Here is a 57,671-nt window from a genome sequence, read left to right as displayed (position 1 = left end):
ACGCGGCGACCCCGTTGGGCGGCCCGAGCACGTAAGCGAGGAACCGGGAGTGCGCCACCGTCGCGGAGTTGGGCAGGATCGTGTCCTCGAGACGGTCAAACAAGCCGTCGACGCCGATGCCCTTGTCCGGCACCGAATCCGCGAGCAGCGCCGCCAGCCGATCGCGGTCAGGCTCCGGCAGCACCTGCGCGCCGGGGAGATCCCGCTCGTATCGGTCCAGCAGCGCCACCAGACGTTCGCCCGCCCTGGCGCGTTCCTCATCAGTCAGTACCAGCTCACTCATACCTGGCACGGTATGGCACAACGGGTGGCATTCGATGCCATCTTATTTCTGTAAAGCCACCATGATTGGCATACTGTGCCCATGGATCGCACCGATCGCGCAATCATCCGCCACCTGCAGGCCGACGGGCGGCTCGCCAACACCGAACTCGCCGACAAGGTCGGCCTGACGCCGTCCCCGTGCCTGCGCCGCGTGCGCGCGCTGGAGGAGTCCGGCGTCATCACCGGCTACCACGCCGCCGTGAACGCGGCCGCGCTCGGCCGGGGCTTCCGCGTCCTCGTCCACATCGACATGGCCACCCAGGACATCGGCACCATCGAGGCCTTCGAAGCCCGGATCGCGGAGGTCGACGCCGTCGAACAGTGCTTCCGCCTGTTCGGTCAGCCCGACTACCTCCTGTGGGTGGCCGTCGCCGATCTCGCCGCCTACGAGCAGGTCTACATGACGACCCTCACCCGCTTGCCCGGAGTCGCGCGCACCAACTCGCAGTTCCCGATGAAAACGGTGAAGTGACCCCGCCGCTCGGGCCTACGAACGGACGGACTCCGCGGGCGCGCCGGAGGCGGTGTCGGCGTTGAGCATGTCGACGTGGCGCGTGTCGCGCAGTGGCACGGTGCACAGCGCGCTGACCAGCGCCAGGCCGCAGAGGTAGAGGCCCAGGGCACTGCTGCCGTAGGCGGCCACCAGCTGCGTCGCGAACAGCGGCGTGACGGCGCCGCCGATGACCCCGGCGAGGTTGTAGGCGAGACCGGCGCCCGTGTAGCGGTAGCGAGCGGCGAACAGCTCCGGCAGCAGGGCCCCGACCGGGCCGTAGGCGATGCCGACCACCCCGAGCAGCACGCACATCCCGATGACGAACGACAGCGGAGTGCCCAGGTTCAGGATCGGGAAGGTGACCAGTCCGATCGCCGCCGAGGCGAGGTTGCCGATCAACACCATCCTCCGGCGCCCGAAGCGGTCCGAGCCGATCGCGCCGAGGATCGTGGTCACCGCGAAGGAGAGACCGCCCAGGATGCCGAAGGCCAGCACCGTGGTGCGCGGGTGGTGCAGGACCGCGGTGCCGTAGGTGGTCAGGTACGTGACGCCGATGTAGAAGTACGCGAAGACCGTGGTGGTGGCCATGGCCCCGAAGAAGACCTGCAGCGGCTGGCGGGTGGCCACTTCGAACATCGGGATCTTGGCGACGGACTTGGTCGCTTTGAACGCGCTGGTCTCCTCGATCTTGAGCCGCACGTAGAGCCCGATCCCGACGAGCAGCAGGCTGCCCAGGAACGGCAGGCGCCAGCCCCACGCGAGGAACGACGCGCTGCTCATCGTCAACGCGGTGAGCAAGAACGTCGCGCTGGACAAGGCGAAGGCGACCGACGGCCCCAGCTGGGGGAACAGCGCGTACTTGCCTCGTTTGGCCTTCGGGGCGTTCTCCGCGGTCAGCAAGGTCGCGCCCGCCCACTCGCCGCCGACGGCCACGCCCTGGGCGATGCGCAGGACGACCAGCGCCAGTGCTGCGATGACGCCGATCGAGCTCGCCGAGGGCAGGATCCCGATCGCGACCGTGGAGAGCCCCATGATGAGCAGCGTGGTCACCAGGGTGCGCTTGCGCCCGATCCGGTCGCCGAAGTGACCGAAGACGATCGATCCGAACGGCCGGGCGACGAAGGCCACCCCGAAGGTGGCGAACGCGAGCGCGGTGCCCTGGACGGCTCCGAGTTCAGGGAAGAACACCTTGTTGAACACCAAGGCCGCGGCCGTGCCGTAGACGAAGAAGTCGTAGAACTCGATGACGGTTCCGGTCATGCTCGCCAGCGCGATCCGCGTCATCGGGTTGCCTGATCTGGTCATGGGGGTCCTTCCGGGTGACGCAAGGGGAGGAGGGAAAAAGGGCTACACGGCCGCCGGCTGCTGGGGCGCCGCACCGGACGGGGTCGACTCGCCGAGGCCGAGTTCGGCGATGGCGATTTCGCGCATGCGGAACTTCTGGACCTTGCCGCTGCCGGTCGTCGGGAAGTCGTCGGTGAACCGCCACAGCGTCGGGATCTTCGAGCGGCTGATGCGACCGGAGCAGAACCCGGCGAGGTCGTCGCCGTCGATTCGCTCCCCCGGGCGCGGCCGCACCCACGCCATGACTTGCTCGCCGTAGCGCTCGTGGGGCACGCCGACGACGTGGACGTCGCTGACCGCGGGGTGGCCGCGCAGCAGTTCTTCGATTTCGCGGGGGTAGATGTTCTCGCCGCCACGGATGATGACGTCCTTGAGCCGCCCGACGAGCGTCACGCAGCCGCTCTCGTCCATCACGGCCAGGTCGCCGGTGTGCATCCAGCCGGCGGAGCTGATCGATTCCTGTGTCGCGGCGTCGTCGTCCCAGTAGCCGGCCATCACGCTGTAGCCGCGGGTGCACTGTTCTCCGGGGGTACCGGCCGGGACGACGCTGCCGGTCGCGGGATCCACGATCTTGACTTCGACGTGCGGGGCGGGCCGCCCGACCGTGTTGTCGCGCAGGTGTGCCGGGTCGCCGGGCAGGGTCTGGGTCGAGATCGGCGACGTCTCGGTCATGCCGCACACCGTGGACAGCTCGGGCAGGTGCAGTTCGGCGCGGATCCGGCGCAGCAGGTCGGGCGGGCACGGCGCTCCCCCGATCAGGCCGGTGCGCAGGTCGTCGTGGACGAACTCGGCCAGGCCGGGGTCTTCGAGCAGGGCCAGGTACATCGTGGGCACGCCGTAGACGGCCGTGCAGCGCTCGGCGCGCAGGGCTTCCAGCGTGCGCCGGGCGTCGAACGTGCCGCCCGGGAGCACCAGCGCGGCGCCGTGCGAGCTCACGCCGAGCGTGCCGAGGACCATGCCGAAGCAGTGGAAGAGCGGCACCGGCACGCACACGCGGTCGTGTTCCGTGAACCCGATGGCCGCGGTGACGAGGTGACCGTTGTTCAGCAGGTTGTGGTGGGTGAGGGTCGCGCCCTTGGGCCGCCCGGTCGTGCCGGAGGTGTACTGGATCGCGACCGGGTCGTCGAAGTCGACGTCGTCCTCGTGCCCCTCGACCGCGGCGAGATCCCCGTCGAGGTCGATCCAGCCGTCTTCGAACACGATCACCTCGCGCAGCCGCGGGCAGCGTCGGCGAGCTTCGGCGACGACGTCGCGGCAGTCGGTCGACCGGAACCAGGCGGCGTGCAGCAGCAGCGACGTCTCCGACTGCGCGAACGCGTAGGCGAGCTCGGCGGCCTGGTAGGTCGGGTTGAGCGCCACCAGGACGGCACCGATCCGGGCGGCCGCGAACTGCAGGACGACCCACTCGTGCCGGTTGGTGGCCCAGACCCCGACCCGGTCGCCGCGCCGGACCCCTCGGGCGAGCAGACCGGCCGCGACCCGGCCGGTCTCCTCCCACAGTCGCTCGTAGGTGTAGCGGGCGTGATGGGTGAGATCCACCAGCGCGGTGCGATCTCCGTGCAGCTCGGTCACCCGCCGCAGGTTGGCCCCGATCGTCTCGCCCAGGAGCGGCCGGTCGGTACTGCCACACGCGTAGGAGGGCGGCGCGCTCATGCCGTGGTCTCCGCCCGGGCCGGTTCGACGAGGGCCGTTTTCTCCGCCAGGCGCCGGGCGAGCGCGGCGTCCTCGACGATGAAGCGTTCGTGCCTGCCGTGCGCGATGACCTCGACGTCGTCGGCGGCCTCGACGGCGAAGGTGATCCGCCGGCGGTCGACCGCCGTGACCATGGCCGTCGCCGTGACCGACTGGCCGCGCACGGTGGGACGCACGTGCGCGATGTCGATCGTGGCTCCGACGCTGTTCTGGCCCGTGCCGAGGAACGGTCCGAGCGCCGCCATCGCGGCTTCTTCGAGCAGCCGCACGACCGAAGGCGTCGACAGGACGTCGTAGCCTCCGCGGTGGACGCAGTCGGCGGCGTCGACGGTCTTCGCGACGTGGCCGGACCGTTCGAGGGGAACCTCGGGCGCGCTCACTTGACGCCGCCGCGGCGCTTCGGGTCCCAGGCCAGCTCGAGGTTGCGGATGATCGCCGGGGAGTACATGCAGCGGGCCTGGCCGATGGCCAGGTTGGCCATGTAGTGGCGGAACGTCTCCAGGGGTTCGGCCGCGACGCGCAGCTGGGTGCGGTTGGCGTTGACGCCGACCGAGCCGGTGGCGGTCAGCGCGTCGACGGCGTCGGCGATCGCGGCCTGCATCCCGGCTTCGTCGGTCACCAGGTCGTCGACGATCTGCCGGCCCTCCGGGGAATCGACGTAGATGTCGCGGTTGAAGAAGATGCCCTGGCGGGCCACCTTCTCGCCGACGAACCGCGGCAGCCGCATGTTCCCGCAGCCGGGCAGGAAGCCCTCCTTGCGGGCCGGCAGGTTCACGAAGGCGCCCGAGCGGGCGACCACCCGGTCCATGACCAGCAGGAACTGGCAGCCGCCGCCGATGGCGTGGGTGTCGACGGCGGCGATCCACGGCTTCTCGTGGCGGTTTTCGACGATCGACACCTCCCCCGCCCCCAGGGAGTGCCCCCGGTACCACTTGGTGATCAGGCCCATCTCGCGTTCGATGAAGAACTCGATCAGCGAGACCTCGCCGTGGTAGAGCCGGGTCAGGTTCACGCCGCTGTCGAAGACGCGGCGGCCGGCGTACTTGGGGTGCACGGCCTCGGCACCGCGCAGCACGCCGACCTCGATGCGGTCGTCCAGCAGGATCAGGTCCGTCGCGGTCTCCATCGCGGCGGTGGACTCGTCGTCCTCGGCGTTGAGGTACTTGTGGTGCTGGATCGTCAGGTGCCCGACGTTGCCGCGCCGCTCGACCAGGCTGGTGCCCAGGTCGACGCGATCGGTCCGGCGCAGCTCGTCGAGCAGCTCGAGCGCTTCGCGCCGCGGCTGTGCCATGGCGTGCATGAGGTGGTAGCCGGTGCGCGCGTTGTCGAGCACCCGGGAGATGAGGATTCCCTGGTCGAACTCCCAGCCCTCCTTGTGCTTCTGCGGATACCGGCGCTCTTCGGCGATGCGGGCCCGGGTCGGCACGAGACCGGGCACGAGCTCGGCGACCGCGTAGGCCAGCTCGGCGACGCGCAGGGTGCGGGTGCAGTGGTCGGTGACCGCGTCGTAGACCGCCTCGACGTGCCGGGCGAGGAACCGCTCCCGGGTGACGCGGCCTCGGTCGAGGATCGCGTCGGCCTGCGCCTGCTGGTCTTCGGTGCGCTCGGGCTTCGGCGGCAGCGCGGCGATCTCCACGTCGATGGCCGCGAAGTGCTCCGAAGCGAGCGCTGAGTCCTTGTCGAAGTCGCCGGTGAAGTCGGTGGTGGTGTCGGGCATGTCGGTCAGTTCTCCGTGTTCGTCAGCAGGGGCAGGGACAACGTGTTCGCGAGCCGTCCGCGAAGCACTTCGGCGTGCGCGGTGGCTTCCGCGGCCGAGCGCAGCTTGACGTCTTCGTAGCCGCGGATGCCGTCGGGAAGCCGTGCGATGTCGAGCACCGCGGCCTTGTTCTGCAGTTTCAGTTCGTCCATCGCGGACCGGACGAGGTCGGTGTACCAGCCGATGAGACGGCGTTCCTCCTTGCGCACCCGGTCGCGTCCGAACGGGTCGAACCACGTTCCGCGCAGGCGTCGCAGCCGGGTCAGCGCGGTGAAGGCGGGGTTGAGCCACCGCTCGGAGACCGAGATCTTGTTCTTCATCCCCATCGCCCGCAGCATCGGCGGGTGCAGGTTGTACTTGACCTTCGTCGTTCCGGCGAAGACGCTCGCCGCTTTCTGCTCCCGGCTCGCGCGCAGGTGCAGCCGGGCGACTTCGTACTCGTCCTTGTACGCCATGAGCTTGTACAGGTTGCGGATCACCTCCCGGGTGATCACCAGCCCGGTCCGCTCCCCCAGCTTCGCGCGTTCGCGTTCCGCGACGTCGAGGACGATGTCGACATAGCGCCGGGCGTAGTCGACGTCCTGGTAGGCGATGAGCTCCGCGATCCGCACGGCCAGCAGCCGCCGGTCCTCTTCGGACAGTCCGCGGACGCGCTCGTTCAGGGAGTCGTAGGCGGCGCGGTCATTCTCCCTCAGCAGTTCCCGGTTGTGCCGCCGCTCGGCGTCGGCGTCCCGCGCAGGCGGCGAGATCAGGTCGCGCACCCGGCCCGGGTCGCTCATGGCCAGCCTGCCGTACCGGAAAGCCTGCAAGTTCTGGACCTTCGCGGTGCCGTTCGAGCTCGATCGCGCTTTCGATCGCCGTGGCGGAGATGGGGAGCAGCCCGGCTTGGTAGGCGGCGCCGAGGGTGACCATGTTCGTGGCCAGGTGGTCGCCGAACACCGTCTCGGCGATCGCGCGGGCGTCCACGGTGACCACTCGCGAGCTGAAGCGGGTGACCGCGTCGGCCATCGGGTCGACCGAGACCTCCAGCCGGCTGTTGCGGATCATCTCGCCGCTGGGCAGCAGCCCGGTGTTGATCACGGCCGCGGTGTGCTCGGGCGAGCAGCGGTCCAGGTTCACCGGGTCGGCCGCGGCCATGGCGTCGGCCGCGAGGTAGAGGTCGGCCTTGGCGATCCCGACCTTGTTGCCGGCGACGCGGGTGCCGCGCGGGCTGAGCACCAGGCTGCTGAGCACCGCACCCCACTTCTGGGCGGCCCCGGTCTGGTCGTAGCTGACCGCCTCGGCGCCGTCGATGAGCGCGGCCCACGCGAGCATGGAGTTCAACGTCAGCACGCCGGTGCCGCCGACGCCGGGGATGAACACGTGGTACGGCCGGTCCAGCACCGGCAGATCCGGCTCCGGCAGCTCGGCGGCTTCCACCGCGGTGTAAGCGGGCTTGGCGAGGCCGTCCTCGCTGTACACCGTCAGGAAGGAGGGGCAGTCGCCCTTCAAGCACGAGTGGTCCTGGTTGCACGAGGACTGGTGCACCTGGGTCTTCGGGCCGAACTCCGTGTCGTTCTTGTGCAGCGACATGCAGTTGGTGAGTTCGCCGCAGTCACCGCAGTTCTCGCACACGTCTTCGTTGATGACGACGAACTTGCTCGCTTTCGGGGCGGTGCCGCGCTTGCGGCGACGACGGCGCTCGTTCGCGCACTCGCCGTCGTAGAGGAAGATCGTGACGCCATCGGTCTGCTCCAGGTCGCGCAGCACCGTCTCGACCGCGTCGGCGCCGTGCACGGACGCGATCGAGGGCAGGTCGGCCTTGCGGTAGACCTTCGGGTCCTCCGCGATGATCGCGATCTTGGTGACGCCTTCGAGCGCGAGGAGCTGGGTCAGCTTGGGGACGTCGGACGCCCCGATCGGCTCCTGCGCACCGGTGTTGGCGACCGCGCCGTTGTAGAGGATCCGGTAGGTCATCTTCACGCCGGCGGCGATGGAGAACCGGATGCTCAGGTAGCTGGAGTGGAACAGGCTGCCGTCGCCCTGGTTCTGGATGACGTGGTCCCGGTCGGTGAACGGGCTCAGGCCGATCCAGGCCACGCCTTCGCCGCCGAGCGGGAACGTCGCGTCGATGCGCCGCTCCGGCTGGTCCATGATGGCGGCGAAGATGTGGCAGCCGGGCGCACCCCACGCGACCTGGCCGTCGAGGACCTTCGTCGAGACGTTGTGCGGGCAGCCCGAGCAGTAGTTGGGCGCGCGCTTGGCCGTGGCCGCGTAGTCACGCGCACGCGTCTTCTCCAGCTCGTCGACGCGGCGGGTGATGCTGACGCGCTCGCGGATCCGGGCCCGCAGGATCGGAGCCAGCCCGGTGGCGACGGCGTCGGCGTCGAGACTGCCGTACTCGGCGAAGCGGGGCTTGCCGTCGAGATCGCGCTTGCCGTGCACCCGCGGTGCGGCCGCGAGGTTGCACACCGCGGCCTTCACGGCGTCTTCGAGGATGGGGCGCTTTTCCTCGACGACGAGGACCTCGTCGAGCCCCGCCGTCGCCGAGCGGATGAAGTCGCCGTCGAGCGGGTACAGCGCGCCGACCTTGATCAGCCGGATCCCGGCCGCACGCAGATCCTCTTCACCGATCCCGAGGTCGTTGAACGCCTGCCGGGTGTCGGCGTAGCTCTTCCCGGCGGCGATCAGGCCGAGGGTGTCGCCGGAGCCGCGGACCGGGACGTCGTCGAGGCCGTTGGCCCGGACGTAGGCGATCGCGGCCGGGTGGCGCTCGGTGAACACGTGCCGCTCGGTCTCGACCACCGCGCCGGGGAAGAACTGGTGGTCCTGCCGCTTGCGGAAGGGCTTGCCGTCGATTTCGAACTCGGGCACCACGATCCGGTGCTGATCGGGCGAGAGGTCGATGGTCTGGCCGCCGTCGCACAGCTGGCCGATGAGCTTCATCGCGACCCAGCAGCCGGAGAAGCGGGACATCGCGACCGCGTGCTGGGTGTAGGTGAGGAACTCCGCCACCGAGGACGGGTAGAGCACCGGGATGCCGGCGTGGGCGAACGCGTACTCCTGCTCGTACGGCAGCGAAGAGCTCTTCGCTTCGTGGTCTTCGCCGCTGAGGATGACGACGGCGCCGTGGGTGGTCGTGCCGCCGAAGTTGCCGTGGCGCAGCGAGTCCCCCGCGCGGTCCAGGCCCGGGCCTTTGCCGTACCAGAAGCCCGTCACCCCGTCGAAGCGGCTGTGCGGGTAACGCTCCAGCAGCTGCGTGCCCATGAGCGCCGAGGCGGCGAGTTCCTCGTTCTGGCCCATCCGGTGCACGATGTCGTGCTCGGCGAGGAGCCGGCGGTTCTGCTTGAGCGCGAGGTCGTAACCACCCAGCGGCGAGCCCGGGTACCCGGTGATGAAGGTGCCCGTCCGGAGTCCGGCGCGGCGGTCCCGCCGGGCCTGGTCCACCGGGGCGCGGACCAGCGCCTGCACGCCGGTGAGGAAGACGCGGCCCTCCTCGAGCCGGAACCGGTCGTCCAGCGCGACGCCGGTGTGGTGGGGCCGGGTGGCCGTCGATCGTCATGCACGCTCCAGGTCTTCGTAGGCGACGAGTGACCGAGAGCGTCTCTCCGCGACAGCCGGGTTGTCCGTAACACGCGATACGCCGGGGCGAACCCGGCGGGTGAATTCCGGTCAGGGCCGGTAGTCGCCCGCGACCTCCCGCAGCGCGGGGAGGTTCGGCAGCACGAGTTCCCGCCCGTGCCGGCGCACGATGTCGTCCTCGACGAACTGGGCCAGCACGCGGCTCATGGTCACCCTGGTCACCCCGACCAGCAACGCCAGCTCGTCCAGCGAATACTGCACCCGCAGCCGGACCGACCCGTCGGCCTGGACGACGCCGTAGGCCTCGACCAGGTGGTCGAACAGCAGGGCGACCCGGCCGTGCGCGGGCAGGCCGTCGGCGGCGACGTGCATCGCGAACAGCCGCGACTTCCGCGAGACCCGCCGGGTCATCTCGAGCAGGATGTCCGGCCGGTGCCGCCCCGCGTCGACGATCGCCCGCAGGCTGATGGCCAGGACTTCACTGTCGGTGATCGCGACGCAGGAGGCGTAGCGCGGGAGGCCGTCGAAGCAGGTCGACTCCCCGAACCCGGCACCCGGCTCGGCGTAGGACAGCACCCGCTCGGAGCCGTCCGCGCGGGTGAGGTAGAGCCGCAGCCTCCCGTGCACCACCTGGTAGAAGTACTCCGACGTCGAGCCCTGGCGATAGACGAACTCGCCGGCGCGATAGCAGCGAGGCTCGCCCAGCGCCGCGATGCTTTCGGAGATCGACGGGTCCTCAGTCAGCAGGAACGGTGAGGTGATCGACACCGCGGGCGAGCGGTCACCGCAGCCCGGACGGGGCTCGGAGTGGGCCGTCGTCATGGAGAACCTCCTCGCGCCACCGTGCACGACCAGGCGATACTATCGGTCGTTAGTAGAGCGTGGTAGGTGCTCGGCCCGAGCGCCGGTCACGACGGCCGCGGCACGAGGCCCATCCGTCGCATCAGGAAGGCCAGCCAGTGCGTCACGTGGGTGACGCCTTCGGACCTGCTCGTGGCCGTTCCGTGCCCGACGTTCTCCCAGACGCGGAGCAACACCGGTGCCGTGGCTCCCTTCGCGGCCTGGGCCCGCGCGATGAACTTGCGCGTCGGTCCGGGCGGGCACGCGACGTCGGCGCCGCCCGCGTGCACGTAGAGCGCCGGGTAGGCCACGTCGTCCTCGACGAGCTGGTACGGCGACATCCCGGCGAGGCGGGCGACGTCGTCCGGGTCGCCGAGGTCGCCGAACTCCGCGGTGATGGCGAACCGGCCGTAGGGGTGCCGGTGGCAGCCGATGATGTCGAGGACCGGGCACTGGGCCACCACCGCCGCCCACAGATCCGGGCGTTGCGCGAAAGCGGTCCCGGCCATGATCCCGCCGTTGCTCCAGCCGGTCACCGCGAGCCGGCCGGGGGTGGTCACCCCGGTGGCGACGAGGTGTCCGGCGATCGCGTAGAGGTCGTCGTAGCTGTTCTGCTTGTGCTTGAGACGCCCGGCGTCGGCCCAGTCGGAGCCGAGGTCGCCGCCGCCGCGCTGGTGGGAGATGACCAGCGCGCCACCGGCCTCGACGAACGCCGCCACCGGGCCGGGGAACTGCGCCGGCCACGCGACCCGGCCGCCACCGTAGGCGGTGACGAGCGTCGGCAGTGGCCGGCTGCTGTCCACACTTCCCGGCAGCACGAGGTGGTAGGGCACTTCGGTGCCGTCCGCGGACCGCGCCCAGCGGAGTGAGACCGTCGCGCCGGGGAGGTTTACGCGCGGGGCCCGCAGCGTGTCCACCTGCCCGGAGCCCAGGCGGTAGCGGTACAGCCCGGGCGACGACGTGGGCGTCGAGAACAGGAAGACGAACTCGTCCGGGTGGCCGTCCGGCGCGATGGCGGCGGTCGGGAGCACCTCGAGCGGCAGCGCGCCCCGGCCGGGCAGCGGTACCTCTTCGAGTTCCCGTCCGTCGCGGTCGAAGACCCAGGCGCGCGCTTCGGTGTCGACCGAGCCGGTGACGGCCAGGCGGCCGCCGATCAGCCGAACCTGGCCGAGCACACGACCGGATTCCGGGACCAGCTCGAGCCAGGTGGCCGGGTCCGAGGGCGCCGGCGCGTCGAACGGGATCGCGACGATCCGGCCGCGCGGTGCGCCGTGGTTGGTGACCGCGACGTAACGGTCGCCGTCGATGACGCCCACCACCGAGGCGTCGAGTCCCTGGACGAACGGCCGCCACGATCGGTCCGGCAGGTCGCACACGTACTGCGGGAGCGGCCAGACGGCGGTCACGACGGCGTACTTGCCGTCCGCGGCCACCTGGACGGTCGGTCCGTGGGGGATCTCGATCGGTTCGGGTTCGGTGGCGGGCTCGCCGCCGACCGGGTGGAAGTAGACCCGGAAGGCGAACGACTCCGCGGACAGGTCGCCCGCCGTGTAGAAGAACCCGGAGCTGTCCGGCAGCCACTGCGGGGTGACCAGCGGCCCCATCGTCGGCTGGGGGATCCGGTCCGGCAGCCGAGCGCCGGTTTCGGCGTCCAGCAACCAGATCTCGCCGAGTTCCGAGCCGCCCTCGCAGACCCCGAGTGCGACCGTCCGCCCGTCCGGGGCGGGCGTGATCCACGAGATCTGCCGGGTGCCGTCGTGGTTGGGGTCGTAGAGCACCCGCCCGGGGCCTTCCGCGCGGTCGGAGACCACGAGGGCCGCCCGGTCCGGGTAGTCCGGTGCGGGCGTCCGGTCGAGGCGGAACCAGCGGCCGCCGGCGAAGCGCGGGGCCGGCTCGACCATCCAGTTGGCCGAGCCGGTGCCGTCCGCGACGCACCGGTCGACCGCGGCCCGAAGCGCGGCCAGGTGCGGCCAGCCCTCGACGAACGCGTCGGTGAGGGAGTTCTGCGCCCGCTGCCACGCTTCCGCTTCCGCGGAGTCGTCTTCCAGCCACCGGTAGGGATCGGGGAAGCTGAGGCCCATGACGGTGTCCTGGGCATCGACGGTTCTCGTCACCGGGTAGTCCATCAGCCCATCACCGTCCCCGAGGTCGTGTTCTTGGTGCGCCGCCGGGAAAACGCTCCCAGATCGATCTCCAGCCCGGTGCGTGGCGCGCGGAACCGCACCGGCGATACGTCGTGGTCGGCGCCGTTCTCGACCCGTTCGATCAGCTCCGCCAGTACCTGGCCGACCACCGGGGCGTTCTTGAACTGGTTGCCGCTGGTCCCGATCGCGACGTAGAAGCCGCCGAGGTCGGTGCGGTCGTAGATCGGCGTCCAGTCGTCGGCCACGTCGTAGACCCCCACGACGCCGCGCGGGCGGTTCGGCACCGCGAGGTCCGGCAGCCGACGCGCCGCCCGCGTCACCTGGGCCTCGAACACCGCGGCCGTCGGGTGGACGTCGACGGCGTCGGGGTCGTCGACCCACTGCAGCGGATCGCATTCCGGCTCGGTGCCGCCGACGAGCAGGTCGCCGCCGACCTCACCGCGGAAGTAGGTGCCGAGATCCAGGTCCCCGACGGCGGGCCCGCGGTACCCCGACGGCACCGGCACGTGCGCGACCTCCTGCCGCATCGGACGCAGGCCGACCGTGAAGTCCGCACCCACCCCCGCCAGCCGGTTCACCGCACCCGACCACGGGCCCGCCGCGTTCACGACGACCCCGCACGGGATCCGGGTGCCGTCCGCCAGCCGGACCGCCGCGACGTGCCCGCCCGACTTCTCCACGGCCGTCACCGTGCCGCGGAAGCGGAACTCCGCGCCTTCGGCGGCCGCCGCGGCGGCCAGGTTGACCGCGGCCAGCGCCGGATCCGACACGTACCCGGCGTCCGGGGTGAAGACGCCGCCGAGCGCACTCGGCGCGTCCTCCCAGAACGCGTCGTCGTCGAGGCGTTTCGGCGGCCAGTACCGGCCGGTGTCGATCCCCGGGATCCGCTCCGCCAGCGTCGCAGCATCCCATTCCTCATAGGGGACACCGATTTCGTCGAACAGCGGAAGCCACGACGCGCGCGGTGCCGCGTCGACGTCCAGCATGACCAGACCGCACCGGCGGAACCGCGCCAGGTCGCCGACGTCGTGGCCGAGGTGCCCGGCCCAGTCCCGCCACCCGAACTGCGCTTCCCACGCCATCGCCACCCCGGCCGCGGTCGAGAAGTTGAAGCGCACCACCGCGCTCGACGCCGACGTCGACCCTTGTCCCGCGCCGGGAGCGCGGTCGAGCACGACGACCTTCCGCCCCGCCCGCGCGAGCTCGAGCGCGATCGACGACCCGATCACGCCGGCCCCGATCACCACCACGTCCACCATGCTTGCCCTTTCACCGAACGGAAAACCGTGGCGCCCGTTTCGGGCGCCCGGCGCGACACCGCGTCAGGACGCGGGCATGTAGCGCTCGAACCACTGCAGCACCCGGGCGAGGAAGTCGATCTGGGCGGGGAAAGCCCGTACGCCGTGGCCTTCCTCCGGGTAGATCACCAGCGCCGAAGGCACCCCGTGCGCGCGCAGGGCCTGGTGGAACTCCCGGGCCTGGCCGGGCGGCGTGCAGTTGTCGAGCGCGCCGGCGACGTTCAGGCACGGCGTCCGCGCCTTGCTCGCGTGCAGCACCGGGCTGCGGGTGTGCGCCAGGGTGCCGGGCAGCTCCGGATCCGCGCCGAGAATGCGGTTTCCCCACGCGGCGATGTTGCTCGTGAAGCTCTGGCTGTACCAGTTCGTCACCGGCGAAACCGGCACCGCCGCGGCGAAGCGCGTGTCCTGCGTGACCAGCCAGGACGACATGAACCCGCCGTAGCTGCCGCCGATCAACCCCACCTTCGAGCCGTCGACGAGCCCGCGTTCGACCAGCGCGTCGATGCCGGAAAGGAAGTCGTGGGTGTCGGCACCGCCCATGTCCCCGACGACGCGTCCGGCGAACTCCTGTCCCCGGCCGCAGCTGCCGCGCGGGTTCGGGCTGAGCACGGCGTAGCCCTGCTCCACCAGCAGCGGCACCCACGGGTACCGCATCGACCAGGAGTTCTGGTACGCCCAGACCGGGCCGCCGTGGATGCTCACGACCAGCGGGAACGGCCCGTTTCCCGCCGGACGGCAGAGGATCCCGTCGATCTCCAGGCCGTCGGGCGCCGTCCAGGTCACGACCTCGGCCTTGCCCGCCACCGTACGCACGAACTCGGTGCCCGGGTGAGCCACCGAGGCGAGCGGCGCCGAGCCGCTCAGCACCAGCAGCGGCGCCTGCTCGTAGGAATCCCGCACGGTCAGCACGCGACCGTCGGCGGTGAACGAGCCCTGCGGGAGAAAACCACCGGCGGAGCACGAAAAATCCGTGGACAGCACTTCCTCGACCGCGCCGCCGGGGATCCCGATGACCCCGGCCACCGAGTCGAGCCGGCGCAACCCGACGTAGCCGAGTCGCTCGGCGTCGATCCACTGCAGGTGCGTGACATCGGCGCCCCGCGTGTCGAGCCGCCGCACGGCGCCGGTCGCCGTCTCGACGAGCAGCACGTCACCGGCCACCAGCCACCGGTCACTGCAGACGGCCTCGACCACGGTCACCCACTTGCCGTCCGGGGACCCGGTGGGCAGCCCCAGCTGCACGTCGCTGCCGAGCAGCTGGCGGGCGTGCCCGTCGAGGTCGATCAGGCTGAGGTGGGCCGTGTACCAGTCGTCCTCGCCCGGCGCGACGGACGCGATGGCCACGACCCGGTCGGCACCGCACCAGCCGGCTTCCCAGCAGTTCAGCCCGGCCGGCGACACCTGGGTCAGCTCGCCGGTCGAGACGGTGAGCACCCACAGGCTCCGCCACCCGGCGTCGTCGGTGCCGTCGTCCACCTCGGGAAACCACGAAGGCCGCTCCCGCGCCTGCTGCGAGTTCCGGCCCGAGCCCTGCCCGCCGGAGAGCTCGGCGCCGAGCCCGGCCACGCCGAGCAGCAGCTTGTCGCCGTCGGGCGACCAGTGGACGTACTCGACGGTGCCGGGCACCTCCGGCGCCGGCCGCGCCTCGCCGAAGTGGTCGCCGTCGAGCAGGTGGAGCTGGAAAACACCGGCCTGACGACGGTCGGACAGGAACGCGAGCGTCCGCCCGTCCGGCGAAAACCGCGCACCGCGCGACGAGCCCTTCCCAGACGTCACCGGCCGCAGCTCACCGTCTTCGGCCGTGTACACGGCGGTCCGGGGCAAGCCCACCAGCTCGTCGAACACGGCGCCGGTCACCGCGGTCCGCGAACCGTCGCGAGTCACCTGGGGCTCACGCATCGAGTGCGGCAGCCCGAAAGCGGGCTCGTGCACCGCCCTCAGGTGCTCGGTGACCTTCCGCTGCGCCACGGTCAGGACATCGGGAAACTCCGTCGGGATCGTCGCGACGCGCTGGGCCGTCGCGTAGGCATCAGCGACCCGCTCGGTGACCGAAACATCGCCGGCCGTCGTCAAGTTCGCCTCGACCGGCTCACCGCTCCGGGCGGCCCTGCTCCCCCGGATCACTTCCGTCCAGTCACCGAAGTAGGTGAGATCGGCGTCGCGCGGCGGCTCGAGGGAGAACCGCGCGCCGGAACGACGATCGAAACGCAAAACCCAATGCGCTGTGCCGTCCGGGCCGCCACTCAGCTCGTAGGCGATTTCGTAATCCCGGTCCAGCGCCGCACACGCGGCCAGCACCTCATCGGAAGCCGCCAGCAGCTCGTTCATCCGGGCGACGTGCTCGTGGGACATGAAAACCAGATCCGACACCTGCTCTCCTCCTGCCGGGTGGATCGACCGGCGTGTGTTCGGGACCGCCGCGCGGTCGCGTGAATCGTCTGCGGTGACGAGCTCGGGAGATCAGCCGTTCAGGTAGCTGTCCACGTTGCGCTCGACGGCGGTGAGCGGCAGGGTGCCGCACCCCAGCACGACTTCGTGGAAGTCGCGCACGTCGAACCGGCTGCCCAGCGCGCGTTCGGCGGTCCGGCGCAGCTGCCAGAACTTCTCCGAGCCGAGCCGGTACGACAGCGACTGGGCGGGCAGGTCGGTGCCGTAGCGCAGGACTTCGGAGGCCACCTGGGCCGGCGACTCCATGGTCATCGAGGCCAGGTAGGCGCGGGCCTTGTCCTCGGGCCAGCCCAGCAGGTTGAGCCCGGTGTCCACGACCAGCCGCTGGGCCACGAACCGCTGGTGCAGGCAGGCGCCGTAGCGGTCCCACGGGTCGGTGTAGAGGCCCATTTCGAAGCCGAGCGAGGCCGCGTACTCGGCCCAGCCCTCGGTGTAAGCGCCGAAGAACTCCGCCGCGCCCTGCGCCTGCAGCGGGTGCAGAGTGGCGTCCTCGGCTTGCCGGGCCAGGTGGAAGTGGTGGCCGGGCACGAGTTCGTGGAAGATCAGCGCGGCGGCCGAGATCTGGGCGCGGTCGGCCAGGCCGGAGCCGTTGAACCGGTACCGGCCGACCGGGTTCGTCGCGATGGGCGGCTCGTAGTAGCCGAAGGTCATGCCCGCTTCCAGTTCCGGGTCGAGCCGCTGGACGCCGAAGGCGGCCCGCGGCCGGACGCGGAACCACTGGTCGAGCCGGGGTTCGATGGCGGCGATGTGCCGGCGGTAGGTGGCGGCGACGTGCTCGGCGTCGGGGGCGTGGAAGCGCGGGTCGGCTTCGAGGACAGCCCGGTAGGCGGTCTCGTCGCCGTCGAAGCCGGCCTCGCGGCGGATCTCCGCCAGCTGCGCGGTCAGCCGCTCGACCTGAGCCAGGCCGAGTTCGTGCACGTCGGCGGGATCGATCTCGTAGGTGGCGTACTGGCGCACCAGCCTGCGGTAAGCCTCGGCACCGCCCGGGTACTGGCCGAGCCCGACGCCGTCGACCGCGCGACGCGCGCCCGGTCCGTCCAGGTAGGTGAGCACCCTGTCGAACGCGGGCAGCAGCTCGTCCACGATGAGCCGGTCCACGCCGTCGACCAGTTCACCGCGGGCCGCGGCGTCGAGATCGGCCAGGCGGGACTCGGCGGGCCGCAGGAACTCGGCGGCGGCGCCGCGCTGAGTGCGGACGGTGGACAGGAAGCCGGGCAGGGCCGGGCGCGGCAGCCCGATGCCCCGGTCAGCCTGCCCGGCGAGCTTGGTCCGCGCCGCCTTGACCGTGCGCGTGAAGTCGTTGACCAGCGACAAATAACGCTTGACGTCGTCGCCGGTGGCGAAGGTGAACGGGCGGAACACCTGCTGTCCAAACACGGTCCAGGTGAACGTCTGGTAGGGCGCGACCGGAAAGCTCCACCAGTAGTCCTCGTCGGCCCCGGCCAGCTGGCCGGCCAGCTCGCGCACCACGGCGGCGGTCGAGGTGCCCGCGGCGGACCCGGGCAGCCGGTCGAGTCCGGCCAGCAGCCGCCGTCCCAGTGCGGCGGCGTCGACCGCCTCCTCGTGGGTGCCGCGGGGAAGCTGCGTGACCGGCTCGCCCGCGTGCAGCGCGAAGTGCGGCTGGGTCCGCCGCAGGTGCGCCCACAGCTCGTCGGCCAGTGGATCAGTCGGTTGCGCCATACCGGCGAACTTATGGCCACGGGTGACCGGCCCGAAATCGACAACGGTCGCGTGTTGCCCGCCGGCCGCTGCACGTTCGTCGCGGTTCAGCCGCCGAGCTGGTCGCGGTAGGCGGCGGCGATGACGCGCAGCTTGAGGCCCAGGTGCAGCATGAGCCGGTCGTCGCCGTTGTCGAGGCTGTAGCCGGTGATCTGCTCGACCCGCTTGAGCCGCTGGTAGAGCGTGGCCCGGTGGATGCGCAGCGCGTCGGCGGTACGCCGGACGTTGCCGCCGTGGTCGAAGAACCCGGTCAGCGTGTCGAGCAGGATGTGGTGGGCGTCCTCCCGCTCGATCGCCAGCAACGCCGGCACCTGCGCGGTGCCGAGCAAGTCGGACGGCGGCAGCTTCAACAGCAGCTCGTAGGGCCCCAGCTCGCCCCAGCGCGCGAGGTCGCCGATGCCGGGCAGCAGCAGCGCGGCCCGCGCGGCCAGCAACGCCTCCTGGTAGGACCCGAGCACGCCGTCGAGCTGGGTGGCCGTGCCGCCGAGGCCGAAGACGGGACGCGAGCCGCCGTCGGTGAGCTGCCGGAACCGGCTGGTGATCCGCTCGGCCACGGTGTCGGCCAGCGCCCGGGCCGGCGGGTGCCGGTGGACGAGCAGGAGCCAGCCCCGCGACCGGTTGGCCACCATGAGCGCCACGTCGTCGGTGACCGCGCGCACGCCGTCTTCGATGGCCGCCTCGAAGGCGACGTCTTGCGGCGGCGCGGCCGGCTCGGCGGTGCGGCACTGCACGGCGAGGACGGTGAAGTGGGTGCGTTCATCGCCGAACAGCTGCTCGGCCCTCAGATCTTCGATCGCCTGCGCCCGCATGGCGGCATCGGGCGAAACGAGTTCGCGCAGGATGCCTTCGTGCCGCGCTTTGGACCGTTCGTGCAGCAGCAGCCGCCGGTAGAGCACGGTGCCTGCGGCGGCCGCGGCCTCGGCCGCCGCGGCACGCTCGGCCGCGGTGAAAGAGCCGTCCTCGTCGATGAGCCACAGGTAGCCCAGCAGCATGCCGCTGCACCGAACGGGCGCGCACAGCCTCGGCTTGGCCCCTTCGACGTCGACGACGCCGGGCGCGGTCCAGGCGGCGACCCCCCCGGGCGAAGATGCCGGCGGTGACCTCGGGCGGCACGGCCCGGTTGAGCACCGAGCTGACCCGCACCTCATCCTCGTCCCCGAAGTGCCGGCTGGCGGCGAGCAGCCGGATGGCGGGGTCGTCGATGGCCACCGAGCGGCGCAGGCGTTCGGCCAGTTCGTCCACGATGGACTGCAGATCACCGTCGGACATCGCGCCCACTCCACTCCTCTTGCGTGGAGCACCGACGCTACCACCGCCCAGGGTGGATCGAGGCCGGATCCGTGCCCGTCCACTGTGGAATCACTGCCCGAGCGGCTCAGCTTCGCTGGTGCGCAGGGATCAACGTGTCGAGTTGCCGGAGCACCCGCTCCACGGCGTCGGCGCGTCCCTGGGCGCGATAAAGCTCCAAGGACTCCTGCCAGGCCGTGCGAGCTTCGTCGATGCCCCCGAGCGCGACGTGGGAATGGCCGAGGTTGTCCAGGGTGTCCGCCGCGCCGTTCGTGTTGCCGAGCCGGTGTTGCAGGGCAACGGCCTGCCGGTACTTGCGGATGGCCCGGTCGTACTGACCGCTGTGGTGGTCGATGTAGCCGAGACTGTCCAAAGCGGCCGCTTCACCGTCGATGTTCTCCTGGTCGCGAAACAACTTCAGAGCGGCTTCGCAACGAGAGCGCGCGACGGCGAATTCGCCGAGGACGGCGTTGCACCAGCCCGCCGCGTTGAGCGCCTCCGCTTCCTTGCTCGGCTCGTCGACGCCGCGGAAGTGCGCGAGCGTCCGTTCGGCGTGCTGCAGCGCCCGGCGGAAATCGCCGCGATATCCCCACGCCCGGGTCAGCAGCCGGTGGGTGTGGGCCTGCTCCGTGGCGTCACCGTGGTGTTCCGCGAGCTCGAGTGCGCGGTTCAGGTGGCCGATGCCTTCCTCGTGGTGTTCCACCTGGCAGTACGCGTACCCGAGGAGCCGGTGGGTGCGGATGGGGATGGCCGGGTCGGCCGTGGCCAGGTGCCCGGCAGCCTCGAGCGCGGTCAGCCACGTCGTGAGGGACTCGTGCCGGAGGCCCTGCCGGAGCTGGAAAGTCGCCAGAACCCAGGCGAACTGCCAGGCCGTCTCGTGCCACCCGTGCCGGGCCGCGGTCCGCTGGGCGGCCAGCAGCTGCTCGTGCTCGGTGGTCATCCAGGCCGAGGCGCTCGAGACGTCGGCCAGGTGTTCCGGGCTCACTCCCGCGGCCGGGCTGCCGAGGGGCATCAGCGGGGCGTAGGGATCCAGCAGCCGGTCGGCCGCGTGCGCCGTGTGCAGGTAGAAGTCGACGACCCGGCGCAGCGCGGCCGTCCGTTCGTCCTCGGGAAGGGCTCGCGCGGCGTCGGCGGCGTGGCGCCGGATGAGGTCGTGCATCGAGTAGCGACCGGCTGTGTTCTGTTCGACCAGCGAGGTTTGCTCCAGGCCGCGCAAGATCGCCCGGGTTTCGTCCGCGGACAGTCCGGCCAGCGCGGCGGCGGCCGGCAGGCCGATTTCCCGGCCGGGAGCCGAGGCCAGTAGCAACCACACGGTGAGCCGGCCGGGGGCGAGGGCGCGGTGCGACCAGGCCAGCACGTCGGTCAGGCTGGCGGCGGGGTCGTCGCCGTCGAGGGCGGCCAGGCCGAAGTCACGCAGCTCGGCGGCGAGGGCCGCGAGCGGGAGCCGGGGCCGGGTCAGCGCGTGCCCGGCGAGGATGTTCAGTGCCAAGGGGAACCCGCCGCACAACCGGACGAGTTCCTCGACCGCCGCCGGTTCCGAGGCGGTTCGCGCCGCGCCGAGACTGCCGGTCAGCAGCGCGCGGGCCTCGGCGCCGTCGAGCACGTCCAGCGGCAGGTGGCGCGCGGCGTGCCCGCTGAGCAGGCCCGGCAGCCGGTTGCGGCTGGTGACCAGGACCGTGCACGGTCCACCGCCGGGCAGCAACGGGAGCACTTGGGCCGCGTCGACGGCGTTGTCGAGCACGAGCAGCATCCGTTTGCCCGCCACCAGGCTGCGGAACAGCGCGGCCCGGGCGTGCGGGTCGACCGGGACACGACCGGGCTCGACGCCGAGTGAGCCGAGAAAGCCGCGCAGTGCCACGGCGGGGTCCATGGGCTTGCCCTCCGGGCTGAAGCCGCGCAGGTCCACGAACAGCTGCCCGTCCGGGAAGCGGTCGAGTCGCCGGTGCGCCCAGTGCAGGGCCAGTCCGGTCTTGCCGATTCCCCCCGCCCCGGCGATCGCCGATATCACCACCGTGTCGCCCGCGTCCACGACGTCCAGTCGGTCCAGCACGTCCTGGCGGCCGACGAACGACGCGGGGGCGGCGGGCAACTGCCGGGGCGTCACGAACGTGCCCGGCGACTCCGTTTTGCCGGCCAGGGCCGGATCCGCGTTCAGGATCTGCCGGTGCAGGTCCTGCAGAGCGGAGCCCGGTTCGATCCCGAGCTCCTCGACCAGCCGCTCGCGCAGCCGCCGGTAGTGCTCGAGCGCGTCGGCGGTGCACCCGGCCTGGTGCAGGGCCAGCATGCACTGACCGGCGACCCGTTCGTCGAGCGGATGCGCCCCGGCCCGCGCGACCAGTTCGCCCACCAGATCACCGCCCTGGCCGAGGCGGAGCCGGACGTCGGCCAGCTCGTGCAACGCGGCCAGCCGCTCCTGCTCCAGCCGCTCACGTTCGGTCTCCGCCCACTCACCTTCGAGCCCGCTCAAGGCAAGCCCCCGCCACAGTCCGAGTGCTTCGGCCAGCGATCGCACCGCCGTGGCGTCGTCGGCATCGGCGCGGGCACGGGCGCGCAGGCCGCGGAACCGGTGCAGGTCCACCACCACCCGCTCCGGATCGTGGGTCAGGCAATAGCCACCCGACCGCCGCACGACGGCCACACCCGCCACGTCCGCCAGGGCCCGGCGCAACCGCGAGATGTAGCTGTGCAGCGAGGTACGGGCACGCAACGGCGGCTGGTCCCCCCAGATCCGGCCGATGAGCCGGTCGTCCGGCACCACGGAACCGGCATCGATCAGCAACGCCGCGAGAACGCATCGCTGCCGCGCCGCGCCGACGTCGATCGGGGCGCCGTCGAGGACGACCTCGACGTCCCCCAGCACGTGGAATTCCGCCATCAGTCCCCCCGCAGTCGGTCTTCCGTGGCCAGGAATAGCAGCCCTGACCAGCGGATTCAAGGGGAACGCAAGAAATCGGTCCAGTCGGCAGGACACCGTCGTGAGGTGCCGTGGTGGTCACGGCCGCGAATTCCTCAGCGGGGGGACGATCGATGAACGGTTTTCCGAAGAACGGACGAGGACTGGCGCGCGCGGCCGGCGTCGCGGCGCTCACCCTGGCGGGCTCGGTGACGCTGGCGGTCGGCTCCGCCGAAGCGTCGGTCTGGCGGTGCGGCGGGCAGTGGTGCAGCAGCGCGGTCGCGAACGCCCCGGTGTACCAGTACATCGGCGGCCCGTACTTCTACACCATTCCCCAGGGCGCCATCGTCGAGATCAACTGCTACTTCGATGACTCCGCCTCCGGCATCTGGTACCTCGCGAACCGGCCGGGCTACCGCGAAGGCGTGGTCCACGGCAACAACCTGGCGACGGGGCACGACCCGAATCCCAACATCGCCCCTTGCGTGTAGCCAACCTTCGCAGTCCATCGGGGAGTCGTCATGCGCACTCTGTCCCGGCCGCCGGGCCGCCGGACCACCGCCGCTCTGCTCGCGCTGGGGCTGGCCTCGGCCGCCCTGCTCGCGCCCGCGCGAACAGCCACCGCGTCAGCCTCCGCCGCGACGCCCGAACCGGCCGGAAGTGCCGTGCCAACGGCGCAACGGGCGGAGGTGCTGGGTGCGGGCTGGCGTGACACGGCGGACAAGGCGGTCGTGACGAGCGGGGACGCCACCGGTCTGCACGTCCTGGCCGCCGACTCCGCCGACGGGTACGCGTGGCGGACGATCGCGACGCTGTCCGAACCCGGCATCGAAACCGACCAGTGGATCGGGAACACGTGCGTCACCGGTTCCGGGCAGCGCGCGGTGGTCGTCTACGCCCCGCGCCATTTCACCAACCGGGACTACCTCGCCGAACGCGGCGGCTTCGTCGCGGTCGTGGACCTGACCAGCGGGGCCGTCACGAAGCTCCCGATCACGACCAGCCTCGCTTACTTCAACCCCGGCTGCGGAACCGGCGAATCCGCGGTCCTGACGCAGGGCGGCGGTGACAGCCTGCAGAAGACCCGGCTGCACGTCCTCGACGCGGCCACCGCCAAGCTCGGGACCCCGATCGTGGTCGAGGGCCAGGTGACGTCGCCGGTGCCCACCGGCCGCGGGATCGTCGCGGCCGCGGGCAACGCGGTGGTGTCGGTGGCGCCGTCGGGACGCACCACGGTGCTCGCCGAAGCGGCGGGCGTCCCCTACCGGATGGCGGCCGACCGGGACGGCGGCGTCGTGTTCCTGCAGAGCGGGGACGACCGGCAGGCGCAGGCCCGCCGCCTGGTGTTCGACGCGGCGGGCGTGGCGACCACGACCACCCTCGCCACCGGCGAGGTCACCTCGCTGGGGATCAGCGCCGCGGCGCGCGGGGCCGTGGTCCTCACCGGGACGGGCACCCGCGCCCAGTCCGGCGCGCTGCCCGGCGGGGTTCGGGTGAACAGCGTGGCCCGCACGGCGCGGATGTCGCTGACCGGCGCGATCGCGGTCACCGCCGTGTCCCCCGCGGACCGCCGCGACCCGAAGCTCACGCCGTCCGACCGGGCCGCCGAACTGCCCGTCGACATCACCGCGACGGCTCTCGCGACCGGCAAGGAGTTCACCCTGACCGCGCTGCCCACCGCGATGGGTGGAGCCGGCGCCGAACTCAGTCCCGCGCTGAGCTCGGCCGTCGCCGCCGGGGACCCGGCCGATCCCGCGGACGCCGGCCTGCGCACCTGTGCCGTGCCCCGCAACGACCCGCGCGACCAGGCGATGCAGCCCAAGCCACGCCAGGTCGAGTGGGCGGTGGACCAGCTGGTCACCGACAGCCTGCACGTGTCCCGGCCGGCGAACTGGAAGAACCTGGGCATGCCCGCCTACTCGGTCGACAGCGCCGGGCAGACGGACCTGTCCGGTGGCGGCCACATCCCCGCGCAGGTCCTGCTCGGGATCAGCCTCGCCGAGTCGAACATGTCCCAGGCGGCCTGGTTCGCGGTCCCCGGGGTGACGTCCAATCCGCTCATCGGCAACTACTACGGTGTCGAGGATCGGTCGGGCGACGTCTCCCAGTGGCTGATCGACTTCGCGCACGCCGACTGCGGCTACGGCGTCATGCAGATCACCGACGGCATGAAGCTGAACGGCCAGACGACCGACGACCAGCGCGCGATGGCCCTCGACTTCGTGCGCAACGTCCTCCAGGGCCAGCGCATCCTCGCCGGCAAGTGGAACGCGCTGCACGACGACGGCGTGCTGCTCAACGGCGGCAACCCCGCCTTCCTGGAGAACTGGTTCCTCGCCCTGTGGGCGTACAACTCCGGCTACTACCCGAAGAGCCAGGCGAGCGCGAACGACGGGGCCTGGGGCGTCGGCTGGTTCAACAACCCGATCAACCCCCGCTACGACCGGGGCCGGGCACCGTTCATGAAGAACCCCGACGACGGACGGCACCCGGGCGACTGGCCCTACCCGGAAAAGGTGCTCGGGTACGCGGGCTACCCGGTCCAGCTCATCGAATCCCCCGACGTCATGGTCCCCGCCTTCCGCCCGGCCGGGTGGAACCGCGACGACTACCGGGACTCGGTGAAGCCACCGGTCGGCCAGTTCTGCGGCGGCATGAACGAGTGCAATCCCGCCAACGCCGGCACGGGGGTCGATCCCTGCCTGCGCGCGGACTTCAGGTGCTGGTTCCACGTGTCGACGGCGTGGAAGCCGGGCTGCACCCCGGACTGCGGGATGCAGTTCATCCGGTTCGACCCCGGCTACGCCTACCAGGACGACGGGACCGCCTACCCGCCGAACTGCGGTTTCACCGGCCTGCCCGACAACGCCCGGATCATCGACGACGTCGCCGCCGCGGTGCCGTCCGTCCGCCCCGGGTGTTCGATGGCCTACCCCGAGGCCGGCGGCTTCCGGTTCGACTTCGCCGGCGACGGGCTCGGCACGTACCGCGGCAAGATCGACGTGCACCAGATCGGCACCGGGTTCCGCGGCCACTTCTGGATGAGCAACACCTACGGCGGCTCGATCATGCGCGCCAGCGGCACGTGGAGCTGGCGGGACCCGGTCGGCGGGTGGGGCCGCGTCCTCGTGCACCTGCCCCTCGTGGGCGCCCGCACCCAGCAGGCCCGCTACGAGATCGACCTGAACGGCGACGGCGTCTTCGACAAGACGCGCTACCTCAACCAGGAAATCCAGCACAACGGCTGGGTCTCCCTCGGCGTGTACAACCTCACCGGCGCGCCGAAACTGCGGCTGTCGAACATCACCCACGACGGCAAGGGAACCGAGCGCATCGCCTGGGACGCCGCGGCCGTGCAGCCGTTGCCGCGGAAACCGCAGCACATCGTCGCCGCGCTCGGCGACTCGTACGCCTCCGGGGAAGGGGCGGGCGGCTACTTCGCGGAGTCCGACAGCAACCACGGCACCCACCGGTGGAACGCCTGCCGGCGCAGTGCCGGCGCCTGGCCGAGAAAACTGGTCCTGCCGGGCACCGGCCAGAGCCTCGGCGGCCTGTCGGACGGCTTCCACCCGAACTTCGAACTCGGTTTCGTCGCCTGCTCCGGAGCCAAGACCTGGAACGTCACCGGCTCGGACGGCGGCACCCCCGTCCACCCGTGGTCGTGGGACGACCCCGAGCGACACGACACCGGTGAAGGCCAGTTCCACGAGATCGCCCAGATCGACTCGGGTGTGCTCGACGAGAACACGACCCTGGTCACCCTCTCCCTCGGCGGGAACGACGACAACGCCTTCGTCAACGCGGTGACCGAATGCTCGGGTCTCGGCAGCTGCGCCGACGACGACACGTACCTGCCCCGGTACAAGGACATCATCGATCGCACGAAGACCAAGCTGGCCTCCACGGTTTCCCTGATCCACGCCAAGGCACCGAACGCCAAGATCGTCCTGATGTCCTACCCCGAGCTGTTCAGCCGGACGGTGAAGTGCGCCGGCTCCGGGTACGTCGGCATGCCGGAAGTCGCGGCATTGGCCGAACTGGCCGGGTACACGGCCGCCAAGCAGAAGGAGGTCGCCGACGCCGCGCGCGCCGCCGGCGCACCGGTGTACGCGGCCGGCACGATCGGCGACTTCGTCGGTCACGGCGGATGCGACTCCGTCGAATGGCTCCACAAGATCAGGATCGGCGCGAACGGTGAAGGCGACTTCCACACCGGGGACAAGTCCAGCCCGTTCTGCTTCGGGTTCTCGGAAGTGGCCTGCTTGAGCCGGGAATCGTTCCACCCCAACGGCGACGGCACGACGGGTTACGCGACGGTGCTCCGCCGCAAGCTCGACGAAATCGGCTACCCCTGACCGAAATCCCGCCGAAGAAAGGAAGTCCGATGAACCGTGCCCTGACCGCCGCGGCGGCGCTCACGCTCGGGGTGGCGGCGGTGACCGTCGCCGCCGCGCCACCGGCCGCCGCGGCCTGCGCGCTGACCTACTACTGCGGTTACCAAGGAGTCGACTACGCACCCAAGGAATGCGTTTGGTCCGGCAGTGACAGCAACTACAACCGGCCGCGGTCCTGCCTGCAGCTCAACGGGCTCCGGAACGGCTCGGCCAACGACATCATCAGCTCGTACCAGGACTGGGGCACCGGCACCTACAACTGCCTGCGGTCCTTCATGAACGCGAACTACTCGTCGGAGCTCTGGTTCACCACGAGCGAATTCGTCCACCCCGGCAACGGGCTGGTCAACTGGGTCGGCACGGCCGACAACGACAAGGCGTCGAGCCACTACTGGCAGAGCTGCTGAGGAAAGGACGACGATGAGCAAGAGAATCCAGGTCGCACTGGCGCTGGTCGCGCTCGGCGTTTCCGGTTGCGGCGTGGCCACGGGCGCGCCGACGGAGACGGGCGAGCCCTCGATCGACGCCCTCCCCGCGATCACGGCCTATTCCGACGTCGAGTTCCCGCTGGCCGCGTTCCGCACGCGACCCGACGAACAACTCACCCTGGGCCGGGCCTACGACCGGGCGGTCCAGGGCTGCCTGGCGCGGTACGGGATCGACTACCCGCTCCCCGAGCGGACCGCCACCCCGAACTTCGACCGGCCGATCGGCGTGATTTCGGCCGACGAGGCCGCCCGGTTCGGGTACAAGAGCCCGCACGCCGCCGACATCGCGGCAACGGACCGGGCGAAGGCCGCCGAGAAGACGCCGGACACCGTGACGCTGGGGGTGCTGAGCGGAGCGGGAAAGAGCACGGTCAACGGGGTGACGGTCCCGGTCGGCGGCTGCGCGGCCCAGGCGCAGCACGCGTTGGCGGAGCACAACCCGAGCCAGGAGAACCGGGTGATCGCCCTGGTTTCGGAGTCGTACACGAGGGCGGAGGCGGACAGCCGCGTCGTCGCCGCGTTCGGCCGTTGGCGCACCTGCATGAACGCGGCGGGTTTCGACTACCGCGACCCGTGGGCCGCCAACAACGACCCCGCGTTCGGCACCGGCGAGCCCACCGCGCAGGAGATCGCGACGGCCCGGGCGGATGTCGCCTGCCGCGTCCGGGAGAACGTCACGGGCACCTGGCTGGCGGTCATCATCGCCTACCAGAAGCGGCTGGTTTCCCAGCACCAGTCGGACCTGGACCGGTACCGGTCCGAAACCGAGACGCAGCTGAAGGCGGCGGCGCCGTTGCTGGGCCGGTGACGAGCTCATCGCCGGAGTCCGGGCGAGAAAGCGTTCCGAAAGCCGGGAGACAGCCGACGTCGGTCGAATGATCCGGTCACGTTGTTCCGAATCGAGGGGAAGGATCGACATGCGTCTTTCACGAAGGGCGGCGGCATCGGCCGCGGCCATCACGGCTCTGCTCGCGACGAGCCTGGCGACGCCCGCGACGGCGTCGGAGACGTCGACCGGCACTTGGCGTGCCTACGGCAACACCAACCCGATCACGTCGAGCGCCAGCACGTGGCGGTGCACCACCACGAAGGACTTCGACACCGGCATCAAGGCGCAGGCGTGCGCGATCAGGTCGACGGACCACCGCAGCGTCCAGGCGGCGGTGATCGTGCGCAACAACCGCTCCAGCGTCTACCGGATCAAGGCGCTGCCCGACCTGTACTCCGCGGTTTCCGGCTTCCCGCTGGGCAACTGGGTGTGCGCCCGGTCGGGCGTCGGCGCGAACTCGTGGTCGGTCTGCTTCGGGAAGACGCTCGTCAGCACGGACCGGGTGCTGGCACAGGGCGACGTCACCGACGAAGTGATCAACTACCTGTCCCTCGGCACGACCGCGAGCGTCTGAGGCACTGACGCGGGACTCGAGCCACGGCCGCAGCGGAAGGTGCGGCCGTGGCTCGAAGCGCTACGCCCTGGGTCAGCCGGTGGCCGTTCTGGTGATCGCGGCGAACCGGGCCTGGCCTTCTTGGCCGATGTCGGGCACCCGAGCCACGCACAGCGCACCGGCCACGCTGAACGCGGCGAGGCAGGCGAACATGGTGAAGAACCCGCCCGCCGCGAGGAGTGCCGGGGCCACGAACGGCACCACCGCGACGGGCAGCGTGCTCGCGATGTTGAGCACCGCGAAGTCCTTGCCCGCCGAGCCGGGGTCGGGCAGCACGCGCAAGCAGAGCGCGAAGTCCGTGGCCAAGAAAGCGCCGTAACCCAGCGACATGACCGCCGTGCCGAGGTACACCACCGGAACGCTCGGCGAGAGCGCCACCAGGACCAGTCCGGCGGCGAGCACTAGGCCGCCGGTGAACACGAACGGCTTCTGCCGCCGGATCCGGTCGGACAGCCAGCCGGTCAGCCAGGCCGTGACGGCGACGCACGCGATGCCGATCAGGGTCAGCAGGAAGATCATGCCCGGGACCGCGGCGGCCGGGACGGCGAACCGCTGCGTGAACACGAAGGCCAGGTAACTGTTCGACGCCCAGGCCGCGGTGATCAGGAAGCGCACCGCCCACGCCCAGCCGAAGGCGGGGTGCCTGCGCGGGCTGACCCAGTACGACCGCAGGATGATCGCCAAGCTGAGCCGCGGTTCGGCCGCCGGGATCCGGTGGCGGGGATCGCGCACGAGCAGGACGGCCATGAGCACGCCCGCGGCGCTCAGCACGCCGACCACACCCCACTGCAGCCAGGGAATCGCCGGCAGGACGCTCACCACGGCGAAACCCACGGCGGGCCCGGCCAGTGCCACGAACGCCACCACACCCGACGCCACCCCGCGCCGCTCCGGGGCCACCTGGTCGGCGGCGAGCGCCGCGCTCGCGGCGAGCTGGACCATGACCAGGGCCGTGATGAGGGCCCAGCCGAGTGCCACCTGCCAGACCTCGGTCGTCCAGCCCATCACCGCGAGCAGGATCGCCGCGCCGAGACCGCCGGTGAGGATCCACGTGCGGCGCCGGCCGAACCGGGCGGCCGTCCGGTCGCTGATCCGCCCGCCGAGCGGGTTCGCCAGCAGCCCCACCACGCCGCCGATGCCGGTCACCAGGCTGAACGCCGACGTCGCGCCGGCGCCGGCGATCGCGGTGAGGTGGGTGATCAGCAGCAGGTTCATCGGCACCGCGATGCTGATGTACCCGGCGGCGTTCGTGCCGACCAGTGCGCCGATGAGCCGCCCCTGAGCGGTGGCCGAACCGGCGGTGGACGTCCCGGCGGTCGGCGCGACCGCGTCGGGGATCACCGTCGGCCTGCCGAGGCTTCGACGACCTCGAGGATCGCGTCGCGCACGACCGCGGGATTCTCCTGCGGGATGAGGTGCCCGGTGCCCTCGACGACGACCGCCCGCCCGTTCGGCACGGCGGCCATGAGCTCGGCCGCGACCCGGTTGAACCGCGGGCGCGCCCGGGACATCCCGCGGTCGATCCGCCCGGCCTGCAGGCAGATCGTCGGGACGTCCGGGGTTCCGGCGGCCTGGAGCCGTCGCATCGTCGCCAGCGCCGGGACCACCTGAGCCGCTTCGCGGCGCGCGGCGCGCATCGCCCGGGCGCACGCGTAGTCGCGCGTGATGATGTCCACATCGGACGCCGCGATGGCGCGGGACACGTGCGGCACGGTCAGTTTCACGACCAGCTTCCGCCCGCCCAGGCGCGCGAGCACGGCCAGCACCCCGAAGGACCAGGACAGGATGTGCGTGCCGCGGCCGCTCACGACCTCGGCGACGGTCGCGTCGACGAAGACCAGGCCCGCGACGCGGTGCGGGTGGCGCTCGGCGAACAGCCGGATGACCGGCCCGCCCCAGCTGTGCCCGACCAGGACGACGGGCCGGGTCTCCCCGAGACCGTCGAGGAGACCGGTGAGGTCGTCCGCGATCCGCTCGATCGTGCGGTCGTGCGGGTCCGGATCGCTGCCGCCGTAGCCCGCCCGGTCGTAGGACACCGTGCGGGTGCGCGCGGCGATCTCGCGCTGGGTGTGCACCCACGACGCGGCCGGGGCGCTCATCCCGGCCTCGAACACGACCAGCGGCCCGTCCCCCTCACCGGCGGTGACGGCTCGCAGCCGCCGCCCGTCGGGCAGCGCGACGGACTTCTCGGTCAGCCCGGGACCCGGATCGAGGTGGCTCGTTTTCATCGGGCGCTGCCTTTCACTCATCCCAGCAGGACGGATGGACGTCGGTCCACAGAGCGGAAGTTTCGAGCTGGGCGGCGAGCGCGAGCAGCGACGCGTCGTCGCGGCGGCGTCCGACGAGCTGCACGCCGTACGGAAGCCCGTCACCGTCCACATGCGACGGCAAGGCCACCGCGGGCTGACCGGTCCAGTTGGCCCACGGCGTCGGGGCCGACCAAGCCAGCATCGCGTCGGCGATCCCCGCCACCCCACCGGCCTCGAAGTGCCCGAGCGGCACCGGCGGCCCGTTCGTCACCGGGGTCAGTGCGACGTCGAAGCCCGCCAAGGCCGTCAGGAAGGCGCTTGCGTAGTGGGCCAGCACCCGGTTCGCCGCGAAGAGGTCCGCTCCGGAAAGCGCTTCCCCTTCGGCGCACAGGTACCGGGTGTACGGCAGGAGCTGTTCCCGCCGACCGGGCGGAACCAGCGACCGCACCGCGGCGTGGACGGAGGCGGCGAAGTGCGTGCGCAGCGCCGAGCGCACCGGATCGTCACACCTGGCCGGGATCCGCACCTCCCGCACGTCATGCCCCAGCTCCTGGAGCCGGGTCGCCGTGCGTTCTACGGCGCGGACCACCTCCGGATGCTGCCGAGCACCGCCGAAGCCCGGGTCCGTCCACACGGCGACGCGCAGCGGCCGCGCGGGTAGCCGCTCGACGGCGTCGGCGAAGTTGTCGTCCGGCCGCCAGCCGTCCGGATCGCCGTTCCAGGGCCGCGCCATCACGTCCAGCAGCAGCGCCGCGTCCCCGACGGTCCGGGCGATGGGGCCTTCGATCGTCGTGCCGGCCAAGGACGTCAGCGGCACCGACGAGCTGAGCAGCCCCCGGCTCGGCTTCACACCGACGAGGTGGCAGGTCGCCGCGGGTGTGCGGGTCGACCCGGCCCCGTCGCCCGCGTGGGCCAGCGGCAGCAGCCCCGCGGCGACCGCGGCGGCCGCGCCTGCGCTGGAACCGCTCGCGTACCGCGTCGGGTCGTACGGGGTGACGGTCGGCCGCCCGGTCACGGCGGTGTCGGTGAAGCAGGTGGCGCCGAACTCCGCGGTGGTGGTCTTGCCGACGAGGACCGCACCGGCTTGGCGCAGCAACCCGACCGTCCAGGTATCGGCTTGCGGGCGGAACTCCGCCAGGGCGGCGGAGCCGAAGGTCGTCCGCAGTCCCGCGGCCGGGTACAGGTCCTTGATGCCCAAGGGAAGTCCCAGCAGGGGCGCCGACTCCCCGCGGGCGATGCGGTGGTCCGCGCGAGCGGCTTCGTCGAGGGCGAGGTCCGGCGCGACGGTGGTGAACGCGCCGAGTCCGCCATCGAACTTCTCGATGCGGCCCAGGTAGTGCTCCGTCAGCTCCCGGGAGCTGACGTCGCCCGCGCGCAGAGCCGCGAGTTGGGCCACGGCGGAAAGTTCGTACGGTTCGCTCACGGCGCCACCGTGGTCCCGGTCAGCACCCTGTGCGCCAGGGCGGCGAGGGCGTCGAGGTACTCCGGCGTCAGCGGTTGCCGCCCCAGCATCCGGCGGTGCATCAGCGGCCCCTCGATCAGATCGCCGACGAGGGACAGGTCCGGCGGTTCGCCGATCTCGCCGCGCCGCACGGCCCGGGTGATGGCGTCGCGCAGTGGTTCGCCGCGGCCCTCGGCCATCCTCCGGAAATTCAGCTCGGCGTCGGGGTCCCGGTGCAGATCGGCGACGAGCCCCATGAGCCCGTCGATCCAGGACGAGGACCAGGAAGCCGCGAAGTCCTCGACGATCGCCCGCAGGTCCGAGCGGAGGGTCCCGGTGTCGGGATCCGAAACGGGAGGCAGGTGCCGGGCGAGCACGTCGACGACGAGCTGCGCCTTGCTCGTCCACCGCCGGTAGACGTCGGTGCGGTGGGCGTGGGCGCGCGCCGCGACCTCGGTCAGCTTCAGCGCGTCGTAGCCCTCGCTCTGCAGCAGCGACCACGCGGCCGCGGTGAGCCGCTCCTCGAGATCGGGGTCTCGGCGACGACCGGCCATACCGCCTCCATTACGCTACAAGTTGTAGTGAAATGGAGAGTAGGCGCCTTCCGAGCGCGGCGCAAGAAATAGCCCCGGGTAGTCCCGTCAGGTCGCCGGGCGCAGGCGCCGTACCTTCGCCGGGCCGTCGATCGCGCCGCGGGCGATGCGGCTGGCCAGCTCCTCGAGGCGCTCCTCCGTGGTGCGATCCGCCGGTTGGTACACCACGACCCGGATGCGGGGGTTCTCCTCGAGCAGCATCGTCGTGGTGCGCACGGACAGGTTGCCGACGTGCAGCGAGCGGCGGCTTCGGAGCGCACAGCCCCCACCGATTTCCCGCAATCAACGGAAGAAAGGCAGCCACCCGTGATCAAGATGGTCATCACGCTGAAGCGCCGGAAGGACATGACCCACGAGGAATTCACCCACTACCAGCGAAAGATCCATCGGCCGCTGCTGATGTCGATCCCCGAGTCGGAGCGCTACATCCGCCGGTTCGTCGTGTCCTACCCGGTCGCCGCACCCCGGTACCCCGAACCGGAGTACGACTCGGTGGTCGAGGCCTGGTTCGACAGCATGGCCGATCTCGAAGCCCTGTTCTTCAGCGACAACTTCCTGAAGATCGTCGACCCGGACCACGAGAACTTCATCGATCTCTCGAACTTCGGGCGGATCATCTGCGAAGAGGACGTGGTCGTCGACCGCGGCTAGTCACGGACACCGACGGGGTCGCCTCAGCCGAGCCGGGCGGCCCCGTCGGCATCCGCCTCGTCCGCGCCGAGAATCCCCAGAATTTCGGCCAATGTGGACAGCTGTTCCGAGCTGAGTGGACTGAACAGCTCTTCCGCCGCCCGTTCGTAGCCGGCCGTCCACTCCTGCGCCAGCGCGGCTCCTTGCGCGGTCACGCGGAGGAACACCGACCGGCGGTCGTCCGCGCTGGCCTGGCGCTCGAGCAGTCCGTCGCGGACGAGCGCCTCCACGAGAGACGACGCGGTCCCCTGGGTGATGCCGATCGCGAGCGCGAGTTCGGTGACCCGGACGGGCTGTGACCGGGCCACCTCGACCACCAGCCGGGACCTCGGCGTCGACACGCCGTGCTCGCCCAGCCGCTCGTCGAAGCGCCGCACGAGGACCTTCGCCGCACGGCTGAACTCGTCCGCGACCTGCGCCGCGGTCACGCTTTTCCTCGCTCCGGCCATCGCCACCTCTTCCTTGACACCCCATCCTACGGCAGGTTACATAGACGTCGATACATCGACGCCAAACTATTCGATGCCAATGCGTTCGGCGAGACCGCGCGCGAGGAGTGGAAGCATGAAGATCTTCGTCACCGGCGGCAGTGGTTTCGTCGGCAACGCGCTCGTCCACCGTCTGGTCGCCGAAGGACACGAGGTCTTGGCGCTCGCCAGGTCGGACTCGAGCGTCCAGCGCGTGCGTGCGGCCGGCGCCGACCCCGTTCTCGGTGATCTCGCCGACCTCTCCCAGGCCCAGGCGCCGTCCTGGGTCGCCCGGCTGCGGGAGGTCGACGCGGTGGTGCACGTCGCCGCCCGCATGGAGTTCTGGGGACCCGACTCGCTCTTCGAACAGGCCAATCACGTGCCGACGGTGGCCCTGCACGCGGCGAGCGTCGCGGCCGGGGTGCGGCGCTTCGTGCTCGTCAGTGCCGCGTCCGTCTCCACGGGCAGTCAGCGTCGTCCGGTCGTCGACGAGTCGACGCCGGAAGGCCGGGCGAACATCGCCTACAGCCGGGTCAAGCTGGCCACCGAACGCGCACTGGCGAACGCCCGCGGCGGGAACACCGAACTGGTGGTGCTCCGGCCGCCGTTCATCTGGGGCCGCGGCATGGCGACGCTCGACGAACTGACCGAAGTCGCCGAGGCCGGCCGGTTCTCCTGGATCGACCACGGCAAGCACATCGTCGACTTCGTCCACGTCGCGAACCTGGTCAGCTCGATCGTCCTCGCGCTCACGCGGGGCCGCCACGGGGGCGTCTACTACGTCACCGACGGCACCCCGATGCCGATCCGGGACTTTCTCACTCCCCTGCTGGCCGCCCGCGGCGTGGACCTGTCCGAGAGCCGCAGCGTCCCCATGGCGATCGCGGCGCCGGTGGCGGCCGTGATGGAGCGCGCCGCACGCCTGCTCCGCCGCAAGTCGGCGCCCCCGTTGACGAACTGGCTCGTGAGCTGGACCGGCCGTGACCGTTCCTACGACATCACCGCCGCGAGGACCGAGCTGGGTTACTCCCCCGACGTGCCGCTGGAGAAGGGCTTGGCGGAGATGCGTTCGTAGCGTGACTACGGCCGGAAAGCCGGCGGACAGTGTTCCGAAAGGGAGGTGCCGTTACCTGGTCGGTGCCGTCGGTCCGAGGGGGACCGGCGGGCGGACGGGAAAGGGGGCCGAGGTCGTGCCCGACGGATATTCCGTGCACCTCGAGGAGTTCAAGCAGGCGCTCGAGGACCACGTCGACAAGGCGGTCGACCACTTCAGCGAGGGGGCCGACCGGCTGCGGCCGCTCCAGAGCCTCGACCCCGGCGCCCTTCTCGGTGCCGACCCGGCGGGCCTGAACGGTGCTTTCGCCATGCGCTGCTTCGGCGTGCAGAGCCTCATTTCGCAGGCACACGACCAGCTGCGGGACTCGCTGAAGGCGCTGAGCGACGCGCTGTGGGAGGCCTACCGCGTCTATTCCACCACCGAGCAGCAGCACGCCGAGCGGCTGCACTCGATCAGGCGGGACTGAGCCGTGGGGACCACCAACGATCCACGCCACTTCGACGGCCTCGCGCTGGAGTTCTTCGAAAACGACGGTCAGCGGCTGCTGGCCGATGTCGCCAACTGGGCCGACCTGTGCACGGCGCCCCGCGACTCCCCCGTCCGGCACCCCGGATCCGGGATCGACAACCACGTCCCCGACCAGGATCCGGAGGTGTACCACAACTTCCCGGGGCTGGCAGACAACCGGCCGGGCAACCTGCCGATGCCGGGCCTGACCATCGACCACTTCTTCTACGCCGCCCGGGCGCTCTCCGGCCCGGACCTGCCGGCGTTCGCCGCCGACGCCGCCGCCCACCGGCTGCTCGGCGACGGGCTGGTGAACATCACCACCAACCTCACCCACCAGCCGGGCGACCCGAACGACCCCCACAGCCCGGCCAGACAGTCGAGCGGCGGGCAGATGGGCCTGCACGACGCGCTGGACCACCTCTTCGACCACTGGTCCGGGCCCGCGAAGGAGAAGTGCGTCGAGTACGCCGGGTCGGTCTACGACTTCATGACCAACCAGCAGGAGATCATCGCCGGAGCCGCCGACGCGCTGCTGGCGTACTGCAGCATCATCCTCGGAGCGCGGAAGAAGCTGATCAACCTGATGGGCGGGTTCGTCGCCGCCATGCAGGCGAAGGAAGCCGAGGACGCGTCGAAGTCCACCGGATTCCCCTGGGGCCTCCTGATCGGCGTGGTCGCCACCGTGGCGACCGGCGGGTTCGGGCTGGTCGCCGCGGTCGGCACCGAAGCGCTCGTCGCCGCGGTGGCGTCCCCGTTGCTCGGGGTGGCGGGGAGCGTGGCCGGCGCGGTGTTGACCGGCCAGAACAGCATCACCCCCGACGACTACGCGGCCGCCGCGCACGATTACCTCACCAAGGCCGACGAGATCCTGAATGACGCGCGCGAGGGCATCCTCGCCGTCACTCAGTCGTACTCGGGCATGGAGGCGGCCTACCAGCTGCCGCCACCGCCGCCGTTGACGAAGGCGCAGTTCGACGCCGACCACGACCAGCTCGAGCCGGACGCCGACTGATCAGCCCGCCGCCTCCACGGCCGCGAGCTGCTCGAAGTGCCGTCCGTAGTCGACCGCGACGACCGGGTTGCGGGCGACCAGGGCGTCCAGTTCCGCGCGCAGTTCCCGCGCCCGCCCGGTGTTCCCGAGCAGGACGTGGGCCCGGGTCAGGTCGCACAGCGCACCGCACTCCAGCGCGCTCGAACCGACCTCCCGGGCGATCTGGACCGCGGCGTCGAGGCTGCACGCGGCTTCGGCGTGGCGGCCCAGGCCGAGCAGGGCGCGGCCGTGCCCGTGCCGGGCCTCGCCGATCTCCCAGGTCGCCTGTTCCTCTTCGCAGATCGCCAGCGCGCGTTCGGCGTGGACCAGGGCTTCGGCCGGGCGCCCGACGTTGACCAGGATGTCGCCGAGCACGCCGTTCGCGGCGGCCACGCTGATCGGGTTGCCGGACCGCGGGGCCAGCTCCAGCGACTGGTACGCGGCCCGCAGGGCCTCCTCGTGGCGGTCGAGCGCGGTGTAGGCCGTGGCGAGGTTGAACAGGCAGATCGACTCGCCGTCCACCGAGGACAGTTCGCGCCACGCCGCCAGCGCGGCCTCGAACTCGGCGAGTGCCGGTTCCAGGTCGCCGGTGCAGCGCAGGGCCAGGCCCAGCCCGTTGCGCATCCAGGCCTCGCCGACCCGGTCGCCGGAGCGCACCGCCGCGGCCAGCCCGGTCCGGTGCGTCTCGATGAATAGCTCGCACTCGCCGCACATGAGGAACACGTGGGCCATCGGGCGGGCGATCTGCCAGGCCTGCCGGTCCAGTCCGGTCTCGTACGCCTTCGCGATGGCCTGGACGAGGTTGGCCTGCTCGGCCAGGACCCACTCGGCCGATTCGTCGGTCCCGGCGAAGTGTTCGACGGCCGGGCCGTCCGCTCCTTCCGGCGCGAGGTACGGCCGGGACGCGTCGAACGCGTTGACCGCGCACGCGGCGTACCAGTCCAGCAGCCGCGTGGTCGCCGCCTCCGCTTCCTCGTCGGCCGCGACCAGCCCGGCCGCGTAGTCGCGCAGCAGGTCGTGCAGGTCCCAGCGGTCGGGCCGCCGCTGCTCGGCCAGGTGCGCGACGGCGAGCTGATGCAGCAGGCGGCGGGCCTCGGGCGGGTCCACCGCGGCCAGCGCGGCCGCCGAGCGCACCGAGATGCCGCCGATGGGGTGCAGCCCGAGCAGGCGGAACAGCCGGGCCGCCGGACCGGGCAGCGCGGCGTAGGAGTACGCGAACAGGGCGCCGAGGTCGCTTTCTTCACCGTCGTCGAGGGTGAAGCCGCGCAGCCCGGTGTCTTCGTCGAACTCGGCGACGACCTTCTCCAGCGACCGGCCCGCCTGCCGGTTGACCCGCTCGCCGAGGATGCGGATGGCCAGCGGCAGCCCGGCGCACAGCTCGAGCGCGCGGCGCCACGCGGCCGTCCCGGGCAGGGCGACGGCGCCGGTGAGCAGCCCGCCGAGCAACGCGCCGCCGTCGCGCTCCCCGAAGGGCCGGAGGGTCACCGGCCGCGCGCCGTGCCGGGTGATCAGGCCGCCGAGCCGGCGGCGGCTGGTGACCAGCACGAGGCAGCCGGGGCCGGGCAGCAGCGGCCGGACCTGGGCGGAGTCCCTGGCGTCGTCCAGCACCACCAGGAAGCGGCGGCCCGCGGTGCGCGACCGCCAGAGCGCGGCCCGGTCGTCGAGCACGCCGGGCACCTCCTCACCGGCCACGCCGATCGCCCGCAGCAACCGGGTGAGCAGCACCCCGGGATCGGCGGGGGCCACCGGCCCGAACCCGGCCAGCTCCAGGAACAGCTGCCCGTCCGGGAACTCCCCGGCGACCTGGTGCGCGAAGTGGACGGCGAGGGCGGACCTGCCGACGCCCGCCGCCCCTTCGAGCAGCGCGACGGCCGTGTCCGTCGCGGGCGGGACCAGCGCTCGCAGCTGGGCCAGCTCGCGGTCGCGGGCCGTGAAGCCGCTGACGTCGGCGGGCAGCTGCCGCGGCACCACCGGTTCCGGGCCGGCGGACCGGTCGAGCGCGGGGTCGGCGGTGATGACCGACTGGCGCACGGCCCGCAGCCCGGGACCGGGGACCAGCCCGAGCTCGTCGTCGAGGGCGGCGCGCACGCGGTCGAACACGGCCAGCGCGTCGGCCTGCCGTCCTTCCCGGTAGAGGGCGACCATCAGCTGTTCGTGCACGCGTTCGCGCATCGGGTGCCGTGCGCCGAGCTCGGTCAGCTCCGCCACCAGACGGCGGCTCTGGCCCAGCGCGAGCAGCGCGTCCGCGCGGGCTTCCCGCACCGCGAGAGCTTCCTCGCGCAGCGCGGTCACGACGTCCCGCCGCAGCACCTCGGACTCCACGTTGGACAGCGGCTCGCCCGACCATTCGGCGAGCGCCGCGTCGAACGCGGCCACGGCGTCGGCGTGTTCGCCCCGGTCCGCCGCCGCCCAGCCACGCGCGGCGGCGGCGCGGAACCGGGTCAGGTCGACGGCGTCGTCGGCCACGGCCAGCCGGTAGCCGCCCTGCTCGGTCCGCAGCACGTCCGCTGTGCCGAGCGCGCGGCGGAGGCGGGAGACGTAGGTCTGGATGGCCGCGCGGGCGTTGCGCGGGCCGTCGTCGTCCCAGAGCCAGCGGGTCAGCTGGGCGACGCTCACCCGCTGGCCGGGGTGGGTCAGCAGCCCGGCCAGCACCACCCTCGGCCGTTCCCCGTCCGTCGGCACGACGGTGCCGTCCGCGATCGCTTCCACCGGCCCCAGTACCCGAAACCCCATCCCCATGACGTGCAGTATCGCGAGCAGCTGACGGTTTCGCGACCACTCTTCGCCAGCGGTTTTCGACCGTGTAACGCCTCGACGCTTCGGGGACACTGCGGTGAGCGGCCCGGAAACCTTCCGGGCGAAACGCGAGGCGTGCCGATGACCGAGCCACTCCCGTTCGTGGGCCGGGCCGCGGTGCTGGCCGAGGCCGGAGCCGTGGTGGCGGGCGCGCGGGCCGGGCACGGCGGGCTGGTGCTGCTGACCGGCGCGGGCGGCGCCGGGAAGACCCGGATCGCGGCGGAGATCGCCGCGTCGGCGCCGGATTTCCGCACGGTGTGGGTGTGGTGCGACGCCGCGACCGCGCTCGGGCCCTGGGCACAGGTGTTGCGGGACCTGGTGGCAGCCGACGTCCACGGCGGCCGGGTCGCGCAGGCGTCGCCGGAGCTGCGCGCGGTGGTGACGGGCCGGGCCGGGGACGGCGCCGCCGACCCGGAGGAAGCCCGGCGGCGGCTCGCCCGCGACGTCTCCGCGGCTTTGCGGGCGGGTTCGGCGGAGACTCCGCTGCTGGTGGTCCTGGACGACGTCCACGAAGCCGATGCCTCGTCCTTGCGGCTGCTGGCCGAGACGGCCGCGACGGTCCGCACCGCCCGGGTCGTCGTCGTGGCGACCGCGCGCGACGACGACCGTGCCTGGCTGGGCCGGACGCAGGCGCGGGCGGACCTGCTCGGCCGGGCCCTCTGCCTGCCGGTCGGCCCGCTGACCGGGGACGACGTCGCCGCGCTCGTCGCGGCGGCCGCCGGGCGCCCGGCCACCGACGCGGAGGTCCGCGCGATGGTCGCCCGGACCGGCGGTGAGGCCTTCTTCGTCACCGAGCTCGTGCGCCACGGCACGGACGGGCCCGTGCCCGCCTCGGTGCGCGCGGTCGTCCACGCCCGGACCGCGGCGCTGCCGGAAGCCTGCGCGCACGCCCTCGCCGCGGCCTCGGTGCTGGGCGTGCGGTTCCGGCTCGACGTCCTGGCCGAGCTCATCGGGACCGGACTGGCCGACGTCCGCGCGGTGCTGGGCGACGCGGCCGCGTTCCTCGGCTCGCTCGAGGCGGGTTCCGCCACGTTCCGCCACCAGCTGCTGCGGGACGCGCTGTACGACGCCATCCCGCCGGCCGAGCGCGCCGGGCTGCACGCCGCGGCGGCCGCGGTCCTCGTCCGCCACGCCGAACGCGGCCGTGACGCGGGCCCGGCCCAGGTGGCCCACCACTTCCTGCGCGCGGGCCCGGAACACGCCTCCGACGCCGCCCGGTACGCCCGGCTCGCCGGAGACCACGCCGCCGAGCTGCTGGCCTACGACGACGCCGTCAGCTGGTACGAGCGCAGCCGCGAGATCGGCGGGGACGAACCCGGCTTGCTGGTCGCGTCCGGCACCGCCCGGCTCGGCGCGGGCGACCGGACGGGCGCGCGAGCCGACTTCCTCGCCGCCGCCGAACGCGCCGCCTCGCCCGGCCTCTTGGCCCGCGCCGCCCTCGGCTTGGGCTCGGGCGCGTCCGGCATCGAGGTCGACCTGCTCGACCACGAGCAGATCGACCTGCTGGAGCGGGCCCGGGCGGCGCTGCCGCCCGGCGACTCCGCGCTGCGGGCCGCCGTCACCGCGCGGCTTTCGGTCGCCACCACGCTGCTCGAACCGGACGAGCGACGGCTCGCGTTGGCCGAAGAAGCAGTCGACATCGCCCGCCGCGTCGGCGATCCGGCCGCACTGGCCCAGGCCCAGGCGGCGATGTGCGACGCGAAGCCGGGACCCGCGCACTGCGCGGACCGGCTCGCCTGGGCGGGCGAAGTGGTCGACCTGGCGCGGCGGCTGCGGGATCCGAAGCTGGAGCTGCTCGGGCGACGGCTGCGGCTGGTGGCGCTGCTGGAGACCGGCGGGACGGCCGACACCGAGATCCTCGCCTTCGAACGGACCGCCGCGGTGCTGGACCAGCCGTTCTACCTCTGGTACGGGCCGCTGTGGCGAGGCATGCGGGCGCTGTTGGAGGGCCGGTACGACGACTGCCGGGCCGCGCTCGCCCGCGTCGAGGAACTGGCCGGGGAATCCGGCAGCGCGAACGCCCTGATGCTCGCCCAGACCCAGCGGTGGTGCCTGCTCGCCGAAATCGGTGACCGCGAAGGGGTCCAGCGCGTGATCGCGCAGGTGGCGCTCGACGAGCTGCCCGGAATCTGGCCCCGGGTCTCCGTGGCGCTGGTCGCCGCGCAGCTCGGCCGCTTCGAGGAGGCGCGCGACCGGCTGTCGGCGGTCGCGCCGCGGCTGGGCACGGCACCCCGCGACTCCGAGTGGCTGCCGATGCTGGCCCAGGCCGCCGAGACGATCGCGCTGGCCGGCCCGCACCCGGTCGCCCGCGCGGTCTACGACTGGCTTCTCCCCTACGCGGACCAGTTCGTCGTCGAGGGCTTCGGCGCGGCGATCCGCGGGCCGGTGCACCGGCACCTCGCGCTGCTCGCCGAAGCCCTGGGTGAACCGGCCGCCGCACACCGGGCCCGCGCTCTCGAAGCAGCCGAAGCGATCGGCGCGACCGCGCTCGTGGCCACGATCGAGGTGGAGTCCGGGGCGGCGCCGGTCGCCGCCGACGACGCGTTCTCCCGGGACGGCGAGCTGTGGGTGCTCCGGTTCGCCGGCCGCGAGGTCCGGCTCGCCGACGCGAAGGGTCTGCGGGACCTGGCGCGGCTGCTCGCCCGTCCCGGGGTCGCCGTCCCTGCCGTCGAGCTGGCGTCGCCCGGTGGCGCGCCTGTCCAGGGCGACCTCGGTGAGGTCGTCGACGCGACTGCTCGCACGGCCTACCGGAACCGGCTGCGGGAGCTGGCGGCGCTCGCCGACGCCGCGGACGCCACCGGCGACGCGGCCGGGTCGGCGCGGGTCGCCGACGAGCGGGAAGCGTTGCTGGCGCAGCTGTCCGCCGCGTACGGACTGGGCGGGCGGCCACGGCGGGTGGGCTCGCCTGCCGAGCGGGCGCGGACCGCGGTGACCGCCCGCATCCGCGCGACCATCGACCGGATCGGCAAGGCCCATCCCGACCTGGGCCGGCACCTGCGCGCCGCCGTCCGCACCGGGACGCTCTGCGTGTACGAACCCGAGACACCGCACACCTGGCGAACCTGACCTCACATCGTGCGGCCGGATCTCACGCCTGCCGGGTGAGACCGATCCACGACGAGGAGGAAGCCATGCCGCGCACCACCAAAGCCGAAGCCAGCCTGTCGCTCGACGAGCCGGAGATCGAAGGCCGCTACGTCGAACTCGGCGAGTACACCGTCGCCTACGAGACGCACAAGGCCGACCTGGACCCGGCGCCGTTGTTCCGCGGCCTGCCGGGCGATCGCTGCCAGTGCCCGCACTGGGGCACGGTCGTCAGTGGGAAGATCGTCTTCCGCTACGCCGACCACGACGAGGTCTACCAGGCCGGCGACACCTACTACGGCGCGCCCGGCCACGTGCCGCTGCTCTTCGCGGGCACCGAGCTGGTCGAGTTCAGCCCGACCGCCGCACTGAACGCCACCATGGCCGTCATCGGCCGCAACATGGCCGACGCGAAGGCGAGGTGACCGCCGTGTACCTGGCCGCCTACCACTTCGACGGCGCGGCGGAAGAGCTGCTGCCCGCCTACGACAAGTTCGTCGCGACGATCCCGCCCGGACAGCTCCTGCTGCACACGTGTGTGAAGCGCGAAGGCGGGATCACGATCTTCGACGGCTGCCCGAGTGAAGCGGACTTCACCGCGTTCAGCACCGATCCCGGCTTCGCGGCCGCGATCGCCGACGCCGGACTGCCCCCGGCCCGGATCGAGCCGCTCGGCGAGGTCCACGCGGCGCACGGCGGGGTGTCGCCGTGACCGACCTGTCCACTCTGGACGCCACGGCGCAGGCCGAGCTGGTCCGCGGCGGTGAGCTCACCGCCGCGGACCTGGCGGAGGCCGCGATCGAGCGCATCGAGCGGCTCAACCCCATCCTCAACGCCGTCGTGACGCCGATGTTCGACCACGCACGCGAAGCCGCGCCCGGTCCCTTCGCCGGAGTTCCGTTCCTGCTCAAGGATCTCGTCGCCGAGGTACCCGGGGTTCGCTTCACCGAGGGCTCGGTTTTCTTGCGGGACAACGTCTCCACGTACGAGTCCGAGCTGGTGCGGCGGCTGCGCCGAGCCGGGCTGGTGCTGCTCGGCAAGACCAACACCCCGGAGTTCGGCCTGGTCCCGGCGTGCGAACCGGTGCTGCACGGGCCGACCCGCAACCCGTGGGCCCCGGACCGCTCGACGAGCGGATCGAGCGGCGGATCGGCGGCCGCGGTGGCGGCGGGCCTGGTCCCGATGGCGCACGGCAACGACCTGGGCGGCTCGCTGCGGTTCCCGGCATCGGCGTGCGGACTGTTCGGCCTCAAGCCGACGCGAGCCCGGGTACCGCTCGGCCCGGAGTACGGCGACGTCCTCAGCGGATGGGCCTGCGAACACGCACTCACGCGTTCGGTCCGCGACAGCGCAGCACTGCTGGACGCCATCTCGGGCCCGGCACCGGGCGACCCGTACCCGGCCCCGGCGCCCGCCCGCCCGTTCGCGGCCGAGGTAGGCGCCGACCCGGGACGGTTGCGGATCGCGTTCAGCCCTCGGCTGCCGGACGGTTCACTCGGTCACCCGGACTGCGTCGCCGCGCTGGAGGACGCCGTCGCACTGTGCGCGTCGCTGGGTCACGACCTGGTCGAAGCCGACCTGCCTGGCCTGACCCCGGCGGTCGGCGACGCGATCGGCACGGCGTTCAACGCGGCGACGGCGTGGATCGTGGGGTACTGGATCCGCAAGCTGGGCCGCCGCCCCGGCCCCGGCGAGCTGGAGCCGTTGACCCGGGCGTACTGGGAAGCCGGGCAGCGCGTGAGCGCAGCGGACTACCTCCTGGCAATCGAGGACCTGCAGGCGTTTTCTCGTGTGGTCGCGGAGTTCTTGGCCGGGTTCGACGCGTGGCTGACCCCGACGATGTCGACCCCACCGGCCCGCGTCGGCGAGATCACGTCGATGCCGGAGGAGCCGCTGCGGGCACTCGAGCGCGGCGCACCGACGGTCGCGTACCCGGCGGTGGTCGCGAACATCACGGGCAACCCGGCGATGTCGGTTCCGTTGTGGCGCAATGAAGAGGGTTTACCGATCGGAGTTCACTTCCTCGGCCGATTCGGCGACGAGGCCACGCTGTTCCGGCTGGCGGGTCAGCTCGAAGCCGCCCGGCCGTGGCCGCTCATCGCCCCCGAACCGTCCTTTCCAGTGGCTGACGTCCGGCGGTTCGGCTTCGAACTCGGCTGACCCGTGGGGCGCACGCCCATCGGCATGAGCGCGCGTTGCCGGTGGACTTTGCTGTCAGCATGGTGGAAAGGGCCGCAAAATCGGGGTGCGAGGCCGGGCTCGCTTGGGCAAGGTGAAAGCGTGGACATTCTTCGTGACGTGGCGTGGCGGCACGCCGCGGGGATGGTGCGCCCGGAAGACCTGCCGACGGCCGCGGCGGCGGCCCTGGCGCGGGGTGTTGACTCGCCGGCGCTGCGAGAGCTGGCGGGGCTCGGCAAGGGATCGGCAACGACGGAAATAGCGGATCTCCACCGGGATGCATTGGCCGAGCTGGGTATCACGAGCCCTGGTCGACGGGAGGCTGTTCGGTGGTGGTTGCGTGAGCTGGCCGAGGAGCTGGTCCAGGGCAAGCTCACGGTCGCCGAGCTCGCGCGCAAGATCGTGCCTGGGGAAGAGTGGATGACCGAGGACGAGTTTCGCTTCGCGCATCTGGGCTACTACTGGCAGGACATGGTCGATCTGATTTCGGCTCCGCAGGTCCGCTCCGCTGAGATCGACTTGCTCGACGCGGCCAGGGCGATCTTGCACAGCCCTTGAGATGAGCCCACCTGCTCAGCATTCGGATGGGCTCGATCGGGACTGGGCTTGAGCACCGCGGGCGTACCGTCCCGCCATCGACGTCGCAGAATGACCGAGACACGCCACTCTCGAATGGCTCACCGAGCGCGAGTCCCACCGGGCAGCGAGACCGACGTCGGTCACAGCTTCTTGAGCCGCCGCCGGTTGACCGTCAGCACCTCGTCCGACAAATCCGGCGCGGCGTCGGCCACCGCCCGGGACAGAAGCAGCGCGCCGACCATCTGGCTGAACAGCGCCACCGCGCGCTCGCGGGCCTCGGCGGGAGTGAGTTCGGTGCCCGACTGGCGTGCGCGGTCGAGCAGCATCTCGGTGATGGTGGTGAAATAGCCGTCCAGCCCGCGCCGGTATTCGGCCTGGGCGGCGGCGCCGTGGCGGCCCGCGTCGGAGACGAGGGCGGCTGACGCGCAGCCGATCTCGGGGTGGTCGCGGTGCTCGGCGTTGAGGTACTCGTCGACCATGTCGTGCAGGGCCGCGCGCGCCGAACGGGGATGCCCTTCGCGGATCGCGTCGAGCGCCCCGAGCGAGTCGGTGAAGCCCTGGTGGAGGACTTCGAGAGCGAGGTCGTCCTTCGAGGCGAAGTGGTTGTAGAACCCGCCGTGCGTCATGCCGGCCGACTTCATCAGCTCCTCGATGCCGATGCCGTCGATGCCGCGCAGCCGGAATCCCGCGCCGGCCGCGTTGACGATCTTCTCGTGGTTGAGCCGCTTCTGCTCTTGCGTGATGCGGGGCACGTCCACCACCTCTCTGACGAGCTCGCTACCGATGATACCCATCATCAAACCGAGTGTCCACGGACGAGCCCCGCTTGACAGTTAATGATGACGATGGCAATCATTAGTTATGATGATGCACGTCATTGAAGACTAAGGGGACGATCGTGAACTTCGGAACCATCGGCGCCGGGGCGGTCGCGCAGGCGATCGCGGGCCACCTCGTGGCGGCCGGCCACAAGGTGACGCTCAGCAACAGCCGCGGCCCGGACACCCTGCTCGACGTCGTGACCCGGCTGGGGCCGCTCGCGAGCGCGGGCACGGTCGCGGAAGCGGCCGCCGCCGACCTGGTCTTCCTCGCCGTGCCGTGGCCCCAGGTCGGCGACGCCCTGGCCGGGCTGCCCGAGTGGGACGGCCGCATCCTGGTCGACACCACCAACTACTTCGAGTCGATGCGGCCGGCCCTCACCGACCTCGGGGTGGAGACGGCGAGCGAGTTCGTCGCCGATCGTGCGCCGGGCGCGCGCGTGGTCAAGGCCTTCAACACCCTCTACGCCCAGTACATCGCCGCCGATCCCCGGCACGCGGCAGGACGGCAGCTGCTCTTCTACGCCGGTGACGACCAGGCCGCCAAGGCGGATTTCCACACGGTCGCCGACGCCCTCGGATTCGCGCCGGTCGACGCCGGGACGCTGCGCGAGGGCGGCCGCCTGATGCAGGTCGGCGGGCCGCTCTCGGCGCTGCACGCCCTGAGGCAGGACTGAAGCCGTGAAGGCGCTCACCTACGAGAAAGCGCACACACTCGACGCGTTCGCCATCACCCTGACCGAAGTCGCCGAATCTCGGCTGCGCGACGGTGACCTGCTGGTCGAAGTCCGGGCGATCGGCATCAACCCGGGCGAAGCCGCGATCCGGCGGACACGCAGCGTCGAACCCGGCGGGCGAGTCGTCCTCGGCTGGGAATTCGCCGGGGTCGTCGCCGCGGCCGGGCCCGCGGCCACCGGGTTCGCGGCTGGGGACCGGGTGCTGGGCACCGGTGACTTCACCCGCGACGGCAGCTGGGCCGAGCGCGTCGCGGTCGACCACCGCGTGGTGGCCAAGATCCCGGACCGGCTCGCGTTCACCGACGCCGCGTCGCTGCCCATCGGCGTCCTCACGGCCTGGGAATCGCTGTTCCGCGACCAGGACGCGCTGCCGCCCGGTGTCGGCTGCGTGCTCGTCGTCGGCGGAGCCGGCGGTGTCGGGTCGATGGCCACGCAACTGCTCAAGGTCACGACACCGGCGTTCGTGATCAGCACGGCCTCGCGGCCCGAGTCACGGGAGTGGGCGACGGCGATGGGTGCCGACCTGGTCGTCGACCACCACGGCGACCTGGCCGGACAGCTCCGCACGGCGGGGATCGACCACGTCGACCTGGTGTTCTCGACCTCGGGCACCAGCGGCCACCTGGGGACGATCGCCGAGGTGCTGCGCCCCTTCGGTCACCTGGCCGCCATCGACCTCGCCGGCCCCTTCGACGCGGGGGCCTTGACGGGCAAATCGCTGTCACTGCACAGCGAGATGGTGTTCAGCAAGATCGTGGCCGGCGGTGACGTCGGCAGCCAGGGCCGGATCCTCGCCCGGGCGGCGGACGACGTCGAGGCGGGCCGCCTCCGCCCGATCGCCACCACCGTGCTCGAGGGCCTGACCGCCGAAAGCATGAAGACAGCGCACGCCCTCGCCGAGAGCGGCCGGACCATCGGGAAGACCGTGATCCAGGTGGCCGGCTGAAGCCGGTCAACGCGTGAAAACCACCCCCGACGAAAGGAATTCCCTGATATGACAACGAATCTGCTCGACGGCGAGTACGTCCCCAGTGCCGACCCGACGACCCGCGACCAGGTCGAGCTCTACGAGCGCACCGACGGCCGCGAAGGCGCGACGATGGGGGGTGGCCCGGTGGTCGTGGTGACCATGCGGGGCGCCCGTTCGGGCAAGCTGCGCAAGGTCGCCCTGATGCGCATCGAGCGTGACGGCGTCTACGCCATCGGCGCGGCGGCCGGCGGCCAGGCCCGCAATCCGGCCTGGTTCCACAACCTCGTGGCGCACCCGACGGTGCAGTTGCAGGACGGCCCCGATCGCCGGTTGATGACCGCCCGGGTGGCCGAGGGTGCGGAGCGGGAGAACTGGCTGGCCTACACCGACGAGCTCTACCCGTTCTTCGCCGGCCTTCGCGCCCGGGCCGTCGAGGAAGGCAACCGCGAGGTGCCGCTGATCCTGCTCGAACCGGCCGAGAGCTGACCGTCGCTCGGCTGTTCGCCGCTACGGGAATTCGCGGAGCAGGCCGTCGCCGTCGAGGTAGACCAGCCGACCGTCCGCCGCTTGGACGACCGTGCCCGCCGGGCTGTCGACGTCGGTGTCTTCCGCGGTACGGCACACCGGGCGGTCGTCGAACGCCAGGCAGGCCACCTTGCCCGACGGCGCCATGAGGACGCGGCCCAGTTGTCGGTAGGACTGGCGCCACTGGACACGGGAATCATCGTGCTGAGAAACCCATTCACTGCTGGGAGCGCCGTTCACCGTGCCCAGTGCGCCTTTCACGGTCCAGCCGCCGGCGAGGGCGCACGCCCCTGGGTGGGCGAGCGCGGCCGGAGCCCGATGGGTCGCGCCGCCCGGCACGTCCACCGTGACGTCCGCGTCGCCCATGACCAGAACTCGGTCTCCGGCGGGCGCGACACACGCGGCCGTCGCCGCACCGGGAATTTCGCTCACGGTCTCCCAGATCGCTTTCGCCCGAACGGTGAGCACCGTGGTCGCTGCGGCGTCGGCCACCACCACGGTGTCACCGGCGGGATCCGCCTCGACCAGGCTCGTGGCCGCGTGCACCGGCAGCACGGCTTCCCGGCCCGCGCGGCGGGCGACCACCTCGGTCGCGGTTCCGCGCTGCCGGACGAAAAGCGCGGAGTCCTGACGCCAGCGGAAGATCCGGAGCGGCCGGCCTTCCTCGGCCCACACATCCGCGGAGCGCCCGCGGGCATCGGTGGGCTCGACGCGAGAACCGGTCGAGGCCGCCGGATCCTGCAGGAGCAGGGCGGCGCGCGGACACTCGCCGAAGCAGGTGACGTCGAGCATCCGCCCGGACGGCAGATCCCGCCTCCACACTTCCGAAAGCCTCCGGCCTTCCCGCGCGAGGCCCAGCAGCTGGCCGCCGGACGGGTCGTAGGCGAGGGCACCGTGGTCATCCACCTGCAGCAACGTGAAAGGGGCGGACGCGGCCTGCGTGCCGTCGTGACCGCAGCTCGCGGTCACGACGGCCAGCAAGGCCACCAGGACGGCCACGTTCATGCGGCCGAGGAGGCGTTTCCGCATCGCCGGTCCGCTCAGCTCGGGAAGGTTCCGGAGCCGGTGCAGCTGGGGTCGGGGGAAAGGCTTTCGTCGAAGGTGAACTTGAAGCTGACCCCGTTGCTCGTGCGGCGGGGCCGGAGGTAGTCGGTGGTGGTCAGCGTCCCCAGGGACCCGTCGGACTTCCCGTTGGCGGTCGAGAAGTTCTTGGTGGGCGCGAAAGCGTTGTCCGTGTAGTAGACGTCGGAATGGTTCCCGTACCGGATCCCCTGCCCCATGTAGATCCGATAGTCGATCCCGGTGACCAGCCACGACGCGGTGCCCGAAGCCGAGTAATAGGCGTAGAGGTATCCGTCGTCGTCATACGCCGTGGAGCCGGTGCTGCACGAGAAGGTCTTCGTGGCCGCGGCCGCGGGCGAGACGGCAACGCCCACGACCCCGAGCGAGACCGCCGCGGCGACCGTGGTGATTGATTTCAGCATTCGATAACCCCCGGTTTTCGATGGTGAATACCCACGGCGACGCTACCGAAGTACTGCCTTTTTTTCGACCGAACAGTTAATGATGCCGATGAACTTCAGTCTTTCGGGTTGAGCCCTTCAGCGAGACTAAACCGATCGGCGATCTTGCGCGTGGGCCACCTCCGACCTGACGCTACGAAGATCACTGACGGTGCTCGCCGTCGCGCTCGCCACCACCGGCTCCGGTGGCGCGATGGCGGCCGCGGAAACCACTGGTCAACAGCGTTCCGAAATGCGATCCGGACGGGGACTTCACGTCCGGGCAGTTTGTGTGGTGGCCGGTGGCGGACCCGGCGCACGGGTGCCGGGTCGGGCAGCCCCGCCGCGGCGTACCCGGACGCCTCGGACCTCGCCGACGGCACCTACGCGTGGGAGGTGTACGCCCAGGACAGCTGGGGTGCGAAGTCGGCCACGGCGGGCCCGTGCCGGTTCACCGTCGACCGCACGGATCCGAACGCGCCTGCCGTCGTCTTCCCGACGTACCCGGCGGGCGCCGAAGGCGCGGGATTGGCGTGGCGGGCGAGTTCACCTTCTCCCCCAACGGTTCCACCGACGTCGTGAAGTACGACTACAACTTCGGCGCGGGGCACGCGGGAGATCGCCGCGGGCCCCGACGGCACCGCCACCGTCAGCTTCACGCCGGCGGCCACCGGCTGGCAGTCAGTCGTCGTGCGGGCGGGCAACCTCTCGCTCAGCACCTACTACTCGTTCATCGTCAAGGAGACGCGGCCGACGGTCTCGTCCGACCGCTACCCGCCGCAGGGCGGCCCGGACGGCGGCTTCGGCGTGCCGGGTGTGTTCCGGTTCGCGCCGGGGACGCCGAACGTCGTGGCGTACGACTGCCGGCTGGACGACGGCGCGTCCGCCACGGTCACGGCCGGCCAGGACGGCGTCGCCGAGGTGACGATCACGCCGGCCACCGGTGGTGGACACCGCGGGCGTGAAGTCGCCGGAACGGGAGTACCGGTTCCTCATCGACGCGTCGCCGGCGGTCAGCGGGCCCGGGAACGTCGACCTGGGCACTTCGGCCACGTACACGGCGACCCCGGGAATGCCGGACGTCGTCGAGCACGACTACTGGTTCGCGAGCGCCGAGAGTACGAAGTGGACGGTCAAGGCGAACGCCGACGGTACCGCCGCGCTGCCGGTCGAGTTCACCTCGGCTGACCAGAACGTGCTGCGGGTGCGGGCCCGCGACGCGTCCGGTGGGCTGTCGCCGGTGACGGAGAAACAGTTGTCGCTCAACACCTGGCGGCCGGCGATCGGCCACGAGGGCGACATCGGGACGCAGAGCGGGGCCGCCACGTTCACGTTCACCACCCCGATGCCGGACGCCGTGGAGTTCGAGTACTGGCTGACGGCGGACCCGGCGACCAAGTGGACCGTGCCGGTCAGCGGGAACACCGCGTCGGTGAGCTACACCCCACCGAGGATCGGCGACTACGAGATGGTGGTGACCTCGAAGGAGTTCCAGGCGAACGGGCGGGTGTTCCCCGGCACGTTCACGTTCGACGCCCGCCAGCCGGGCGCGGTGACGTTCGAGTACTCGTTCGACTGGGGTCCGGTCCAGCAGGTGGCCGCCCAGAACGGGCGCGCCGGGCTGGCCTGGACTCCCCCGCTGCCCCCGGAGGGCTCGGCATCCCACAACCTGCGGGTGCGCACGCTGACGGCCGACAACGTCTCCTCGCCGGAGAAGACGTACTACTTCAGCATCACGAGCGCGCCTTACTACGTCCGGAACGACAGCGGTGCCGTGACCGAGCAGGTCACCGTACCGGCGGACGGATCGGGTGCGGGGACGATGACGTGGGCCCCACCGGACCGGGGCAGCTACTCGGTCATCGTGTGGGGCACCACGGCCGACGGCACCAAGTCGGGTGGCATCGGCTACTCGGTGTACGTCAACTGACCGCGTGACCGGCGGCCCCGCTCCCGCCAGGCGCGGGGCCGCGCCGCCGGACGACCTGACCCGGTCAGGTGAATCCTCGTCGCCGACGAGTGACACGACCCGGCTGTTCGCCCCCGGCGTCCGATGATCTGGCTGCCGATCCGACACCGAGATCCCGGAGGCGACAGTCATTCTCTACGCCCTGGCCGCCGTGTTCCTGATCGTGGCACTGGTGAGCATCCGGCAGGACCGCAGACGGTTCCGGAACGCGGTTCTGCTCGGCTTGGCCGTCGCCTGCCTGCTCATCGGGCTCCTGCACGACATCGACCGGCTTCCCCCGGAAACCGGGGCCGTCGTCGTGTTCTTCGTCCTCCTGACACCGCTGTTCGCGGTGCTCGTGCTGGCGGTCTTCCTGCTCGCGAACGGCGTCACCATGATCCGGCGCGAAAGCCGGTCCCTGGGGAACCTCCTGTCCTTCCTCGCGGGTCTGGGACTGCTCGCCCTCGTCGTCCTGGTGGTCACCGCCCAGTACACCCAGCAGCCGGCCGTCGGCGCGGTGGCCGTCTCCGTGCTGGCCGCGGTGTCCTACGTGAGCTTCCTGTTCTGCTGCTACCTCGGTTACGCCTTCCTCTACAGCCGGCTGCGCGTCCGTCCCGGTGTGGACTTCGTGGTCGTGCTCGGCTCGCGCATCATCAACGGCCGGATCCCTCCGCTGCTGGCCAGCCGGCTCGACAAGGCGCTCGCCCTCTACCGAGCCGAACGCGACCGAGGCGGTGACCCGCTCGTCATCACCTCGGGCGGTCAGGGACCGGACGAAAACCAGCCGGAATCCCACGCCATGGCCGACTACCTCCTCGCCCACGGCGTACCCGACGACAAGCTGCTCCGCGAAGACCGCTCGACGACCACCGCGCAGAACCTCACCTTCAGCCGGGACCTCATGCGGCGGCACCGCCCCGGCTACCGGTGCGTCCTCGTCACCAACAACTTCCACGCCTTCCGCGCCGCGATCCTCGCCCGCACGGCGAAGGTGAACGGGCAGGTCGTCGGCTCCCCCACCGCGCTCTACTACTGGCCCAGCGCGACCATCCGGGAATTCGCCGCCGTCATCATGGAGCACCGGCTGATCAACCTGAGCGTGACGGGGCTGCTCGCCGTCACCGGTTTCCTCGCCGCGCTGCCCTGAGCCGCCCGTAGCTGTGGATCGGCTTAAGGTCCGCGCCGGGTGGTCGCGGCGGCGGGCCCCGTGTCCCACCATCGGAGGCATGGTGGCGCTTTCCGAACGAGCGGCCGTCCGGCGGCTGCACGATCGCCTCGGCTTCGGGCCGCGGCCCGGCGACCTCGACCGCGGGTTCGCCGAAACCCGGGACCGGTTGCTGGGCGCCGGGCCGGACGCCGGTGCGGCCGCGACGCCGATGCCCGATCCCGGCCCGCCACCGGACAAACCGGGTAAGAACGCCGACCAGGCCGCCAAGCAGCAGGCCCGCAAGCAGACCCAGGCACAGGCCACGCAGGCCGTGAGCTGGTGGCTGGACCGGATGGTGGCCACCGACCTCGCCTCCGTGGAACGGCTGACCTGGTTCTGGCACGGCCACTTCGCCACCAGCGAGCAGAAGGTGCGCAGCCCGCGACTCATGCTCGCGCAGAACCGAACTCAGCGCGAACACGCCCTCGGCAGCTTCACCGACCTCGCCCGCGCCATGGTCGTCGACCCCGCGATGCTGCTGTGGCTGGACGGCAACAGCAACAAAGCGGGCAAACCCAACGAAAACCTTTCCCGCGAGTTCATGGAGCTGTTCACCCTCGGCGTCGGGCACTACACCGAAGACGACGTCCGCGAGGCGGCCCGCGCGCTCACCGGCTGGACCGCGAAACGCGACGCCACCGGCGCGCAGCTGATCGCCAAGCGGCACGACGACGGCGTCAAGCACATCCTCGGCACCGACGGGGACTTCGACGCTCAGTCCTTTGTGGACCTCGTGCTGAGCCGGCCGGAATCGGCGCCGTTCGTCGCCGGCCGCGTCTGGTTCCGGCTGGTGTCGGCGACCCCGCCGCCGGCCGACGCGCTCAACCGACTGGTCGCCGCCTACGGAAGCCGCCGCGACATCCGCGCGCTGCTGCGCGCGATCACCGACGAACCCGCGTTCCACGACAGCGCGACGTCGCTGGTCAAGCAGCCGGTCGAGTGGCTGGCCGGGCTGCTGCGCGCCCTGGGCGTACGACCGGCAAATCTCGACGACAAGACCCGGACCCAGCTGCTGGCGGCGTTGCGCGGGATGGGCCAAGTACCGTTCCAGCCGCCCAGCGTCGGCGGCTGGGCGGCGAGCGGGGCCTGGCTGACGACGTCGGCGGGCGTGGCGCGCCTGCACGCGGCCCAGCTGGTCGCCGAGCAGGCCGACCTGGGCGCGGTGGCGAAGGCGCGGGACAAGGCCGCCGCGATCGGCGACCTGCTCGGCGTCGACGCGTGGTCGGACCGGACCCGCGCCGCGCTGGCCGCCGTCGCCGGCAACGTCCGCCAACTGTCCACAGTGGCCGCTTGTGCCCCCGAATACGTAGTGAGCGGGTGACGATCGTGCAGCAGGTGAACCGTCGCAGGTTCCTCACCGCGACCGGCGTGACGGCCGCCGCGGCGCTGGCCGCCGGCGCCACGCAGGTCGACTGGGGGCAGCTGCTGTCGGCGGCGCAGGAGAACCCGCTGGACCCGGACGCGGGCGTGCTCGTGGTCGTCACCCTCTACGGCGGCAACGACGGCCTCAACACCGTCGTTCCCGCGGGCGACCCGGCGTACCAAGACGCGCGCTCGGAGCTGGCGTACAAGCCGGAAGAGGTGCTCGACCTCGGCGAGGGCCTCGGCCTGAACCCGGGGATGAAGGGGTTCAAGGGACTCTGGGATGGCGGGCAGCTCGCGGTGTTGCGCGGCGTCGGCTACCCGAAGCCCGACCACAGCCATTTCCGGTCGATGGCGATCTGGCAGACGGCGTCGCCGGAGACGTCCGTGCCGACCGGCTGGCTCGGCCGCTGGCTGGACGCCACCGGCGACGACCCGCTGCGGGCGGTCTCGGTCGACCCGGTGCTGCCGCCGCTGCTCGCCGGGGAGCGGACCGCGGCGGCGTCGCTGCCGGTCGGCGGGCTGAAGCTCCCGGAAGGCGCGCTGGGTAAGGCGTTCGAGGACCTCGGCGCCGCCCAGCCGGGCGAGGGGTTCTGGCAAGCACGCGCGGCGCGATCGGTCACCGACCTGCACCGGGCCGTGCAGACGCTGGGTAAGCCCGGCGAGGGTGGGAAGAAGGCGAAGGGCGAGCTGGCGGCGCAGCTGGACGTGGTCGCCGGGCTGATCGAGGCGGGCGTGCCGACGCGGGCGTATTCGGTGTCGCTGGGCGGGTTCGACACGCACGCCGACGAGCGCGGCACCCAGCAGCGGCTGCTGACCGAGCTGGACGGCGCGCTGACGCCGTTCGTCCAGCGGCTGGCGAAGTACGACCGCGGCAAGCAGGCGACCGTGCTGGTGTATTCGGAGTTCGGCAGGCGGGTCACGGCGAACGCGAGCCAGGGCACCGACCACGGCACGGCGGGCCCGGTGTTCGTCCTGGGCCCCCGGGTGAAGGGCGGCTTCCACGGCGCGGAGCCGAGCTTGACCGACCTGGACGACGGCGACCTGAAGCTGTCGACGGACTTCCGCGACGTGTACGCGACGCTGGTGGAGGACGTCCTCGGCACCGACGCGGGCAAGGTGCTCCCCGGCCACAGTGGACGGATGGACGGCCTGTTCGCCTGATGCGCCCCAAGGCGGCCTTGGTTGCGTCTCACGCACCGAAGGCCACATTGGTTGCGTCAGACGCACCGAAGGCCACCTTGGGGCGCTGGCGGCAACCCGGTCAACCGGAACCTCGCTCCCCCACCCGGCGCGGCCTCGCACCACAGGTCGCCGCCGTGGGCGCGCGCGAAACCGCGGGCGATCGGCAACCCCAGGCCCGAGCCACCCTGCTCGCGGGCCGCGTCCAGGCGGACCAGGCGGTCGAAGATGCGCTCGCGCTCCGGGCCAGGCACGCCCGGTCCCGTGTCGGTCACCGTGAACCCGTCGGCGGTGACCTCCAAGGTGAGCGTGCCCCGGCCCGCCATCGCGCGGACGGCGTTGCCGGTCAGGTTGGCGAGGATCTGCGTCAGCCGCGCCCGGTCACCCACGACGACCGTGTCCGGCCCGGTGACCTCGACCGTCACGTCCGGCGTGGTCAGCCGCACCTGCTCGGCCTGCACCGCCGCCAGCTCGCGCAGCGCGACCGGCGTCCGGTCGAGCTCGGCGCCCGCGTCCAGCCGCGCCAGGTCGAGCAGGTCGGCGACGAGCCGGCCGGCTCGCTGGGACTCGCGGACCACCAGCAGCTGCAGCCGTTCCCGCTGCTCCTGGGGCGTGTCCGGCGGCTGCTGCAGCAGCGCCTCGGCCGCCGCCTGCACTCCGGCCAGCGGCGTGCGCAGCTCGTGGGCCGCGTCGGCGACGAACCGCCGGGTCCGCTCCTCCGACTCGCGCGCCGCCCGCTCCGCGCCCTCGAGGGCGTCCAGCGCGGAGTCGAACGCCGCCGCCGCGCGCCCCAGCTCGGTGCCGGGCCTCTCCGGGGCGAGCCGCCCGCCCCGGCCGCCGGAGACGATCGAGCGGGCCAGCCGCGTCATGGCGTCCAGCGGCGCGAGCGCGAACCGGACGGCCAGCAGCAACGCGATCGCGACGACGACCAGCGCGCCGACACCGGTGGCCAGCAGCACCCACCGCAGGCTCTGCTCGGCCGCCGCGATCAGGGACTCGTCCGCGGTGAGCGTCAGCTTCGCGCCGTCGATCCGCGGCGGCCCGGAAAGCGTCGCCCGCACCTGACGGATCCGCGCGTCCGCCGGCAGGCCGGGCCCACCGAGGACGGTGCCGTCGGGCAGGGTCAGCGTGCCCTGCACCCCGCGCGTTTCGACGCGCCTCAGCAGGTTCTGCGGGGCCGTGTTCTGCTTGGCCAGCTGCTGCGCCAGCTGGATGCGGGCGGTGAGCACCGCGTTGACGTCCCGCTCGGCCTGCGCGCGGAACACCGCGTCCACGACCAGGCCGACGGCGACCAGCACCACTGCGAGCACCACCAGCACGGTGACGGTGACCCGGCGGCGCAGCGACGCCGTCCGCAGCCCGCTCACGCGTCACCGCGCAGTACGTATCCCTGCCCGCGCACGGTGTGCAGCACGCGCGGGCCGTGCGCTTCGAGCTTGCGGCGCAGCGTGCTGACGTTGACCTCGACGAGGTTGGGCGCCAGTTCGCCGTAACCCCAGACGGCCGTGAGCACCTGCGTCTTGGACACCACGCGGTCGCGGTGCCGGGCGAAGTACAGCAGCAGCTTCCACTCGGTGGCGGTCAGCTCGACGTCGGTGCCGCCGTAACGGGCGCGGCCGCCTTCGACGTCGATCACGAGGCCGCCGACCTCCACGGCCGGCCGGGTGCGCCCGGTCCGCCGCAGCACCGCGGTCACCCGCGCGACCAGTTCGGCGAGGACGAACGGCTTCACGACGTAGTCGTCGGCGCCGTCGCCGAGGCCGCGCAGCCGGTCCTCGACGCCGTCCCGCGCGGTCAGCATCACCACCCCGGCCGCCGACGCGCGCCGGATCACCCGCAGCAGCTCGAAACCGTCCCGGCCGGGCAGCATGACGTCCAGCACGACCAGGTCCGGGCGGGCGCGGGCGAACTCCGCCTCCAGCCCGGTGCCGTCGGGCAGCGAGCGGACCGTGAACCCGGCGTCGGCCAAGGCGGACTCGACCGGCACCCGGATCGCTTCCGCGTCCTCGATCACCAGGATGCGCGGCGGGTTCGGCTCGTCCACCCGGCCAGCTTAGGCGCGGCCGAGCAGCCGGTAGCCCGCCGCCGAGAACTCCGCGGTGAGCGCGAACCGGTCGCCGCGGACGAGGGTGTGGCGCCACTCCACCGGGCGGCCGCGGGCGTGGCTCAGCCGGTTGATCGCGAACGCCGCGACATCGTGCGCGCACGAGAGCTGGGCGCGTTCGGCGGCGGTCGGGATGACCGCGTGCACCTCTTCCCGGCCGTGGTCCAGCTTGACCCCGGTTCGCCTGGCCAGTTCGGCGTAGAGCCCGGTGTGGGAGAAATCCGCCCGCAGCAACGGTTTCGCCAGATCCGCCGGGAGCCAGACCCGGTCGAGGGCGAGCGGTTCGTCCCCGGCGAGGCGGAGCCGCTCGAGGTAGATCAGCGGGGTGGAGGCTTCCAGGTCGAGGCGCTCGGCGACGAGGGCGTCGGCGCGGACGTCGAAGGTGCGCACGACGCTGTGCTGCGAGAGGCCGGCGGCCTCCACCGATGCGAAGAGGCTGTAGAGCGCGCCCATCGGCTGCGCGATCTCGGCCGGCGGCGCCACCCGCGGCTGCCGGCCGCGCTCGGCCACGATCACGCC

50 protein-coding genes and 1 pseudogene (2 of these 51 cut by a window edge) are annotated in these 57,671 nt (G+C 71.9%); 23 read left to right on the top strand and 28 right to left on the bottom strand.

The window, feature by feature from the left end:
- Positions 1 to 283 carry the 5' end (the start) of a pyridoxal phosphate-dependent decarboxylase family protein gene (locus tag QP939_RS35055; RefSeq protein WP_285450615.1) on the bottom strand. Its footprint begins 1,175 nt before the window's first position, so 283 of the gene's 1,458 nt are visible here — the first part of the coding sequence; its start codon is at positions 281 to 283; the stop codon falls past the left edge of the window.
- Positions 284 to 364: 81 nt separating this feature from the next.
- Here QP939_RS35055 and QP939_RS35050 point away from each other — a divergent pair, with 81 nt between their 5' ends.
- Positions 365 to 796 carry an Lrp/AsnC family transcriptional regulator gene (locus tag QP939_RS35050; RefSeq protein ID WP_285450614.1) on the top strand — a complete coding sequence of 144 codons (432 nt, stop codon included), beginning with the start codon at positions 365 to 367 and terminating at the stop codon, positions 794 to 796.
- 15 nt (positions 797 to 811) lie between these two features.
- Here the strand turns inward: QP939_RS35050 and QP939_RS35045 are convergent, their stop codons facing one another.
- The 13 genes and pseudogenes from QP939_RS35045 to QP939_RS34985 form a co-directional block, all read right to left on the bottom strand.
- Positions 812 to 2,122 (bottom strand): MFS transporter, encoded by a 1,311-nt coding sequence (locus QP939_RS35045; protein WP_285450612.1) that lies wholly within the window; start codon positions 2,120 to 2,122, stop codon positions 812 to 814.
- Between the two features lie 42 nt (positions 2,123 to 2,164).
- Positions 2,165 to 3,814 carry an AMP-binding protein gene (locus QP939_RS35040; protein ID WP_285450610.1) on the bottom strand — a complete coding sequence of 550 codons (1,650 nt, stop codon included), beginning with the start codon at positions 3,812 to 3,814 and terminating at the stop codon, positions 2,165 to 2,167.
- Positions 3,811 to 4,233 (bottom strand): thioesterase family protein, encoded by a 423-nt coding sequence (locus QP939_RS35035; protein WP_285450608.1) that lies wholly within the window; start codon positions 4,231 to 4,233, stop codon positions 3,811 to 3,813. The genes QP939_RS35040 and QP939_RS35035 overlap by 4 nt, the downstream gene beginning before the upstream one ends.
- Complete coding sequence (locus tag QP939_RS35030) at positions 4,230 to 5,570, bottom strand: enoyl-CoA hydratase/isomerase family protein (protein ID WP_285450607.1); 1,341 nt, start codon at positions 5,568 to 5,570, stop codon at positions 4,230 to 4,232. Before QP939_RS35030 ends, QP939_RS35035 begins: the two co-directional genes overlap by 4 nt.
- 5 nt (positions 5,571 to 5,575) lie before the next feature.
- Entirely contained in the window at positions 5,576 to 6,388 is an 813-nt protein-coding gene (locus QP939_RS35025; protein ID WP_285450606.1) for a DUF6537 domain-containing protein, read from the bottom strand.
- A pseudogene (locus QP939_RS35020) lies at positions 6,291 to 9,125 on the bottom strand (indolepyruvate ferredoxin oxidoreductase family protein); the annotation flags it as partial. The gene QP939_RS35025 and the pseudogene QP939_RS35020, both read right to left, overlap by 98 nt.
- A gap of 135 nt (positions 9,126 to 9,260) precedes the next feature.
- Entirely contained in the window at positions 9,261 to 9,992 is a 732-nt protein-coding gene (locus QP939_RS35015) for a Crp/Fnr family transcriptional regulator (protein ID WP_285450605.1), read from the bottom strand.
- An 86-nt stretch (positions 9,993 to 10,078) separates the two neighbouring features.
- Positions 10,079 to 12,124, bottom strand: coding sequence for a prolyl oligopeptidase family serine peptidase (locus QP939_RS35010; RefSeq protein ID WP_285450604.1), 2,046 nt, complete (start codon positions 12,122 to 12,124; stop codon positions 10,079 to 10,081).
- Positions 12,125 to 12,135: 11 nt separating this feature from the next.
- Positions 12,136 to 13,413: an NAD(P)/FAD-dependent oxidoreductase gene (locus QP939_RS35005; protein WP_285450603.1), complete on the bottom strand. Its 1,278-nt coding sequence runs from the start codon at positions 13,411 to 13,413 to the stop codon at positions 12,136 to 12,138.
- A 63-nt stretch (positions 13,414 to 13,476) separates the two neighbouring features.
- Positions 13,477 to 15,822: a S9 family peptidase gene (locus QP939_RS35000; protein ID WP_285450602.1), complete on the bottom strand. Its 2,346-nt coding sequence runs from the start codon at positions 15,820 to 15,822 to the stop codon at positions 13,477 to 13,479.
- Between the two features lie 90 nt (positions 15,823 to 15,912).
- Positions 15,913 to 17,580 carry a DUF885 domain-containing protein gene (locus QP939_RS34995; RefSeq protein WP_285450601.1) on the bottom strand — a complete coding sequence of 556 codons (1,668 nt, stop codon included), beginning with the start codon at positions 17,578 to 17,580 and terminating at the stop codon, positions 15,913 to 15,915.
- A gap of 86 nt (positions 17,581 to 17,666) precedes the next feature.
- Positions 17,667 to 18,611 (bottom strand): PucR family transcriptional regulator, encoded by a 945-nt coding sequence (locus QP939_RS34990; protein WP_285450600.1) that lies wholly within the window; start codon positions 18,609 to 18,611, stop codon positions 17,667 to 17,669.
- A 383-nt stretch (positions 18,612 to 18,994) separates the two neighbouring features.
- On the bottom strand, positions 18,995 to 21,781 hold the full coding sequence (locus QP939_RS34985) for an AfsR/SARP family transcriptional regulator (RefSeq protein WP_285450598.1): 2,787 nt from the start codon (positions 21,779 to 21,781) through the stop codon (positions 18,995 to 18,997).
- A 152-nt stretch (positions 21,782 to 21,933) separates the two neighbouring features.
- Here QP939_RS34985 and QP939_RS34980 point away from each other — a divergent pair, with 152 nt between their 5' ends.
- From QP939_RS34980 to QP939_RS34960, 5 genes are all read left to right on the top strand, one after another.
- The gene (locus tag QP939_RS34980; protein WP_285450597.1) at positions 21,934 to 22,290 is read left to right on the top strand and encodes a hypothetical protein; all 357 of its coding nucleotides are present in this window, start codon (positions 21,934 to 21,936) and stop codon (positions 22,288 to 22,290) included.
- Between the two features lie 30 nt (positions 22,291 to 22,320).
- Positions 22,321 to 26,154 carry an SGNH/GDSL hydrolase family protein gene (locus QP939_RS34975; RefSeq protein ID WP_285450596.1) on the top strand — a complete coding sequence of 1,278 codons (3,834 nt, stop codon included), beginning with the start codon at positions 22,321 to 22,323 and terminating at the stop codon, positions 26,152 to 26,154.
- Positions 26,155 to 26,183: 29 nt separating this feature from the next.
- A complete protein-coding gene (locus tag QP939_RS34970; protein WP_285450594.1) occupies positions 26,184 to 26,600 on the top strand; it encodes a hypothetical protein in 417 nt (138 codons plus the stop codon).
- A gap of 13 nt (positions 26,601 to 26,613) precedes the next feature.
- Entirely contained in the window at positions 26,614 to 27,489 is an 876-nt protein-coding gene (locus tag QP939_RS34965) for a hypothetical protein (protein ID WP_285450593.1), read from the top strand.
- Positions 27,490 to 27,598: 109 nt separating this feature from the next.
- On the top strand, positions 27,599 to 28,084 hold the full coding sequence (locus QP939_RS34960; RefSeq protein ID WP_285450592.1) for a hypothetical protein: 486 nt from the start codon (positions 27,599 to 27,601) through the stop codon (positions 28,082 to 28,084).
- A gap of 72 nt (positions 28,085 to 28,156) precedes the next feature.
- Here QP939_RS34960 and QP939_RS34955 read toward each other — a convergent pair whose 3' ends face one another.
- The 5 genes from QP939_RS34955 to QP939_RS34935 form a co-directional block, all read right to left on the bottom strand.
- Entirely contained in the window at positions 28,157 to 29,464 is a 1,308-nt protein-coding gene (locus QP939_RS34955; RefSeq protein ID WP_285450591.1) for an MFS transporter, read from the bottom strand.
- Entirely contained in the window at positions 29,461 to 30,351 is an 891-nt protein-coding gene (locus QP939_RS34950) for an alpha/beta fold hydrolase (protein ID WP_285450590.1), read from the bottom strand. The genes QP939_RS34955 and QP939_RS34950 overlap by 4 nt, the downstream gene beginning before the upstream one ends.
- A 13-nt stretch (positions 30,352 to 30,364) precedes the next feature.
- Positions 30,365 to 31,795 carry an amidase gene (locus QP939_RS34945; RefSeq protein WP_285450589.1) on the bottom strand — a complete coding sequence of 477 codons (1,431 nt, stop codon included), beginning with the start codon at positions 31,793 to 31,795 and terminating at the stop codon, positions 30,365 to 30,367.
- Positions 31,792 to 32,367 carry a TetR/AcrR family transcriptional regulator gene (locus QP939_RS34940; RefSeq protein ID WP_285450587.1) on the bottom strand — a complete coding sequence of 192 codons (576 nt, stop codon included), beginning with the start codon at positions 32,365 to 32,367 and terminating at the stop codon, positions 31,792 to 31,794. The genes QP939_RS34945 and QP939_RS34940 overlap by 4 nt, the downstream gene beginning before the upstream one ends.
- Positions 32,368 to 32,454: 87 nt before the next feature.
- Positions 32,455 to 32,688, bottom strand: coding sequence for a hypothetical protein (locus QP939_RS34935; RefSeq protein WP_285450585.1), 234 nt, complete (start codon positions 32,686 to 32,688; stop codon positions 32,455 to 32,457).
- A 33-nt stretch (positions 32,689 to 32,721) separates the two neighbouring features.
- On the opposite strand from QP939_RS34935, the gene QP939_RS34930 reads away from it, so the two are divergent.
- Positions 32,722 to 33,057 (top strand): EthD domain-containing protein, encoded by a 336-nt coding sequence (locus QP939_RS34930; protein WP_285459917.1) that lies wholly within the window; start codon positions 32,722 to 32,724, stop codon positions 33,055 to 33,057.
- Between the two features lie 23 nt (positions 33,058 to 33,080).
- Here QP939_RS34930 and QP939_RS34925 read toward each other — a convergent pair whose 3' ends face one another.
- Entirely contained in the window at positions 33,081 to 33,524 is a 444-nt protein-coding gene (locus QP939_RS34925; RefSeq protein ID WP_285450584.1) for a MarR family winged helix-turn-helix transcriptional regulator, read from the bottom strand.
- A gap of 136 nt (positions 33,525 to 33,660) precedes the next feature.
- Here QP939_RS34925 and QP939_RS34920 point away from each other — a divergent pair, with 136 nt between their 5' ends.
- The 3 genes from QP939_RS34920 (at position 33,661) to QP939_RS34910 (ending at position 36,142) form a co-directional block, all read left to right on the top strand.
- The gene (locus tag QP939_RS34920; protein WP_285450583.1) at positions 33,661 to 34,638 is read left to right on the top strand and encodes an NAD-dependent epimerase/dehydratase family protein; all 978 of its coding nucleotides are present in this window, start codon (positions 33,661 to 33,663) and stop codon (positions 34,636 to 34,638) included.
- Positions 34,639 to 34,753: 115 nt separating this feature from the next.
- Positions 34,754 to 35,086 (top strand): hypothetical protein, encoded by a 333-nt coding sequence (locus tag QP939_RS34915; RefSeq protein WP_285450582.1) that lies wholly within the window; start codon positions 34,754 to 34,756, stop codon positions 35,084 to 35,086.
- Positions 35,087 to 35,089: 3 nt separating this feature from the next.
- Complete coding sequence (locus tag QP939_RS34910; protein ID WP_285450581.1) at positions 35,090 to 36,142, top strand: hypothetical protein; 1,053 nt, start codon at positions 35,090 to 35,092, stop codon at positions 36,140 to 36,142.
- On the opposite strand, the gene QP939_RS34905 is transcribed toward QP939_RS34910, so the two are convergent.
- A complete protein-coding gene (locus QP939_RS34905; protein WP_285450580.1) occupies positions 36,143 to 38,899 on the bottom strand; it encodes an AfsR/SARP family transcriptional regulator in 2,757 nt (918 codons plus the stop codon). It abuts the gene before it with no gap.
- A gap of 138 nt (positions 38,900 to 39,037) precedes the next feature.
- Between QP939_RS34905 and QP939_RS34900 the strand changes: the two genes are divergently transcribed.
- The 5 genes from QP939_RS34900 to QP939_RS34880 all read left to right on the top strand — a co-directional run bounded on the left by QP939_RS34900 (position 39,038) and on the right by QP939_RS34880 (position 44,776).
- Positions 39,038 to 42,022, top strand: a complete 2,985-nt coding sequence (locus tag QP939_RS34900; protein ID WP_285450579.1) for an AAA family ATPase — start codon at positions 39,038 to 39,040, stop codon at positions 42,020 to 42,022.
- A gap of 65 nt (positions 42,023 to 42,087) precedes the next feature.
- Positions 42,088 to 42,465, top strand: a complete 378-nt coding sequence (locus QP939_RS34895) for a cupin domain-containing protein (RefSeq protein WP_285450577.1) — start codon at positions 42,088 to 42,090, stop codon at positions 42,463 to 42,465.
- Positions 42,462 to 42,752: a hypothetical protein gene (locus QP939_RS34890; protein ID WP_285450575.1), complete on the top strand. Its 291-nt coding sequence runs from the start codon at positions 42,462 to 42,464 to the stop codon at positions 42,750 to 42,752. Before QP939_RS34895 ends, QP939_RS34890 begins: the two co-directional genes overlap by 4 nt.
- Positions 42,749 to 44,200: an amidase gene (locus QP939_RS34885; protein WP_285450573.1), complete on the top strand. Its 1,452-nt coding sequence runs from the start codon at positions 42,749 to 42,751 to the stop codon at positions 44,198 to 44,200. The genes QP939_RS34890 and QP939_RS34885 overlap by 4 nt, the downstream gene beginning before the upstream one ends.
- Positions 44,201 to 44,320: 120 nt before the next feature.
- On the top strand, positions 44,321 to 44,776 hold the full coding sequence (locus QP939_RS34880; RefSeq protein WP_285450572.1) for a hypothetical protein: 456 nt from the start codon (positions 44,321 to 44,323) through the stop codon (positions 44,774 to 44,776).
- A 161-nt stretch (positions 44,777 to 44,937) separates the two neighbouring features.
- On the opposite strand, the gene QP939_RS34875 is transcribed toward QP939_RS34880, so the two are convergent.
- On the bottom strand, positions 44,938 to 45,549 hold the full coding sequence (locus tag QP939_RS34875) for a TetR/AcrR family transcriptional regulator (RefSeq protein WP_285450571.1): 612 nt from the start codon (positions 45,547 to 45,549) through the stop codon (positions 44,938 to 44,940).
- A gap of 146 nt (positions 45,550 to 45,695) precedes the next feature.
- On the opposite strand from QP939_RS34875, the gene QP939_RS34870 reads away from it, so the two are divergent.
- The 3 genes from QP939_RS34870 to QP939_RS34860 are packed head-to-tail and all read left to right on the top strand — an operon-like array spanning position 45,696 to position 47,808.
- Entirely contained in the window at positions 45,696 to 46,292 is a 597-nt protein-coding gene (locus QP939_RS34870; protein WP_285450570.1) for an NADPH-dependent F420 reductase, read from the top strand.
- A gap of 4 nt (positions 46,293 to 46,296) precedes the next feature.
- Entirely contained in the window at positions 46,297 to 47,298 is a 1,002-nt protein-coding gene (locus QP939_RS34865) for an alcohol dehydrogenase catalytic domain-containing protein (RefSeq protein WP_285450569.1), read from the top strand.
- Between the two features lie 48 nt (positions 47,299 to 47,346).
- The gene (locus QP939_RS34860; protein ID WP_285450568.1) at positions 47,347 to 47,808 is read left to right on the top strand and encodes a nitroreductase/quinone reductase family protein; all 462 of its coding nucleotides are present in this window, start codon (positions 47,347 to 47,349) and stop codon (positions 47,806 to 47,808) included.
- Positions 47,809 to 47,829: 21 nt separating this feature from the next.
- Here QP939_RS34860 and QP939_RS34855 read toward each other — a convergent pair whose 3' ends face one another.
- Positions 47,830 to 48,876: a hypothetical protein gene (locus tag QP939_RS34855; RefSeq protein WP_285450567.1), complete on the bottom strand. Its 1,047-nt coding sequence runs from the start codon at positions 48,874 to 48,876 to the stop codon at positions 47,830 to 47,832.
- A gap of 11 nt (positions 48,877 to 48,887) precedes the next feature.
- Positions 48,888 to 49,331, bottom strand: a complete 444-nt coding sequence (locus QP939_RS34850; protein ID WP_285450565.1) for a hypothetical protein — start codon at positions 49,329 to 49,331, stop codon at positions 48,888 to 48,890.
- A gap of 306 nt (positions 49,332 to 49,637) precedes the next feature.
- Between QP939_RS34850 and QP939_RS34845 the strand changes: the two genes are divergently transcribed.
- On the top strand, positions 49,638 to 49,931 hold the full coding sequence (locus QP939_RS34845) for a hypothetical protein (RefSeq protein WP_285450564.1): 294 nt from the start codon (positions 49,638 to 49,640) through the stop codon (positions 49,929 to 49,931).
- Positions 49,932 to 50,119: 188 nt separating this feature from the next.
- Here QP939_RS34845 and QP939_RS34840 read toward each other — a convergent pair whose 3' ends face one another.
- Positions 50,120 to 50,281 (bottom strand): hypothetical protein, encoded by a 162-nt coding sequence (locus QP939_RS34840; RefSeq protein ID WP_285450563.1) that lies wholly within the window; start codon positions 50,279 to 50,281, stop codon positions 50,120 to 50,122.
- A gap of 29 nt (positions 50,282 to 50,310) precedes the next feature.
- Here QP939_RS34840 and QP939_RS34835 point away from each other — a divergent pair, with 29 nt between their 5' ends.
- The 4 genes from QP939_RS34835 (at position 50,311) to QP939_RS34820 (ending at position 55,030) form a co-directional block, all read left to right on the top strand.
- The gene (locus QP939_RS34835) at positions 50,311 to 51,279 is read left to right on the top strand and encodes a hypothetical protein (protein WP_285450562.1); all 969 of its coding nucleotides are present in this window, start codon (positions 50,311 to 50,313) and stop codon (positions 51,277 to 51,279) included.
- A gap of 211 nt (positions 51,280 to 51,490) precedes the next feature.
- Entirely contained in the window at positions 51,491 to 52,444 is a 954-nt protein-coding gene (locus QP939_RS34830; protein WP_285450561.1) for a YdcF family protein, read from the top strand.
- A 79-nt stretch (positions 52,445 to 52,523) separates the two neighbouring features.
- Positions 52,524 to 53,825, top strand: a complete 1,302-nt coding sequence (locus tag QP939_RS34825) for a DUF1800 domain-containing protein (RefSeq protein WP_285450560.1) — start codon at positions 52,524 to 52,526, stop codon at positions 53,823 to 53,825.
- Positions 53,822 to 55,030, top strand: a complete 1,209-nt coding sequence (locus tag QP939_RS34820) for a DUF1501 domain-containing protein (RefSeq protein WP_285450559.1) — start codon at positions 53,822 to 53,824, stop codon at positions 55,028 to 55,030. The genes QP939_RS34825 and QP939_RS34820 overlap by 4 nt, the downstream gene beginning before the upstream one ends.
- 56 nt (positions 55,031 to 55,086) lie before the next feature.
- Here QP939_RS34820 and QP939_RS34815 read toward each other — a convergent pair whose 3' ends face one another.
- The 3 genes in view from QP939_RS34815 to QP939_RS34805 are tightly spaced (at most 9 nt apart) and all read right to left on the bottom strand, a layout consistent with a single transcriptional unit that may run on beyond the window.
- The gene (locus QP939_RS34815) at positions 55,087 to 56,415 is read right to left on the bottom strand and encodes a sensor histidine kinase (protein WP_285450558.1); all 1,329 of its coding nucleotides are present in this window, start codon (positions 56,413 to 56,415) and stop codon (positions 55,087 to 55,089) included.
- A complete protein-coding gene (locus QP939_RS34810) occupies positions 56,412 to 57,092 on the bottom strand; it encodes a response regulator transcription factor (RefSeq protein ID WP_285450557.1) in 681 nt (226 codons plus the stop codon). The genes QP939_RS34815 and QP939_RS34810 overlap by 4 nt, the downstream gene beginning before the upstream one ends.
- 9 nt (positions 57,093 to 57,101) lie before the next feature.
- A protein-coding gene (locus tag QP939_RS34805) for a GntR family transcriptional regulator (RefSeq protein ID WP_285450555.1) crosses the window boundary here: on the bottom strand, positions 57,102 to 57,671 show its 3' portion. Its footprint extends 186 nt past the window's final position; the window shows 570 of its 756 coding nt (coding positions 187–756); the start codon falls outside the window, past its right edge; its stop codon occupies positions 57,102 to 57,104.

The organism is Amycolatopsis nalaikhensis, assembly GCF_030264295.1.
Lineage (GTDB): Bacteria > Actinomycetota > Actinomycetes > Mycobacteriales > Pseudonocardiaceae > Amycolatopsis > Amycolatopsis nalaikhensis.
Note: the sequence above shows the minus strand (reverse complement) of the source record. Positions and strands in the feature narration are given on the sequence as shown.

What these genes read in the sequence shown, in the direction of transcription:
- QP939_RS35015 (WP_285450605.1), bottom strand. Translation starts at nt 9,992, where the DNA reads ATGACGACGGCCCACTCCGAGCCCCGTCCGGGCTGCGGTGACCGCTCG.
- QP939_RS34975 (WP_285450596.1), top strand. Translation starts at nt 22,321, where the DNA reads ATGCGCACTCTGTCCCGGCCGCCGGGCCGCCGGACCACCGCCGCTCTG.
- QP939_RS34940 (WP_285450587.1), bottom strand. Translation starts at nt 32,367, where the DNA reads ATGGCCGGTCGTCGCCGAGACCCCGATCTCGAGGAGCGGCTCACCGCG.
- QP939_RS34950 (WP_285450590.1), bottom strand. Translation starts at nt 30,351, where the DNA reads ATGAAAACGAGCCACCTCGATCCGGGTCCCGGGCTGACCGAGAAGTCC.
- QP939_RS34860 (WP_285450568.1), top strand. Translation starts at nt 47,347, where the DNA reads ATGACAACGAATCTGCTCGACGGCGAGTACGTCCCCAGTGCCGACCCG.
- QP939_RS34990 (WP_285450600.1), bottom strand. Translation starts at nt 18,611, where the DNA reads ATGCTGCTGGGCTACCTGTGGCTCATCGACGAGGACGGCTCTTTCACC.
- QP939_RS35040 (WP_285450610.1), bottom strand. Translation starts at nt 3,814, where the DNA reads ATGAGCGCGCCGCCCTCCTACGCGTGTGGCAGTACCGACCGGCCGCTC.
- QP939_RS35050 (WP_285450614.1), top strand. Translation starts at nt 365, where the DNA reads ATGGATCGCACCGATCGCGCAATCATCCGCCACCTGCAGGCCGACGGG.
- QP939_RS34970 (WP_285450594.1), top strand. Translation starts at nt 26,184, where the DNA reads ATGAACCGTGCCCTGACCGCCGCGGCGGCGCTCACGCTCGGGGTGGCG.
- QP939_RS34930 (WP_285459917.1), top strand. Translation starts at nt 32,722, where the DNA reads ATGGTCATCACGCTGAAGCGCCGGAAGGACATGACCCACGAGGAATTC.
- QP939_RS34855 (WP_285450567.1), bottom strand. Translation starts at nt 48,876, where the DNA reads ATGCGGAAACGCCTCCTCGGCCGCATGAACGTGGCCGTCCTGGTGGCC.
- QP939_RS35005 (WP_285450603.1), bottom strand. Translation starts at nt 13,413, where the DNA reads ATGGTGGACGTGGTGGTGATCGGGGCCGGCGTGATCGGGTCGTCGATC.
- QP939_RS34985 (WP_285450598.1), bottom strand. Translation starts at nt 21,781, where the DNA reads ATGGCGGAATTCCACGTGCTGGGGGACGTCGAGGTCGTCCTCGACGGC.
- QP939_RS35025 (WP_285450606.1), bottom strand. Translation starts at nt 6,388, where the DNA reads ATGAGCGACCCGGGCCGGGTGCGCGACCTGATCTCGCCGCCTGCGCGG.
- QP939_RS35030 (WP_285450607.1), bottom strand. Translation starts at nt 5,570, where the DNA reads ATGCCCGACACCACCACCGACTTCACCGGCGACTTCGACAAGGACTCA.
- QP939_RS34965 (WP_285450593.1), top strand. Translation starts at nt 26,614, where the DNA reads ATGAGCAAGAGAATCCAGGTCGCACTGGCGCTGGTCGCGCTCGGCGTT.
- QP939_RS34920 (WP_285450583.1), top strand. Translation starts at nt 33,661, where the DNA reads ATGAAGATCTTCGTCACCGGCGGCAGTGGTTTCGTCGGCAACGCGCTC.
- QP939_RS34895 (WP_285450577.1), top strand. Translation starts at nt 42,088, where the DNA reads ATGCCGCGCACCACCAAAGCCGAAGCCAGCCTGTCGCTCGACGAGCCG.
- QP939_RS34960 (WP_285450592.1), top strand. Translation starts at nt 27,599, where the DNA reads ATGCGTCTTTCACGAAGGGCGGCGGCATCGGCCGCGGCCATCACGGCT.
- QP939_RS34905 (WP_285450580.1), bottom strand. Translation starts at nt 38,899, where the DNA reads ATGGGGATGGGGTTTCGGGTACTGGGGCCGGTGGAAGCGATCGCGGAC.
- QP939_RS34980 (WP_285450597.1), top strand. Translation starts at nt 21,934, where the DNA reads ATGAACGGTTTTCCGAAGAACGGACGAGGACTGGCGCGCGCGGCCGGC.
- QP939_RS34825 (WP_285450560.1), top strand. Translation starts at nt 52,524, where the DNA reads ATGGTGGCGCTTTCCGAACGAGCGGCCGTCCGGCGGCTGCACGATCGC.
- QP939_RS34995 (WP_285450601.1), bottom strand. Translation starts at nt 17,580, where the DNA reads ATGGCGCAACCGACTGATCCACTGGCCGACGAGCTGTGGGCGCACCTG.
- QP939_RS34850 (WP_285450565.1), bottom strand. Translation starts at nt 49,331, where the DNA reads ATGCTGAAATCAATCACCACGGTCGCCGCGGCGGTCTCGCTCGGGGTC.
- QP939_RS34900 (WP_285450579.1), top strand. Translation starts at nt 39,038, where the DNA reads ATGACCGAGCCACTCCCGTTCGTGGGCCGGGCCGCGGTGCTGGCCGAG.
- QP939_RS35045 (WP_285450612.1), bottom strand. Translation starts at nt 2,122, where the DNA reads ATGACCAGATCAGGCAACCCGATGACGCGGATCGCGCTGGCGAGCATG.